The organism is Cutibacterium sp. (assembly GCF_030525615.1).
In the GTDB taxonomy this organism is placed as follows: domain Bacteria; phylum Actinomycetota; class Actinomycetes; order Propionibacteriales; family Propionibacteriaceae; genus Cutibacterium.
Map to the genome: position 1 here is coordinate 113,347 of NZ_JAUNEJ010000004.1, position 55,927 is coordinate 169,273.

56 protein-coding genes, 2 tRNA genes and 4 riboswitches (2 of these 62 running past the window's edge) are annotated in these 55,927 nt (G+C 60.5%); of the genes, 39 read left to right on the forward strand and 19 right to left on the reverse strand.

Annotation, left to right across the window (positions count from 1 at the left end; genetic code table 11):
• Positions 1-420 carry the 3' portion of a hypothetical protein gene (locus Q4B98_RS07505; protein ID WP_303196499.1) on the forward strand. 12 nt of this gene lie to the left of the window's left edge, so the window shows 420 of its 432 coding nt (coding positions 13-432); the start codon falls outside the window, past its left edge; the stop codon is at positions 418-420.
• An 898-nt stretch (positions 421-1,318) separates the two neighbouring features.
• On the opposite strand, the gene Q4B98_RS07510 is transcribed toward Q4B98_RS07505, so the two are convergent.
• Positions 1,319-1,885, reverse strand: coding sequence for a histidine phosphatase family protein (locus Q4B98_RS07510; RefSeq protein WP_303196500.1), 567 nt, complete (start codon positions 1,883-1,885; stop codon positions 1,319-1,321).
• A gap of 171 nt (positions 1,886-2,056) precedes the next feature.
• Here Q4B98_RS07510 and cbiB point away from each other — a divergent pair, with 171 nt between their 5' ends.
• From cbiB to Q4B98_RS07545, 7 genes are all read left to right on the forward strand, one after another.
• Entirely contained in the window at positions 2,057-2,986 is a 930-nt protein-coding gene (gene cbiB / locus Q4B98_RS07515) for an adenosylcobinamide-phosphate synthase CbiB (RefSeq protein WP_303196587.1), read from the forward strand.
• Positions 2,983-4,443 carry a cobyric acid synthase gene (locus tag Q4B98_RS07520; RefSeq protein ID WP_303196501.1) on the forward strand — a complete coding sequence of 487 codons (1,461 nt, stop codon included), beginning with the start codon at positions 2,983-2,985 and terminating at the stop codon, positions 4,441-4,443. The genes cbiB and Q4B98_RS07520 overlap by 4 nt, the downstream gene beginning before the upstream one ends.
• Before the next feature lie 60 nt (positions 4,444-4,503).
• Positions 4,504-4,575: riboswitch (cobalamin riboswitch) on the forward strand.
• 50 nt (positions 4,576-4,625) lie between these two features.
• Positions 4,626-5,402, forward strand: coding sequence for a precorrin-2 C(20)-methyltransferase (gene cobI, locus Q4B98_RS07525; protein ID WP_303196502.1), 777 nt, complete (start codon positions 4,626-4,628; stop codon positions 5,400-5,402).
• Positions 5,399-6,373 carry a precorrin-4 C(11)-methyltransferase gene (gene cobM, locus Q4B98_RS07530; RefSeq protein WP_303196503.1) on the forward strand — a complete coding sequence of 325 codons (975 nt, stop codon included), beginning with the start codon at positions 5,399-5,401 and terminating at the stop codon, positions 6,371-6,373. Before cobI ends, cobM begins: the two co-directional genes overlap by 4 nt.
• Positions 6,370-8,946, forward strand: a complete 2,577-nt coding sequence (gene cobJ, locus Q4B98_RS07535) for a precorrin-3B C(17)-methyltransferase (protein WP_303196504.1) — start codon at positions 6,370-6,372, stop codon at positions 8,944-8,946. Before cobM ends, cobJ begins: the two co-directional genes overlap by 4 nt.
• A complete protein-coding gene (locus Q4B98_RS07540; protein WP_303196505.1) occupies positions 8,943-10,208 on the forward strand; it encodes a CbiX/SirB N-terminal domain-containing protein in 1,266 nt (421 codons plus the stop codon). The genes cobJ and Q4B98_RS07540 overlap by 4 nt, the downstream gene beginning before the upstream one ends.
• Positions 10,209-10,256: 48 nt before the next feature.
• The gene (locus tag Q4B98_RS07545; RefSeq protein ID WP_303196506.1) at positions 10,257-11,093 is read left to right on the forward strand and encodes a hypothetical protein; all 837 of its coding nucleotides are present in this window, start codon (positions 10,257-10,259) and stop codon (positions 11,091-11,093) included.
• Positions 11,094-11,098: 5 nt separating this feature from the next.
• On the opposite strand, the gene Q4B98_RS07550 is transcribed toward Q4B98_RS07545, so the two are convergent.
• Positions 11,099-11,752, reverse strand: coding sequence for a precorrin-8X methylmutase (locus Q4B98_RS07550; RefSeq protein ID WP_303196588.1), 654 nt, complete (start codon positions 11,750-11,752; stop codon positions 11,099-11,101).
• Positions 11,753-11,889: 137 nt separating this feature from the next.
• A riboswitch (adenosylcobalamin (AdoCbl) riboswitch) is annotated at positions 11,890-12,038 on the forward strand.
• A gap of 7 nt (positions 12,039-12,045) precedes the next feature.
• Between Q4B98_RS07550 and Q4B98_RS07555 the strand changes: the two genes are divergently transcribed.
• Genes Q4B98_RS07555 through Q4B98_RS07570 form a run of 4 tightly spaced genes read left to right on the forward strand, consistent with a single transcriptional unit; the run spans position 12,046 to position 14,840 of the window.
• On the forward strand, positions 12,046-12,729 hold the full coding sequence (locus Q4B98_RS07555; RefSeq protein ID WP_303196507.1) for an energy-coupling factor ABC transporter permease: 684 nt from the start codon (positions 12,046-12,048) through the stop codon (positions 12,727-12,729).
• Positions 12,722-13,153 carry an energy-coupling factor ABC transporter substrate-binding protein gene (locus tag Q4B98_RS07560; RefSeq protein WP_303196508.1) on the forward strand — a complete coding sequence of 144 codons (432 nt, stop codon included), beginning with the start codon at positions 12,722-12,724 and terminating at the stop codon, positions 13,151-13,153. Before Q4B98_RS07555 ends, Q4B98_RS07560 begins: the two co-directional genes overlap by 8 nt.
• Complete coding sequence (gene cbiQ / locus Q4B98_RS07565) at positions 13,150-13,995, forward strand: cobalt ECF transporter T component CbiQ (RefSeq protein ID WP_303196510.1); 846 nt, start codon at positions 13,150-13,152, stop codon at positions 13,993-13,995. Before Q4B98_RS07560 ends, cbiQ begins: the two co-directional genes overlap by 4 nt.
• Complete coding sequence (locus tag Q4B98_RS07570) at positions 13,992-14,840, forward strand: energy-coupling factor ABC transporter ATP-binding protein (RefSeq protein ID WP_303196511.1); 849 nt, start codon at positions 13,992-13,994, stop codon at positions 14,838-14,840. The genes cbiQ and Q4B98_RS07570 overlap by 4 nt, the downstream gene beginning before the upstream one ends.
• Positions 14,841-14,910: 70 nt before the next feature.
• On the opposite strand, the gene cbiT is transcribed toward Q4B98_RS07570, so the two are convergent.
• Entirely contained in the window at positions 14,911-15,507 is a 597-nt protein-coding gene (cbiT, locus tag Q4B98_RS07575) for a precorrin-6Y C5,15-methyltransferase (decarboxylating) subunit CbiT (protein WP_303196512.1), read from the reverse strand.
• A 61-nt stretch (positions 15,508-15,568) separates the two neighbouring features.
• A riboswitch (adenosylcobalamin (AdoCbl) riboswitch) is annotated at positions 15,569-15,654 on the forward strand.
• Between the two features lie 53 nt (positions 15,655-15,707).
• On the opposite strand from cbiT, the gene cobO reads away from it, so the two are divergent.
• The 3 genes from cobO to cobA are packed head-to-tail and all read left to right on the forward strand — an operon-like array spanning position 15,708 to position 19,530.
• Entirely contained in the window at positions 15,708-16,322 is a 615-nt protein-coding gene (cobO, locus tag Q4B98_RS07580) for a cob(I)yrinic acid a,c-diamide adenosyltransferase (RefSeq protein WP_303196513.1), read from the forward strand.
• Complete coding sequence (locus tag Q4B98_RS07585) at positions 16,322-18,754, forward strand: cobyrinate a,c-diamide synthase (protein WP_303196589.1); 2,433 nt, start codon at positions 16,322-16,324, stop codon at positions 18,752-18,754. Before cobO ends, Q4B98_RS07585 begins: the two co-directional genes overlap by 1 nt.
• Entirely contained in the window at positions 18,754-19,530 is a 777-nt protein-coding gene (gene cobA, locus Q4B98_RS07590) for a uroporphyrinogen-III C-methyltransferase (RefSeq protein ID WP_303196514.1), read from the forward strand. Before Q4B98_RS07585 ends, cobA begins: the two co-directional genes overlap by 1 nt.
• Here the strand turns inward: cobA and Q4B98_RS07595 are convergent.
• On the reverse strand, positions 19,524-20,276 hold the full coding sequence (locus tag Q4B98_RS07595) for a cobalt-precorrin-6A reductase (protein ID WP_303196515.1): 753 nt from the start codon (positions 20,274-20,276) through the stop codon (positions 19,524-19,526). The two genes, cobA and Q4B98_RS07595, sit on opposite strands and share 7 nt — an antisense overlap.
• 24 nt (positions 20,277-20,300) lie before the next feature.
• A riboswitch (cobalamin riboswitch) is annotated at positions 20,301-20,408 on the forward strand.
• A gap of 93 nt (positions 20,409-20,501) precedes the next feature.
• Between Q4B98_RS07595 and cobT the strand changes: the two genes are divergently transcribed.
• The 8 genes from cobT to Q4B98_RS07635 all read left to right on the forward strand — a co-directional run bounded on the left by cobT (position 20,502) and on the right by Q4B98_RS07635 (position 27,989).
• Positions 20,502-22,172 (forward strand): nicotinate-nucleotide--dimethylbenzimidazole phosphoribosyltransferase, encoded by a 1,671-nt coding sequence (gene cobT / locus Q4B98_RS07600; protein WP_303196516.1) that lies wholly within the window; start codon positions 20,502-20,504, stop codon positions 22,170-22,172.
• Positions 22,169-23,008 carry an adenosylcobinamide-GDP ribazoletransferase gene (locus tag Q4B98_RS07605; RefSeq protein ID WP_303196517.1) on the forward strand — a complete coding sequence of 280 codons (840 nt, stop codon included), beginning with the start codon at positions 22,169-22,171 and terminating at the stop codon, positions 23,006-23,008. Before cobT ends, Q4B98_RS07605 begins: the two co-directional genes overlap by 4 nt.
• Positions 23,005-23,769 carry a helical backbone metal receptor gene (locus Q4B98_RS07610; RefSeq protein ID WP_303196518.1) on the forward strand — a complete coding sequence of 255 codons (765 nt, stop codon included), beginning with the start codon at positions 23,005-23,007 and terminating at the stop codon, positions 23,767-23,769. Before Q4B98_RS07605 ends, Q4B98_RS07610 begins: the two co-directional genes overlap by 4 nt.
• Positions 23,770-23,833: 64 nt before the next feature.
• Positions 23,834-23,906: transfer RNA gene (locus tag Q4B98_RS07615), tRNA-Thr, on the forward strand.
• 282 nt (positions 23,907-24,188) lie between these two features.
• Complete coding sequence (locus Q4B98_RS07620) at positions 24,189-24,923, forward strand: glycerophosphoryl diester phosphodiesterase (protein WP_303196519.1); 735 nt, start codon at positions 24,189-24,191, stop codon at positions 24,921-24,923.
• Positions 24,924-25,069: 146 nt separating this feature from the next.
• Positions 25,070-26,377, forward strand: a complete 1,308-nt coding sequence (locus tag Q4B98_RS07625; RefSeq protein ID WP_303196520.1) for an MFS transporter — start codon at positions 25,070-25,072, stop codon at positions 26,375-26,377.
• Between the two features lie 658 nt (positions 26,378-27,035).
• Positions 27,036-27,536, forward strand: a complete 501-nt coding sequence (locus Q4B98_RS07630; protein WP_303196521.1) for a hypothetical protein — start codon at positions 27,036-27,038, stop codon at positions 27,534-27,536.
• Between the two features lie 9 nt (positions 27,537-27,545).
• On the forward strand, positions 27,546-27,989 hold the full coding sequence (locus Q4B98_RS07635) for a hypothetical protein (RefSeq protein ID WP_303196522.1): 444 nt from the start codon (positions 27,546-27,548) through the stop codon (positions 27,987-27,989).
• A gap of 52 nt (positions 27,990-28,041) precedes the next feature.
• Here Q4B98_RS07635 and Q4B98_RS07640 read toward each other — a convergent pair whose 3' ends face one another.
• From Q4B98_RS07640 to Q4B98_RS07655, 4 genes are all read right to left on the reverse strand, one after another.
• Positions 28,042-28,524, reverse strand: a complete 483-nt coding sequence (locus Q4B98_RS07640; RefSeq protein ID WP_303196523.1) for an S-ribosylhomocysteine lyase — start codon at positions 28,522-28,524, stop codon at positions 28,042-28,044.
• A gap of 35 nt (positions 28,525-28,559) precedes the next feature.
• Entirely contained in the window at positions 28,560-29,741 is a 1,182-nt protein-coding gene (manA, locus tag Q4B98_RS07645; RefSeq protein WP_303196590.1) for a mannose-6-phosphate isomerase, class I, read from the reverse strand.
• Between the two features lie 48 nt (positions 29,742-29,789).
• Positions 29,790-30,074 (reverse strand): DUF3263 domain-containing protein, encoded by a 285-nt coding sequence (locus Q4B98_RS07650; protein WP_303196524.1) that lies wholly within the window; start codon positions 30,072-30,074, stop codon positions 29,790-29,792.
• 134 nt (positions 30,075-30,208) lie between these two features.
• A complete protein-coding gene (locus Q4B98_RS07655; RefSeq protein WP_303196525.1) occupies positions 30,209-30,406 on the reverse strand; it encodes a hypothetical protein in 198 nt (65 codons plus the stop codon).
• On the opposite strand from Q4B98_RS07655, the gene groL reads away from it, so the two are divergent.
• From groL to Q4B98_RS07670, 3 genes are all read left to right on the forward strand, one after another.
• The gene (gene groL, locus Q4B98_RS07660; RefSeq protein WP_303196526.1) at positions 30,393-32,027 is read left to right on the forward strand and encodes a chaperonin GroEL; all 1,635 of its coding nucleotides are present in this window, start codon (positions 30,393-30,395) and stop codon (positions 32,025-32,027) included. The genes Q4B98_RS07655 and groL overlap by 14 nt on opposite strands.
• Before the next feature lie 354 nt (positions 32,028-32,381).
• Positions 32,382-33,173, forward strand: coding sequence for a CPBP family intramembrane glutamic endopeptidase (locus tag Q4B98_RS07665; RefSeq protein ID WP_303196591.1), 792 nt, complete (start codon positions 32,382-32,384; stop codon positions 33,171-33,173).
• Positions 33,174-33,176: 3 nt separating this feature from the next.
• Positions 33,177-33,863 (forward strand): copper homeostasis protein CutC, encoded by a 687-nt coding sequence (locus Q4B98_RS07670; protein ID WP_303196527.1) that lies wholly within the window; start codon positions 33,177-33,179, stop codon positions 33,861-33,863.
• Positions 33,864-33,873: 10 nt separating this feature from the next.
• Here the strand turns inward: Q4B98_RS07670 and Q4B98_RS07675 are convergent, their stop codons facing one another.
• From Q4B98_RS07675 to Q4B98_RS07690, 4 genes are all read right to left on the reverse strand, one after another.
• Entirely contained in the window at positions 33,874-34,761 is an 888-nt protein-coding gene (locus tag Q4B98_RS07675; RefSeq protein WP_303196592.1) for a serine hydrolase, read from the reverse strand.
• A 175-nt stretch (positions 34,762-34,936) separates the two neighbouring features.
• Complete coding sequence (locus Q4B98_RS07680) at positions 34,937-36,595, reverse strand: DNA repair helicase XPB (protein WP_303196529.1); 1,659 nt, start codon at positions 36,593-36,595, stop codon at positions 34,937-34,939.
• A 59-nt stretch (positions 36,596-36,654) separates the two neighbouring features.
• Entirely contained in the window at positions 36,655-38,784 is a 2,130-nt protein-coding gene (locus Q4B98_RS07685; protein WP_303196530.1) for a helicase-associated domain-containing protein, read from the reverse strand.
• Entirely contained in the window at positions 38,781-39,131 is a 351-nt protein-coding gene (locus Q4B98_RS07690) for a hypothetical protein (protein WP_303196594.1), read from the reverse strand. Before Q4B98_RS07690 ends, Q4B98_RS07685 begins: the two co-directional genes overlap by 4 nt.
• Positions 39,132-39,718: 587 nt before the next feature.
• On the opposite strand from Q4B98_RS07690, the gene nagB reads away from it, so the two are divergent.
• The 3 genes from nagB to Q4B98_RS07705 all read left to right on the forward strand — a co-directional run bounded on the left by nagB (position 39,719) and on the right by Q4B98_RS07705 (position 41,809).
• Positions 39,719-40,504, forward strand: a complete 786-nt coding sequence (nagB, locus tag Q4B98_RS07695; protein ID WP_303196531.1) for a glucosamine-6-phosphate deaminase — start codon at positions 39,719-39,721, stop codon at positions 40,502-40,504.
• Between the two features lie 142 nt (positions 40,505-40,646).
• The gene (locus Q4B98_RS07700; protein WP_303196532.1) at positions 40,647-41,030 is read left to right on the forward strand and encodes a cold-shock protein; all 384 of its coding nucleotides are present in this window, start codon (positions 40,647-40,649) and stop codon (positions 41,028-41,030) included.
• Positions 41,030-41,809 carry a DUF3027 domain-containing protein gene (locus tag Q4B98_RS07705; RefSeq protein WP_303196533.1) on the forward strand — a complete coding sequence of 260 codons (780 nt, stop codon included), beginning with the start codon at positions 41,030-41,032 and terminating at the stop codon, positions 41,807-41,809. The genes Q4B98_RS07700 and Q4B98_RS07705 overlap by 1 nt, the downstream gene beginning before the upstream one ends.
• 17 nt (positions 41,810-41,826) lie before the next feature.
• Here the strand turns inward: Q4B98_RS07705 and Q4B98_RS07710 are convergent, their stop codons facing one another.
• Positions 41,827-42,114 (reverse strand): DUF2530 domain-containing protein, encoded by a 288-nt coding sequence (locus Q4B98_RS07710; protein WP_303196596.1) that lies wholly within the window; start codon positions 42,112-42,114, stop codon positions 41,827-41,829.
• Positions 42,115-42,229: 115 nt separating this feature from the next.
• On the opposite strand from Q4B98_RS07710, the gene Q4B98_RS07715 reads away from it, so the two are divergent.
• Complete coding sequence (locus Q4B98_RS07715; RefSeq protein ID WP_303196598.1) at positions 42,230-43,633, forward strand: NCS2 family permease; 1,404 nt, start codon at positions 42,230-42,232, stop codon at positions 43,631-43,633.
• Here Q4B98_RS07715 and Q4B98_RS07720 read toward each other — a convergent pair.
• Positions 43,608-44,309: a hypothetical protein gene (locus tag Q4B98_RS07720; protein ID WP_303196534.1), complete on the reverse strand. Its 702-nt coding sequence runs from the start codon at positions 44,307-44,309 to the stop codon at positions 43,608-43,610. The two genes, Q4B98_RS07715 and Q4B98_RS07720, sit on opposite strands and share 26 nt — an antisense overlap.
• A 305-nt stretch (positions 44,310-44,614) precedes the next feature.
• Between Q4B98_RS07720 and Q4B98_RS07725 the strand changes: the two genes are divergently transcribed.
• Entirely contained in the window at positions 44,615-45,454 is an 840-nt protein-coding gene (locus Q4B98_RS07725) for a hypothetical protein (RefSeq protein ID WP_303196601.1), read from the forward strand.
• Here Q4B98_RS07725 and serC read toward each other — a convergent pair.
• Positions 45,451-46,569 carry a phosphoserine transaminase gene (serC, locus tag Q4B98_RS07730; protein ID WP_303196535.1) on the reverse strand — a complete coding sequence of 373 codons (1,119 nt, stop codon included), beginning with the start codon at positions 46,567-46,569 and terminating at the stop codon, positions 45,451-45,453. The two genes, Q4B98_RS07725 and serC, sit on opposite strands and share 4 nt — an antisense overlap.
• A 96-nt stretch (positions 46,570-46,665) precedes the next feature.
• On the opposite strand from serC, the gene Q4B98_RS07735 reads away from it, so the two are divergent.
• The 6 genes from Q4B98_RS07735 (at position 46,666) to Q4B98_RS07760 (ending at position 52,372) form a co-directional block, all read left to right on the forward strand.
• Positions 46,666-47,796: an N-acetylglucosamine-6-phosphate deacetylase gene (locus Q4B98_RS07735; RefSeq protein ID WP_303196603.1), complete on the forward strand. Its 1,131-nt coding sequence runs from the start codon at positions 46,666-46,668 to the stop codon at positions 47,794-47,796.
• A gap of 116 nt (positions 47,797-47,912) precedes the next feature.
• A complete protein-coding gene (locus tag Q4B98_RS07740) occupies positions 47,913-48,635 on the forward strand; it encodes a metal-dependent transcriptional regulator (protein WP_303196536.1) in 723 nt (240 codons plus the stop codon).
• 20 nt (positions 48,636-48,655) lie between these two features.
• Positions 48,656-49,735, forward strand: coding sequence for a hypothetical protein (locus Q4B98_RS07745; protein ID WP_303196537.1), 1,080 nt, complete (start codon positions 48,656-48,658; stop codon positions 49,733-49,735).
• A gap of 135 nt (positions 49,736-49,870) precedes the next feature.
• Complete coding sequence (gene trxA / locus Q4B98_RS07750; RefSeq protein WP_303196538.1) at positions 49,871-50,236, forward strand: thioredoxin; 366 nt, start codon at positions 49,871-49,873, stop codon at positions 50,234-50,236.
• 156 nt (positions 50,237-50,392) lie between these two features.
• Positions 50,393-52,009, forward strand: coding sequence for an MFS transporter (locus Q4B98_RS07755; RefSeq protein ID WP_303196539.1), 1,617 nt, complete (start codon positions 50,393-50,395; stop codon positions 52,007-52,009).
• A gap of 36 nt (positions 52,010-52,045) precedes the next feature.
• On the forward strand, positions 52,046-52,372 hold the full coding sequence (locus tag Q4B98_RS07760; protein WP_303196540.1) for a Panacea domain-containing protein: 327 nt from the start codon (positions 52,046-52,048) through the stop codon (positions 52,370-52,372).
• Positions 52,373-52,533: 161 nt separating this feature from the next.
• Here the strand turns inward: Q4B98_RS07760 and Q4B98_RS07765 are convergent.
• Positions 52,534-52,609, reverse strand: a tRNA-Arg gene (locus Q4B98_RS07765).
• A 227-nt stretch (positions 52,610-52,836) separates the two neighbouring features.
• On the opposite strand from Q4B98_RS07765, the gene Q4B98_RS07770 reads away from it, so the two are divergent.
• The gene (locus Q4B98_RS07770) at positions 52,837-54,231 is read left to right on the forward strand and encodes a UTP--glucose-1-phosphate uridylyltransferase (protein ID WP_303196541.1); all 1,395 of its coding nucleotides are present in this window, start codon (positions 52,837-52,839) and stop codon (positions 54,229-54,231) included.
• Positions 54,228-54,599 (forward strand): hypothetical protein, encoded by a 372-nt coding sequence (locus tag Q4B98_RS07775; RefSeq protein ID WP_303196542.1) that lies wholly within the window; start codon positions 54,228-54,230, stop codon positions 54,597-54,599. Before Q4B98_RS07770 ends, Q4B98_RS07775 begins: the two co-directional genes overlap by 4 nt.
• A gap of 44 nt (positions 54,600-54,643) precedes the next feature.
• On the opposite strand, the gene mscL is transcribed toward Q4B98_RS07775, so the two are convergent.
• The 3 genes from mscL to Q4B98_RS07790 all read right to left on the reverse strand — a co-directional run.
• The gene (gene mscL, locus Q4B98_RS07780) at positions 54,644-55,009 is read right to left on the reverse strand and encodes a large conductance mechanosensitive channel protein MscL (protein WP_303196543.1); all 366 of its coding nucleotides are present in this window, start codon (positions 55,007-55,009) and stop codon (positions 54,644-54,646) included.
• 105 nt (positions 55,010-55,114) lie between these two features.
• Positions 55,115-55,711, reverse strand: a complete 597-nt coding sequence (locus Q4B98_RS07785; RefSeq protein WP_368492328.1) for an SAF domain-containing protein — start codon at positions 55,709-55,711, stop codon at positions 55,115-55,117.
• A gap of 157 nt (positions 55,712-55,868) precedes the next feature.
• Positions 55,869-55,927 carry the end of an FmdB family zinc ribbon protein gene (locus Q4B98_RS07790; protein WP_303196544.1) on the reverse strand. It continues 238 nt past the right edge of the window, so the window shows 59 of its 297 coding nt (coding positions 239-297); its start codon lies off the right edge, out of view; its stop codon occupies positions 55,869-55,871.

Consider the following 55,927-nt stretch of genomic DNA (forward strand, 5'->3'; position numbering starts at 1 on the left):
CGTCCGACCTCCACTCGCGCTGTCCATCTCGCCTCTCGCCCGCATGGTGCGCCCACCGAGGACGATTTCTATCTCAAAGAGATCGGTCTTCCCGAACTGGCCGATGGCCAAATCCTGGACCGTGTTCTTGACGCTTCCGACGCGAGGGTCATAGATACCGATATAGCTCCGGCTTCGGCGTATCTCAGTGTTTTGGATGGTATTGACGTCTACTACGACAATGTTGGAGCAGACCATCTGGAGGCTGCCATCACCCACCTCAACATTGATGGTCGGAAGATGGCTCAATGGTTGGCGAACGACGAGATCCACTGGGACGAGACGTATCGGGATGGTCTGGACGCGGCACCCAAAGCGTTCATCGACATGCTCGATGGGGCCAACACCGGTCGGAGCTGGAGGCGACGTCCCCTATGCTAAACAGATACTTTGTTGCGTCGAAAAAGGTGGACCATGCTTTACCGTTAGCTAAACGGTAAGGTTCTTGTAATATATTTGATACAGCGTCGAAAAAACCTGCGCGTGGGTAATAAATACCGATTAATTCATGGAATTCCTTGCTCAAACAGTCGCCACGTCTCCACTGGCCATTAAATGTTCGTCTCAGGTCTTCCCCTAGGAACATGACACAATCTTGGTCTGTGCATGAAGAGTGCTGGTTATGTGAGCGTAAAAAAAGATTCACAGTCGTTTAAAGACTCGCTAGACCATGGCGAAGAATCGTGGACGCCAGGTATTACCTGTCTATACTTCCGTGAATCGATAAATAGTCGAGCCTTATCGGCAAATAGTTCTACGTCTATCTTCTCGTTAGAAGCCATACTTTGCTTTCCACGCTTCAGTTTCGGCTTATCGGGATATTTACTGTTGTATAAATTGCGTAGAGCCTCACAAGCAGGCTTAGAAAGAAGTATTCTAACTGCTGCACCCCATGCGAAACGGGGTTGAATACTGACGGCTTCTGGGGCGAGCAGAGCGTCATGAGTGTTGCGAGCTTGAACATGGTTAGGGTAGTTACCTCGAGGGGAACTTGGGCCGCTCGATTTTTGAAGACAATTACAGGCTACCAGGGTTATTTAAGTTGGCCGACCTGGCAGACGACGTCACCTGGTTACTGCTGGAAGCCGAACCTCGTCTACGCCCTCGATTATGACAAGCCGCCCTCCCGGATTCAGTTGCGCCAGGATTGCGCGGCGCAGGTGTACAAACATGGCGCAACTTCATGACAGGAAAAGCCCCGATCGCCACAGCGTCACCCCGTACACCCTCTTTCGTGATGAGTCGCTTTGCTTCCCAGGGCGAATTCTCTCGTAGCTGCTTATGGCTGCATTGGAGCTACATCACGCACGACGACGCAGCCATTGGGCAATGTCATATCCCAGTCAAGGTCGCGGTAACTGCGACCGTCGAGAATCCCCAGCAGAACCCGCATGGTGTCACCGTGGGTGACGAGCACGATTCCCAGTGGGTTATCAGCGCTTACGTCCGCTATCAGATCGCGGCACCGGTTAGCCACATCCGCGAGCGACTCCCCACCAGCCCATCGGACGTCTGCCGGGTGGACGCCTTCCGGCTGGGGAAGAGGTTCGAGGTCATTGGGGGTGTGCCCCTCCATCGACCCCAGTCCCTGCTCGCGTAGTCGTGGGTCTGTTGTCATCCGTACTCCCAGTTTCTTCGCGATGGGGCGAGCCGTCTGACGCGCCCGCTTCTGGTCTGAGGCGATGACCGGGGTGCCCGGGGCTACGAGATCAGCTACTTCGCGGGCAGCTTGGCAGGCTTGACGACGGCCCAACATCGTCAACGGAACCCTCATGGTTTGGCCTTGGATACGTCCCTGGACATTCCACGTCGATTGCCCGTGCCTGACGATGACGATACGGATCACCTGCCAGACATTACCGACGACGGCTCACCAAGATGTCGGCTCGGTAGGGTGTCAGATATGTCGATCACGCCACGTCGCCGAGTCGCCGTCGGCCTGCTAGCCCGGGCTGTCGGCCTGGGACTGGGTATCGTCGCCGACCACATCGTGCCAGACCCACAAACTCATCACCCGGTGGCCGTCTTTGGTACCGCAGCAGGCCGCCTGGAAAAGGCCATATACGCCGACTCGGTGGGTCGAGGAGCCGCATTCGCTGCGTCATGTCTGGCGCCGCTTGCCGTCGTCGGCACCCTCATAGATCGTCGTACTGCTGGCCGACCTGTGGCCCGCATTGCCACAACTGCCCTGGCGACCTGGGCTGTCGTGGGGGCGACCTCCCTATCTCGTGAAGGCCAGGCGATGGCTGACCGGCTGGAGCGTGGAGATCTCGCTGGAGCTAGAGAGCAGTTGTGCCACCTATGTTCCCGGGATGCCGATCAACTCGACCAGCCGGAGCTGGCCCGAGCCACCGTGGAATCCATGGCCGAAAACACCGCAGACGCCGCCGTTTCGTCACTGTGGTGGGCAGCTGTGGCAGGAGTACCAGGAATGCTCGTTCATCGCGGGGCGAACACTCTCGACGCCATGATTGGCCACCACAACGCCCGGTACGAGAACTTCGGGAAGGCAGCCGCCCGCTTCGACGACATTGTTAACTGGATTCCGGCGCGTCTGACGGCAGTTTTGGCTGCTGTGTGTGCCTCGACGGTTGGGGGAGACCGCGCAGCCACATGGCGAGTGGTCGGCGCTCAACATGACCACCATCCCAGTCCCAACGGCGGATGGTGTGAGTCAGCTTGGGCTGGTGCTCTCGGAGTCCAGCTAGGCGGGCGCAACCTCTATTACGGCAACCGGGTCGAATTTCGTCCCCTGCTGGGGTCGGGGCCGCGACCCGACGCCGCCAAGGTCGCTGACGCGGCACATCTCGTTGGCACCGTGACTGCAGCCGCCACCGGTTGTGCAATGGCCGGACTGGCCAGCGTGGCTCACGTACTGTTTTATGGCGGCATCGTTCCACGCCGGGTAGGTCGCCAGAGCCGACGATCACTAAGGACTCCACGATGACGGGAATCCTTATCGCCGGAACCTCTTCTGACGCCGGAAAGTCCCTGGTCGTCACGGCACTATGCCGGGCCGCGTGGCGTCGCGGGATCGACGCCGTGCCTTACAAGGCCCAGAACATGAGCAACAATTCGATGGTGTGTGCCGACGGTTCGGAAATCGGACGGGCCCAGTATCTGCAGGCCAGCGCCGCGAAGGTGACTCCGGAGTCGGCCATGAATCCGGTGCTCCTCAAACCCGGCACCGACCGTCGCTCCTTCATCGTCCTGCGGGGCAAGCCGTCAGGAGTGTTGGAAGCAGGCCAGTACGCTACCGGGCGACATCACCTGGCAGAGGCCGCCTGGGCCGCCTATGACGAACTCGCGGGTGCCCACGAGATGGTTCTCTGCGAAGGGGCCGGGTCACCGGCCGAGATTAACCTGCGTGCTGGCGATTACACGAATATGGGCTTGGCGAGGGAGAAGAACCTGCCAGTGGTGCTGGTCGGAGACATCGACCGAGGCGGGGTACTTGCCAGTCTCTTCGGTACCTGGGCACTTCTCGACGATGAAGATCGTGCCCTGCTGGCTGGCTACGTCATCAACAAGTTCCGAGGGGACGAGTCGGTGCTGGCTCCCGGTCTCGATGAGATCACCCGGCGCACGGGAATGCCGAGTTTGGGAGTGCTGCCCTGGGTTGCGGGGGTGTGGCTCGACGGCGAGGATGCCCTGGAGGTGGGGCGCTGGCGTCACGACGGTGACTCCGATTCCCCGGACAACCTGCGGGTTGCCGTCGTCCGATTACCGAGGATCTCCAACGCCACCGACGTTGACGCGATAGCTGCTGAAGCCGGGGTTGATGTCCAGGTGACGACGAATCCGACCACCTGCGAGCGTGCCGACGTTGTCATCCTGCCCGGATCGCGGTCCACCGTGCGCGACCTGGGGTGGTTGAGGTCCACCGGAATTGCCGACGTCGTTGTCCGTCGCGCTCGTGAGGGGCGCACCGTGCTGGGTATCTGCGGCGGGTATCAGATGTTGACCCGCGTCATCTGTGATCCCGAGGGTCAGGAGTCGCAGTCCCCGCGAACCGAGGGGCTGGGACTGCTGCCAGTCGAGGTGACCTTCGGGGCTGACAAAACCCTGGCAACTCCGAGCGGGCGCTGGCGAGGGATCGAGGTCAGCGGATACGAGATTCACCACGGCAGGATGGACGTCGATGTGTCATCGGGGGAGCCGTTCCTTGGCGGAGTTCGTGTCGGGAGTGTCTGGGGGACGATGTGGCATGGTGCCTTCGAATGTGACGAGTTCCGTCGGGCCTGGCTGGCTGAGGTCGCCGATCATGCCGGTTCGGCGTGGCGCCCGACGGAAAGCTCCATCGGGTATGGGCAGCGACGGGAACAGATGATCGACGTGCTCGCCGACGCTGTTGAGGAACATCTGAATCTTGACCGGCTGTTCGCTCTAGCAGAGAGGCGCTAATCCTGGCTTTGTCGTGGTGTGGTGCCACGATGTGCAAGTATCAATACAACGACCGACACCGAGGAAGCCGGTGAGAATCCGGCGCGGTCCCGCCACTGTGACCATCACTGCGGTGATGGTAGCCAGATACTCGAACGGTTCGTTGCGCACGTCATCGGGCGAGGACACCTGAGGAGGCCGTCATGACCCATGCCCCTGTACACCCTGACCAGAAATCGGGACGAACCCTCATCGGGGTGGGTGTGGGGCCGGGTGACCCAGAACTGGTCACCCTGAAAACCGTGCGAATCCTCCGTGAGGCCGACGTCATCCTTGTGCCCTACACCGAGGCGACTACCGACGGGCCAGGACGAGCTGAGACCATCATTACCGCCGTTGCCCCGCAGATCGCTGAGCGAATTGAGCGGGTCCCCTTCTCCATGCGGGAGAGGTCCGGTGTCGGCGAAAAGCGTAAGGCGTCCTGGCAGGTTTCCGCCGATGCGGCGGTCACTGCCTTCGACGCAGGAGCGCGCACGGTTGCTTTGGCCACCGTCGGTGACCCGACGGTCTTCTCAACTTTTACCTACCTGCGGGCCAACGTCGAGCAGAGGCTTCCTGATGTCACCGTCGAGTTGAGTCCTGGTATCACCGCTATGCAAGCCCTGTCGGCGGCATCCGGACACCCACTGGTGGAGGGCAAGGAAATTCTGGCTCTCGTCCCCGCCACTGTCGGGATGGAGAAGCTCGGTCAGGTCCTCGATCTGGTCGACTCAGTGGCGATCTATAAGGGAGGGCGCAAACTGCCCGAGGTCGCTGACCAACTGCGGCAGCGGAGTCGTCAAGCCGTGATCGGTACCGACGTGACCTTGGAGTCCGAGCACATCATCACCCTCGATCAGGTCACCGACGCTCAAACTCTGCCGTACTTCTCCACCGTCCTCACTACTCCAGAGCGCACCACCACGGGAGGAAAACTGTGAACCAACCACAGGCTGCACGACCCACACAACACGTTTCGGAAAAAGATTTAGAGGACATAGACCACAACGCCATCGAGCCGCCGCCAGTGCCGCACCATGAGATTCCGGAGGGTGCTGGAAAGGTCGTTTTTGTCGGAGCTGGACCGGGGGCTCCCGATTTGGTGAGCGTGCGTGGGGCCCGCGTCATCGAGACTGCGGATATCATTATCTGGGCCTCCAGTCTGGTTCATCCTGACATGGTTGCTCGGCACAAAGAGGGGGCCGAACTCATCGACTCCGCTTCCATCCCACTGGAGGACCTTGAGCCCCTCTACACCCGTGCCCGCGACGAGGGCCTAGTAGTGGCGAGAGTCCACACGGGTGACCCGTCCCTTTACGGTGCCACTGCCGAACAGCGTGACCTGTGTCGTCGGATTGGTATCGACTTCGAGACCATCCCGGGTATCTCCGCCTTTTCGGCTGCCGCTGCCCGGATGGATGTCGAGATCACCGTCCCGGAGGTTTCGCAGTCTCTTATCCTCACCCGACTTGAGGGCGGTCGCACACCCATGCCTGATGGGGAAACCATTGCTTCCTTCGCCCGTCACGGCGCGACCATGGCGATCTACCTCTCGGCTGCTCGCAACAAAGTCTTGCAGGAGGCGTTGCTGGAGGGCGGATACCTGCCTGAGACCCCCTGCATCATCGGGTACGCGGTCAGCTGGCCCGAGGAGATGATGTTCCGCTGCGATCTGGCCCACCTCTCCGAGACCATGCGCAACCACAAGTTGTGGAAGCACGCCGTCGTCCTCGTCGGGCCGGCCATGGCAGACGGGCCGATCAAAACCCGTAGCCACCTGTACCACCCTGGTTTTCGGCACGAGTACCGCGCGGCGGACGCCAAGGCCCATGCTGAGCTCAAGGCCCACGGCACCCACGGTGTCTACCAGAATCCCGAAACCACAAACTTCGACACGAAGGACAAGTCATGATTCGCGTCCACGGATATCTCGGCACCGTCTCCGACGCCTTGCGTCAGGAAGTTGCCGACGCTGATCTTGTCGTCGGAGGGCAGCGTCACCTTGACGCCCTCGATGTCCCTGGTGAGAAACGTCAGAAGCTTGGCCTCATCGGTCCTGCCATCGATCGGATTCAGTCTCTGCCGGATGACGCCAAGGTCGTCGTTATTGCTTCCGGCGATCCGCTTTTCTTTGGCGTGGTGCGCCGCATTCGCCAGGCCGGTCTCAAGGTTCAGGTCGTGACGGCCCCGACTTCTCTGCAGGCCGCCTTCGCTGCTGTTGCTCTGCCCTGGGACGACGCCCAGTTCGTCTCCTCCCATTCCAAGGACATCGAGACCGCTATTCGGCTGGCGAAGGTCCATCCCAAGGTGGGTGTGTTGACGGCCCCGAACCGAGGTTTGGCTGAATTGGTCGACGGGTTGGCCGGTCTCGGCAAGACCTTCGTCCTCGCCGAGAAGATCGGTGAGGAGGGGCAGCGGGTGCGTGTCCTTGACGAGCAGGCTGCCCGGTCCGTTATTGCCCAGGAGGACGTCGTCAGCCCCAATGTGGTGCTGGTACTCCAGCACCATCCGGACTCTCCGGAGGCTTTGGGAACGAACCCGGAGCTGGCTGGTGATGTCAATATCAATCTCCCCGAGGACCCGCAGCCTGGCTCTGCCACGAACCCGGACGGCTCAGACCGGGACCCAATCATCGGACAGATCATCAATTCCGACGCTGCGGCGGCCCATGCTGAGGCCATCGATCACGCTCTCAAGCGCGAAACTAAGAAATATGTCGGCCCGTCACGGACCGGGTTAGCGGCGGCATGGGGGGAGTGCGACCTCATCGTCTCCCACCTGGCACTCGGTGCCACGACGCGGATTATTGCTCCGCTGCTGGCCTCGAAGAAAACTGACCCCGGTGTGGTTGTCGTTGACGAGGCTGGCCGTTTCGCTATCCCGCTAGTCGGGGGCCACGTGGGCGGGGCTAACGAACTCTCTCGTACCATCGCCGAGGCGCTCGGCGGCACCGCAGTCGTCTCCACCGCTACCGACTCACTGGGAGTCCCGGCCCTCGACCAGCTCGGGTGGGCATACGAAGGCGACGTCGCTGGCGTGACCGGCTCGATCATTGCCGGGCGTCCGGTGCGGGTTATCCGCGAGCAGCCGTGGCCGCTGCCTCCCTTACCCAAGAATGTCACCGAGGATGCCGAGTCCCCGGCTGCCCGAATCATCGTTTCCGAGCGAGTAGCCCAGCGGGTTGTGGACGATCACGGTGACGACGTGCCCACCGTGATCCTGCACCCGAACTGCCTGGTTGTCGGAATGGGGTGTAACAAGGGAACCGAGGTCGAGCCGTTGCGAGAACTCCTCGAGAAGACCCTTGCCAACAACGGCCTGGCCCTCGGATCGGTCACTCGGCTGGTTTCCCATGAGGTGAAGGCAGGTGAGCTTGGTTTGGTGAAGCTGGCCAACCAGCTCGGTGTCGAGTACCGCACGGAACCCGCCGAGGCGCTGGCCGTTCAGGATGTGCCGACTCCCTCCGACGTCGTGGCTCAGGAAGTCGGCACCCCGAGCGTCAGCGAAGCTGCTGTGTTGTGCCAGGGGGCCGAGTTGTTGGTGCCCAAGACCAAGACTCCAGTGGCCACTTGCGCTGTCGGACGTATTCCGGCCCGAGGACACCTCTCGGTCGTTGGACTCGGGCCCGGATCGCGGGACCTGCTTACTCCGCGTGCCGTCGAGGCTATTCGCAACGCTACGTTCATCGCTGGTTACGCTCCCTACGTCCGTCAGATTCGTGACTTGGTGCGCCCGGGGGCCACCATCCTCGCCACCAAGATGGGCACTGAGGAGGAGCGGACTCAGGCGGCGATCGACGCGACTCGTGATGGTCGCAACGTGGCTTTCGTGTGTGGCGGCGACCCGGCCATCTACGCTATGGCCTCGCCGACCCTGGAGATGGGCACCGACGGTATCGACGTCGAAATTGTTCCCGGTGTGACTGCTGAGCTGGCCGTATCGGCGATCCTGGGCGCACCGCTGGGTCATGACCACGCCACGATCAGCCTGTCAGACCTGCACACCGACTGGGATCTCATCGTTAAGAGGGTGCGGGCAGCTGCTGAGGGAGACCTCGTCACAACCTTCTACAACCCGCGTTCCCGTACTCGCACCCACCAGCTTCCTGACGCTCTGGCGATCATGGCGCAGTATCGCCCGCCGTCCACTCCGGTGGCGATCGTCTCCCACGCTGAGCGCCGTCAGCAGGAAGTCATCATGTCCACTCTCGCGGAATTCAAACCCGAGTGGGTCGGTATGACCACCCTCGTCGTCGTGGGTTCGACGACGACCAAGTACGTGAGCTCCGGGGACGGGCGACGCCTCATGGTGACCCCGCGTGACTATCACTGGATGGATGGCCATATTTCTGGGGAAGCCCGCAAGAACTACACGCATAAGGACTTGCCGAAGGCAGACAAGGAGACCTACCTTGAAAAACCGCCGGTCCATTCCACCCGCATATCAGAGTCCAAGAACAACACCGAGACGAAGGAGTCGAAATGACCGCCCCACTTGCCAGCGGCACCCCGTTGGTCATTGCAGCCCATGGCACCCGTGACGAATCCGGAGTAGCAGAGTGTCGTGCCTTGGCCCAGCGCATTGCCGACAAACTGCCCGGTGTTCCGGTCGAGCTGGGGTTCGTCGAGCTTGTCGAGCCTGGCATCCCGGAGGCCGTTCGCGCCGCTGTCGCTCAGGCCCCGGAAGTGCCCGAGCAGGCTGGGAGAGAGTCGGCAGCTGCCGTCGTCGTTCCACTGATGCTCAACACTGGCGGTCACGTTCGTGAAGACATCCCCAAGGCCATCGATGAGGGGCGAGGAAATGCCCGAGTGGTGTATTCGGCTCCGTTGCTTCCCGATGTTCGAATGCGCAAGGCTCTCAACCGTCGTCTGGCCGAGACCCTTGCTGCCGATGAGGGGCGAGAAGAATGGCGTTCTCGTGACACCGCCGTGGTGCTGGTGGGGCGCGGTGCCCTCGTGCCTGACGCCAACGCATCCCACTACACGATGACGAGGATGTTCTGGGAAGAAAACGACCTCGACCGGGTCGAGCCGGCGTTCATTCAGGTGACACGTCCGTCGGTCCCGGAGGCCCTCTCTGCTCTAGCCGCCCAGGGAGCTGAACAGATCGTCGTGCAGGGAAACTTCCTCTTCCCGGGCCTGCTGCACGTGTGGATGACCGATCAGGTCGAGGCATGGCAGGCCAGCCATCCCGATGTCGCGATCCGTATCGCCCCGGTCATCGGCGACTGCGACGAGGTTGCTGACGTCGTCGTGGACCGCTACCGCGAACCGCTCGATGAGGTCGGACTGGGGGAGGGTGCCCCGGTATACATGGCGGGTCTGCGTCTACAGGACCGCAAGGTGTTGGTCGTCGGTGCCGGTCATGTTGCCGAGCGTCGCGTCGTGCGGCTGTTGGAAGCAGGAGCCGAGGTTCACGTCGTCGCTCCAAACTGCGGTATCCAGCTCACTCGAATGGCCCGCAAAGGATTAGTAACCCTGGAGCGTCGAGCTTTCCAGGTAGATGATCTTGACGGGGTGTGGTTTGTTCAGGCTTTGACCAATGACGCCGAGGTCAACGCGATGGTGGCTCACGAGGCCAGTAAGCGCGGGATCTTCTGTGTGCGCGGCGACAAGGGACGGAAGGGTTCTGCCTTCACCCCGGCAACTGAGAGAGCTGGTGACATGACGGTTGCCGTCGTCGGCGACCGTACCCCGCGCCGCTCTGCCAGACTGCGTGACGAAGTGCTGCGGGCGCTTCAAGGCTGATCGGGCAGCCCTGACGAGGCTGATCTGAACGTGAAATACCATCGTCGGGTGATTTCCCACGACCTTCATGCCCTGGGTTTCGACGCCCCCGATCTTGATGTCCTTGTCAATTCTGCAGCTGAAGCCGGCGCTGTAGGGGTGGAGGATGTTGGCGGGTTCGACCTGTTAGCCGCATACACTGATCCGTCTGGAGCTCGGCTAGCACTTATGAAGCAGAAGGGCCATGACGAGATGGAGACGATGGCCTCTCTTGTCGCTCCGACGACTCACCCTGCCGACGTGGTGCGGTTCAGTCCGACGGTGGCACTGGTTGACGTCTACTCCCAGGCCAGCACGGCCTCGATGTTGACCGGGGAGTCAGTGCTGAAGCTGCCGGCTGCCAACCGCAATCACGTGGCGCGGTTCCTGGCTAATGTCGACGATCCTGTTGAGGTGCCGCTGTGTGCTGAACCTGGTGACGACACCCCGCGTTTCGTCGAGCACCTGCGGGTGGGCGCGGTTGCCAACCAGATGCTGCGGGTCTTCGAGTCCGAGGAGGAATACGGACGCTCGCACGAGGGGTCCCTGGGCGGTAATGGGAATCTGCAATTCGCCGCCGGAACCCTGCTCAGCCCATGGCTCATGGAAATCAATGCCGGTCGTGCCACGCGGGCGGAGGCCAGCGCCGTCGCCGAGATGATGATGATCTGCAGGCGGGTTGAGAAGCGCACTAATGCACTCACCGGCGTCGACTGGTACCGGATTGTCGGCGATACCTCGATCCCGATGACTGTGGCCATCCCGGTGAATCTTCCGCGAGTCCCCCATGAGGGTTCGGTGATCTCGGGGCAGGTCGTCCCAGTGGTGTCGCTGGGCACCTGGGAGGGCGACGTCTTGTGGGGGTGAGATCTTCAGCGGTGAGTGTTCGTCAATTCATCGGTCGAGGCAATGGCGTTGACGGCCGCTACCGCGATCGCTGAACCACCGCGTCGTCCCAGCAAAGTGAGGTAGTCCAGACCCAGGGTGGAATCGACGAGGGCCTGCTTAGATTCTGTCGCGCCAACAAACCCGACGGGGATTCCGACGACAGCTGACGGACGAGCCCCGGTCTCCTCGCACACCTCGAGAACGCGGTACAACGCGGTGGGGGCGTTGCCGATGGCGACGATGGCCCCGTCCAGCTTGCCCTCTTCGGCCCATAGATCCACGGCGGCGCAGGTCTTGGTCGTATTCCTGGCCTTTGCAATGTCGGCCAGCCGTGGGTCCTTGATGTAGCAGATGGTCTCGTTGTCACGGGGCAGGCGGGAACGGATGATTCCGGTGGCCGTCATGGAGGAGTCACACAGAATCGGGGCACCCTCACCCAGCGCCCTGCGAGCCGCCGCTACCACACCCGGGGTGAAGGCGATGTCGCCAGCGATGGCGGGATCTGCGGCAGCGTGAATCATCCGGACGACGACCCCTTCGACATCGGCTGGGAATCGGTCCAAGTCCGCCTCGGAGCGAATAATGCGGAAGGACTCGCGGTAGATGTCAGATCCGTTGTTGAGGTACTCGTGGACCACGATCGTGCTCCTGGCGTGAGAGTTCGGTTCTCCGGAAGCGTAACACCAGCCGATGACGACGCGACCAGGCGAATAGTTACTGAGGGCCACCTTAGATGAAACCTCTGAATCCGCTGTGTTTGACTGGGTTTTGGACAACTCAAGAATGCCCTGATGGCGTGGTTGAAGCCGGTGCGAATCCGGCGCGGTCCCGCCACTGTGAACGATCCCACGCGGATCGGAAGTCAGATCTGTCGCGCACATCAGGCCTTTCCAAGACGGGACGCGGATCCCGAGAAAGGAGATGACACCTCATGCATATCGCTGAGGGGGTTCTCTCACCGGCTGAATGCGCAGTTTGGTACGCAGCTGCTGCGCCGTTCGTTATCCATGGTGGCTACCGAGTCGTCAAGGAGGTCAAGGAGCACCCCGAGAACAAGCTGCTGCTTGCCACTGCTGGCGCTTTCACTTTCGTTCTTTCGGCCATCAAATTGCCCAGTGTTACTGGCTCGTCGTCCCACCCGACCGGAACCGGTGTCGGTGCAGCTCTGTTTAAACCCCCTGTGATGGCGTTCCTCGGAATGATCGTGCTGATCTTCCAAGCCCTGCTGCTGGCTCACGGTGGTATCTCCACCTTGGGGGCCAACACCTTCTCCATGGGTATTGCCGGGCCGTGGGCGGGCTACGCCTTCTACAAACTCACGAAGAAATTCCACGGACCCGACGCGTTGGCGATCTTCCTGTGCATGGTGTTCGCCGACTTCGTCACCTACGTCGTGACCAGCTTCCAGCTCGCCTTCGCCTTCCCGGACCCCACCGGCGGTTTCTGGGGAGCCGTAGGCAAATTCCTTGGCATTTTTGCCATCACCCAGATCCCGCTGGCTATCGCGGAGGGTCTGGTCGGAATCCTGCTGTTCCGTTTCCTCGCCAAGGTTGCCGCTCCGCAGCTCCAGCAGCTCGGCGTCCTCGCCCGCACCCCGGAGGTGACTCATGCCTGACAACGCTGCTGTCCAAAATCGTGTCGATCGTTCCCTGACCAGCAACAGCAAGTGGGTGACCCCGGTCATCATCATCCTGCTGGTCGCCCTGTTCGTGGTCAGCATGGTGCTTGGTGCCAAGAAGGTCTCCGGGGATGAGGAAGGCTTCGGCGGAACTGATGACGCCGCTGCCACCGCAGCCGAGGAGGCTGGAGCCAAGGAGTGGATCAAGCCGATCTTCGAGCCGAACTCCGGCGAGGTGGAGTCCGGCCTCTTTGCCATGCAGGCTGCCCTGGGCGCCGGCATTGCTGGTTACGCTCTGGGGCGTATGTCTGGCAAGAAGAAGGGACGCGAAGAGGCTGAGCATGCCTCTGACCTGCACAGCGTCGATGACGTGCCCGAGGCCGTCACCTCGTCGGAAGTCACTGCGACCACCGAGTCATGACGATTACCTCCCTCGATGACGCCGCCTGGGATTCCCCGTGGCGGCGTCGTCCTGTCGGGGAGAAGGTCGCGCTGTCAACAGCCCTGCTCCTGACTGCCCTGTGTACCCCGTCTATGGCGGGGGCCAGATGGGTTAACCCGGTAGTGGGGTCCGGTATATGGCCTGGCGCGTTGCTGGCTGGGATCGTCAGCGTCATCGTCATCCTCGGCCCGGCACACATCCGCCCACGAGTGTTGTGGCAAGCCATGGCCGCGCCGATTGTCTTCCTCATCCTTGGGGGTGTGTCCGTTCTCATCAGCTTGGGTTCCACCCCCGTCGGGACGGTCTGGTGGCATGCCGGGGTGTTCAGCCTTGGACCGGTGTCTACGGCCCAGGCGATGTCGCTGGTCGAGCACGGCCTCTGCGGCACCCTCACTCTCATGGTGCTGGCCGTCACCACGCCCATGGTCGATCTGCTCACCTGGATGCGAAAGCTCCACATCCCTGACCCGCTGCTAGAGATCGCGTCTTTGACCTACCGACTCATTTTCGTGCTGCTTGACACCGCTGTGACGGCCAGCGAGGCCCAGCACGCGCGCCTCGGTGACTGCCCGGTTGGCCGTTTCGGGGGTTTCAACCGACGTATGAACAACACCGCTGCCCTGCTGGGATCAGTGGGCATTCGTGCTTGGACAAGGGCTAACCGTCTCAACGACGGTCTGACCAACCGTGGATTCGAGTCCGCTCTGGTAACCCTGCCCGTCAAACGCGATGGATCAGCGCGGTTCAAGCTCATTGTTGTCATCGTCATCGTTGCGGTATGGGCGATCAGTTGGACGATGACCGGAAGGATTATCAGATGAGTAAGGACGTCCTGCTGTCCACCGACCACCTCTACGCCACTCATCCCGGCCGGCCCATGGTGCTCGCTGACGTCAATGTGTCTTTCCGCGCCGGGGTTCGGGTGGCGATCCTGGGAGCAAACGGGTCGGGCAAAACCACGCTCCTGCGCTGCCTGTCCGGCTCCCTCAAACCGGTCAAAGGTGGCGTCAAAAGGGGAAACACCGTGCTTGGCTATGGGCGCGCTCAACTTCGTGAGCACCGCCGTGCCGTGCAGCTCGTCTTGCAGGACCCCGATGACCAGCTCTTTAGCGCTGACGTCAGCCAGGACGTCTCCTTTGGCCCAATGAACATGGGCCTGGACGTGGAAGAGGTGCGTGATCGAGTTGCTGAGGCATTACAGCTGCTCGGAGCCAGCCATCTTGCCGAACGTGCCACGCACCAACTGTCCTATGGCGAGCGCAAGAGAATCGCAGTTGCTGGCGCCGTCGCCATGCGCCCGGATCTGCTTCTCCTCGACGAGCCCAGCGCCGGACTCGACCCGGTTGGCGTCACCACAATGCTTGAGGCGCTGGACCGGCTGCGAGACCATGGCACGACTGTGGCAATGGCCACCCATGACGTCGACCTTGCGCTTGCTTGGGCAGATGAAGCCCTCATTGTCGTTGACGGGGGAGTGCAGCAGGGACCGATTGACGAGTTGCTTGCCAATGCGGCGGTGGTGGAACGAGCTCATTTACACCTGCCCTGGCCTCTCGAACTCACCCGACGGCTTGGAATGGACGAGCGTCCCCGGACGATGAGTGAGGTCGTTGCGATTCTGTCGCACAGACTGCCCAGATCCGAACCCTATGGCAGCGCCGGTTGAAGACGCCCTCAGGGGGACGGGTGATATACGCCAAGGTGTGCATCTCTGGTCACCGACGGCGCATTGCACGTCACTCAGTGCGCTGCCAGGTCCACGCCACGACGGTGCGGGCCGGCTTCCAGCCCCGCAGCCGACCGATACGGTCAGCTGTTTCCACGCTCAGCCTCATAAGGTCACCGCCCAGCTCGCGGTGCAGGGTTTCCACGAGCGTTTCGGCCTCCATCGTCACCCCATGAACGACCAGTCGCCCCCCGATAGGCAGGTGCGGGCGACACTGATTGACGAGGATTTCCGTTGCTCCGCCGCCAATGAAAATGGCGTCCGGATCAGGCAGCCCTTCGGGTAGACCCTCGGCTAGGTCGGCGTCGATGATCTCGAATTGGCCGGGCAAGGTGAGTTCGGCGGCATTTGTGCGGGCATTGGCAGCCCGCTCTGCCTTGCGTTCCACCCCGATTGCTCGGCAGGTCGGATCGGTGCGGCACCACTCCACCGCGATTGACCCGGCGCCGGTACCCAGGTCCCACAGCAGTTGGCCCGGCATAGGACGTAGGGCGGCTAGGGCGACTGCTCTGACGGGGTGCTTGGTGATGAGCCCGTCGTGAGCGAAATGCGCTTCATCAAGGCCCGGAGTACGTCCGAGAAAGGTGGCGTCAGGATCATGGGTCATACCGGAAGCCTAAGGCAGTGCCAGATGAAGGCAACCTGACCTATGTGACACAATCGGCGAAGACCCGCAGGGAGGAATCCGGTGTAAATCCGGAGCGGTCCCGCCACTGTGAGCGTTTCAGCGCGAGCCAGGTCGATCCTGCGGGTCAAGTCATGGAAATCCCGTGACATGACGGGCGCGGACCCGCAAGGAGGTCGTTTATGCCGAATGCGCGCACTAACGCCACACCCGCCGACGGACTATCTACCCGACAACGGCGGTTACGCCCGATCCTGGCGGTCAATACCGGAGAGGGAAAGGGCAAGACGACGGCGGCCATGGGAACTGCCCTGCGTGCGTGGAACCAAGGGTGGCGAGTTGGCGTCTTCCAGTTCGTGAAGTCCGGGCGATGGCATGTCGGTGAGCAGGACGCGCTGCAGGCCCTCGGAGCATTGCATGAAGAAACCGGTGTCGGCGGTCCGGTGACATGGGAGGTTATGGGGACTGGATGGTCCTGGGCGCGGTCCTTCAACGCGGCTGAAGATCCCGAAGCCGCTGCCCGCGAGGGATGGCGTCACGTCTGTGAACTGCTGGCCAGCGAAGCGCTGGATTTCTACCTTCTTGACGAGTTCACCTACCCCTTGGATTGGGGATGGCTCGACGTCGACGAGGTTGTCGATACCCTCGTTCATCGCCCCGGGACCCAGAATGTCGTCGTCACGGGGCGTAGCGCGCCAGCCGCTCTTGTCGAGGCCGCCGACCTCGTGACCGAGATGACCAAGATCAAGCACCCCTTCGACGCCGGCCAGCGTGGCCAGGCAGGAATCGAGTGGTGATGCGTCTTCCACGAATCCTCATCGCAGCTGCGGCGTCCGGAGGTGGCAAGACGACGGTGGCAACCGGCCTTATGGCAGCTCTGCGCGCCAGCGGCCAGACAGTGGCACCGTTTAAGGTCGGCCCAGACTACATCGACCCTGGTTACCACTCGATGGCCAGCGGTCGTCCTGGCCGTAACCTCGATTCCGTCATGTGCGGTAACGAACTCATTGCCCCGCTGCTGGCCCATGGTTTTCTCACCCCCCATCCGGCTGACGTCGCGGTCATCGAGGGGGTGATGGGGCTCTTCGATGGCCAGCTGGGTACCGGACGTGGATCGAGCGCCGAAATCGCCACGACGACCCAGACTCCGGTGGTCGTGGTCATTGATACTGCCCACGCATCCCTGACCCATGCCGCAGTCGTGGCAGGCCTGGCCACCTTTGACCCGAATGTCACCATCGCCGGTGTAATCCTCAATCGGGTCGCCTCACCTCGTCACGGCGCTGAGATCGTCCGAGGACTCGATCGCCTCGGTATCACGGTCCTGGGACAAATCCCCCGCACCGAGTCAATCTTCGTGCCGTCGCGCCACCTCGGCCTAGTTCCGGCGGGGGAGTGGGAGGATTCGGCTGCCAAAGTGTCGAAATTGGGAGATCTCATCGCCGAACACGTCGACCTGGACGCTGTTATGAAGGTAGCCGAGTCTGCTCCTGACCTCGATGTCGAGCCGTGGAATCCGCGAGTGGCCTTGGAATCTGCCGGTTGGAGCAGTCATTGTTTCGATGAGCCGCCGGTGGTCGGAATCTTTGCCGGGCGAGCTTTCACCTTCCGCTACCCCGAGACCACCGAGATGTTGCAGGCCGCAGGATTCCGCGTCGTCGATATCGATCCCCTCACCGATCGACGTCTTCCAGACCACATCCAGGGGCTATACCTAGGTGGTGGATTTCCGCAGATACATGCCACAGATCTGGAGGACAACACCGAGCTCGCGGCCGATGTTCGTGCCCATGCCGAGGCTGGTATGCCGATTGTGGCCGAGTGTGCCGGACTGCTGTATCTCTGTCGACACCTCGACGGACACACCATGGCTGGGGTCCTGCCGATGGATGCGGAGATGGCGAAAAGGCTGACGATGGGCTACCGCGTCGCCACCCGTGACTCCATCGAGGTTGTGGGCCATGAATTCCACCGCACCACCACAACCCCGATTGCCGATGTTGATCCTGCCTGGCATATCACCATGCCCGATGGCACAGATCGGGCCGAGGGAGCGTTGGGAGATCCGGCTCGGCAGGGACGGCCTACCGTTCAGGCCTCCTATCTGCACCTGCACTGGGCTGGACAGCCCTCGCAGGCCGCGTGGTTTGCTAGTGAGGTGACGAGATTCCATGAAGGAACCGATGGCACGCACGCCGAGCCTGACCTCAATCACCACGGGGACAGCGACATCGCCGAGGGTCTGGTCGATTTCGCCGTCAACGTCCGGGTCTCCGAACCTCCGCAGTGGCTTCGCGACGCCATCACCTCCACCGCCCATGACTGGGCGCGTTACCCCGACGCCACCCCAGCTCGCGGTGCTCTGGCCGCCATGCACCAAGTGGGAGCCGACAAGGTTTTGCCGACCGCTGGAGCCGCCGAGGCGTTTTTGCTCATCGCCGCCACCGGGCCGCGACACGCGGTAGTCGTCCATCCTCAATTCACCGAGCCGGAAGCAGCTCTGAGAGCCACGGGTATCGACGTTGAGCGCGTCATCCTCGACGTCTCTGACGAGTTTGCGTTGAATCCGGCCCACGTGCCCGAGGCCGCCGACCTCGTCGTTATTGGAAACCCCACGAATCCCACCGGCCGATTGCACCCGGCCTCCGACGTACTGGCTCTGCGTCGCCCTGGAAGGGTTCTCGTCGTCGACGAAGCCTTCATGGACGCCACCGACGAGTCCCAGTCCCTCATCGGTGAGGACATGGACGATCTGCTTGTGGTGCGGTCATTGACAAAAACGTACGGTCTGGCCGGAATTCGCGCCGGATACGTCGTCGGGGACCCCAGGCTTATTGCGAGGCTGGCAGCCCACCAGGGGCCGTGGTCAGTATCGACGCCCGCTGTTGCCGCCATGACCGCCTGCACCAGTGAGGAAGCCTGGCGTTTCCGCAACCAACTGCGCGACGAGATCCCCGCCGCTCGCGCTGATCTCGTCGGTCGTCTTCGAGGACTCGGCTTACACGTCATCGACAGCGACGCTCCATTCGTCCTGGTTGACACCTCCTCGATCAGTGATGATTCATTACGTCAACCCTTGGCCGACTGCGGATTCGCCGTGAGACGTGGGGAGACATTTCCCGGCTTAGGTCCTACCTGGATCAGGCTCGCTGTCCGCGACCCAAAAACCCACGCCGAACTCGCACAAGCCCTCTCTGACCTCACAGCACACCAACCAACGGAGAACTGATGTCCTACTCCCCAGACCTCGTGCCCGGTACCGTCACCCTTGTTGGCGGTGGTCCCGGTGATCCCGGGCTGCTGACTGTTGCCGGACTGGAGGCGGTGCGTCAGGCCGACGTCATCCTCTATGACCGACTCGCTCCGGCTGACGTCATGGACGAAAACCCCGACGCCGAAAAGATTCCAGTCGGCAAAGTGCCACGCGGACCCTATGTTCCTCAGGAGCGCACCAATGAGCTGCTCGTCGACAATGCCAAAGCCGGACGCAAGGTGGTGCGTCTCAAGGGCGGTGATTCTTTCGTCTTCGGGCGAGGCGGCGAGGAATGGCAGGCCTGTGCAGCTGCTGGCGTACCGGTGCGCGTCATTCCCGGAGTCACCTCATGTGTGGCTGGCCCCGAGCTTATGGGAGTCCCACTAACTCACCGTCACATGGTTCAAGGTTTCACCGTCGTCTCGGGCCACGTCGCCCCTGGTGACACTCGCTGTGAGCTTGACTGGGCCCAGATCGCCAAGACCGGCACCACTCTCGTCATCCTCATGGGGGTGGCCCATATCGGCGACATCGCCGCGCGACTCATGGCCGGTGGCCTGTCCGGGGATACCCCGGTGGCCATCATTGCCAACGCGTCATTGCCGACCCAGCGGTCCCTGACCACGACCTTGGAAAAGGCCGCAGACGACATGATCGAAGCGGGTGTCAAGCCGCCAGCCATCACCGTCATCGGTGACGTCGCTGGACTCGACCTTGACCAGACTCGCGTCCACGAACCGTCAGATCATTGAGGTCTTACGGTTGCGAGACGGTCCCTGACCCACTGCACCGCCTCGTCGACCTCGCTTAGCTCGTCCCCCCAGCCGGGTGCCGGGCCGCGTGACACCATGACAACCTGGACGCCCGTCTCGGCTGCCAGACGAAGCTTGGGGTCAAGATCGGTGCCCCCGGAGTCCTTCGAAACGAGGGTAGCCACCCCCGCTGAGAAGATCTCTCGCTCCCGGTTCATGGTGAATGGGCCGCGCTCTTGCAATACCGTCCAGCCTGCCGGAAGCGGCACATCGGGGGAGTCAACGCAGCGCACAATAACTCGACGCGAACCAAGCCTCAGGTAGTGGCCGACGGGTTGGCGCCCTACAGTCAATAAGACGGTGTCCGGCATACTATCCAGGGCGCAAGCCGCGTCGTCATGATTGTCCACCCAGTGCCATGTCGCTGCCTCAGGCTGGGTACGCCAACTGGGCGGGGCCAACCGCGCCAGCGGCAGGTTGAGATCGCGGCACGCCTGAGTAGCGTGGCTGTGCATGGTCGCGGCGAAGGGGTGGGAGGCATCCACCATGACCTTGACCTCGTTGGTGCCCAGGAAGTGCTTGAGGCCGTCGATACCGCCGAAGCCGCCCAGTCTTGTTGGCCCGGGGACGGGTCGAGGGGATTTCGTGCGTCCCGCCAGGGATGTACACAGATCAACTTCGTCGTTGAGTAGTCGAGTGGCCAGCTGTCTGGCCTTCGTCGTGCCGCCAAGAATGAGGACGTCCATAGGTCCATCAAATCAGCCTGTGGGACAATGAGTCCGGATCGCGGTGGAACACCGGTGCAAATCCGGGACGGTCCCGCCACTGTGACGCCGCCCAGGCGAAGTCAGACCAGAACCGCGCACACCTGCCCCGACCGGGGTGGGACCATTGCGACGCACCTGCGTAGCGTCCGAGACTGCGAGGACACAGGCTCGGAGGGGATGCGGCGGCGTCCCTGACGATGGAGCATGATGGTTCGGCTGCCCAAATCCTTGTCCGCTGAGAGCCTGCTCGCCCGAACTGTACGCGGCATTCGTGGTGCCGACGTCAAAGCCTTGGAGGCTGCCCGAGCTCGTCAGCAGGTGCTCACCAAACCTGAGGGTTCGCTGGGATTGTTGGAGGATTTGTCGATCCGACTGGCGGGGATGTGCGGACAGGTCCCAGTCCCGGTACCGAGCCATCCGGTCGTCGGGTTATTCGCTGGGGACCATGGGGTGTGGGCTCAGGGGGTCTCACCGGATCCTCAGGAAATCACCACCCAGCAGATGGCCAATATGGCGGCTGGCGGGGCTGCGATCAGCGTGTTGTCGCGCCAGATGGGCGCGCAGTTGTGGATTACTGACGTCGGGGCACGGCACGAAGTTGACGCTCCCATTCGTCAGCGGTGCGTGCGGCGTGGCACCGACGACATTTCTCAGGGTCCGGCGATGAGTCTTGACGAGGCTGTCCAAGCTCTTGAGGTTGGTATCGAGACTGGTCTGGAAGCTGTGGAGCAGGGGGCAGACATCCTTGTCACCGGCGAGATGGGTATTGCCAACACGACGCCCGCCTCAGCCCTCATCAGTGTTTTCACCGGGTGCTCTCCGGCAGAGGTGACGGGGAGAGGTGCTGGGTCCGACGATCGTCGTCACCAACACAAGATCGACGTGGTAACCCGTGCTCTCCAGGTCAATCGTCCCGAGGCTGACCATCCGGTTGAGACGTTGGCAAAGGTGGGAGGTTTCGAACACGCTGCCATGGCCGGATACATCCTGGCGGCAGCCTCACGGAGAATCCCCGTGCTCATTGATGGGGTCATCGCCTGTTCGGCGGCCCTGACAGCTACCACGATCTGCCCGGAAACCCGTGATTTCATCATTACTAGCCATGCTGGGGCCGAGCCGGGTATCACCGCTTCTACCAACGCCCTTGGCCTGCCAGCCTTACTCGACCTTGGGTTGCGCCTGGGAGAGGGATCGGGGGCCATCCTCACACTGCCCATCGTTCAGGCGAGCGCCCACATCCTCAACGAGATGGCCACCTTTGAGGACGCCGAGGTCACCGACATCAAGGTAACGGGGGAAACTGACCTTCCGGAGGCTGTTGAGAAGAGTGTTCCCCCTTGCCGGGCCTTGGTTCTGGGCGGCGCACGGTCGGGCAAGTCGACCTTCGCCGAGTCGAGGCTGCCGCGCAACTCTAAGGTCACTTATGTCGCCACTTCGCAGCGCAATCCACAGGACGCCGAGTGGGAGGAGCGGATTCGCTTACATCAGGCCCGGCGTCCAGCCGCGTGGCAGACCGTCGAGACCACCGACATTGCGTCGGTGCTGCTGGCTGACGACGACTCCCCGATACTCGTGGACTGCCTCGGGGTGTGGATAACACGGATCCTCGACGAGGTAGGAGCCTGGATTGCTGATCCGAGCGATGACACATGGCAGAAATCCCTGAGAGCTCGAGTTGGCGAGTTGACCGACGCCATCCGCCGTACTCGTAGGGACGTCATCTTTGTCTCCAACGAGGTCGGGATGGGAGTCGTGCCAGACACCCCAGCCGGACGCCTCTTCCGTGACGAGCTCGGACGGCTCAATGCCGCCGTTGGGCACGTCTGCGATGAGGTGTGGATGTGTGTGGCCGGGATCCCGAAGAGGTGGGCATGAACCACGAGCAGCATGACGGTCCGGGAAGACTAGGCCCTTTGCGTGGGGTGGCTGAGGCCTTGTCCCTCTTCACAATCCTTCCCGGGCCATATCTGACTGATATTGACCGACCGTTGGCTCGTCGGGCCATTACGGCGTTCCCTTGGCTTGGGCTGTGCCTGGGAGTGGTGGCTGGTGGGGTTGTCGCTCTCGTGCTCGGGCTGGGTGCTGGGTCGTGGCTGGCCGGAGTGCTCGCGCTGTGCTGGTTGGCTGGTGCGACCGGAGGCTTCCATCTTGACGGGGTAGCTGATACTGCCGACGGCCTGGGGTCACGGGCAGCGCCGGACAAGGCCCTTCAGATCATGAAGAAGTCCGACATTGGTCCGATGGGTGTCATCAGTATTGTTCTGGTGTTGCTCGTTGATACGGCCGCTGTCGTGAGTCTGGCCGGGACAACCGGTCTGGGAGCGTGGTGGCGGGTTGCGACACTGGTCGCTCTCGGACCGGCCATCGGCCGAGCAGCGATTCTCTTCGCGACGATGACTGGGGTGCCATGTGCTCGCCCGGGCGGCTTTGGTTCCCTGGTCGCGGGGGTGACGACGCCGAGATCTGCGGCGATTAACCTCACGGCGCTGGGATGTGTGTGCGCCTTGGCCGGATGGGTGATGGGAGGCTGGGCGTGGTTGTTGGTGGTCGTCGGGTGCGCCGCAGTGACCCTGCTCATCGCCCGGGGATGGATCCATCACCTGGTGCGGCGTTTGTCCGGAATGACGGGTGATACTTTTGGAAGTGTTAATGAGGTGACGCAGATGACGTTTTGGGTTCTGACGGCGCTGAGTGTGGCGGTGGTGTCATGATTGACGATCTCGGTGTCACGGTTCGGACAGCGGGTCCCGTCAAGCGGGTAGTGAGCCTGGTGCCGTCCATCACTGAAGCTATCGCGATGACGTGTCCTCAAGTGTTGGTGGGGTGTACCGATTACTGCATTCGCCCTGTAAACCTCAATGAGGTCACCGGGCACGAAGTAGTGAGAGTCAGAGGTACCAAGAACCCGGACCGGAAGGCAATTACTGATCTTCGCCCAGACCTCGTGGTAGCTAACCAAGAGGAGAACCGTGAGTATGACGTCACCTTGCTGCGCGAAGCTGGGGTGCCGGTGTGGGTGACGCGCATCGACACAGTGCCAGCGGCCATTTCCAGCTTGTCCAAGCTGTTTGAGGAAGGATTTGGCATTGCCAGGCCGCAGTGGTTACGTGACGCTGGTCAGGAATGGAGCGGTCCATGGCCCGGCGAGACGCGCAGAGCTGTCGTTGCGGTATGGCGGGATCCCTGGATCTGTGTTGGGAAAGACACCTATATTGCCGATGTGTTGAGGCGGGTCGGTGTGGAGCTGGTCGATGTGTCGGGAGATTCGCGGTATCCCCATGTTGAACTGGCGGACATAATCGCTTCCCGGCCGGACCGTGTCATCCTGCCCGACGAGCCGTATCACTTCGGTCCCGACGACGTACCGGCCTTTCCCGGTCTCGATGTGCGTCTTGTCGATGGCCAGAAGTTGGCATGGTACGGGCCGTCGATGGTGGGCGCGCGCCAGTATCTTTCTCAGCACATAGCCTGACGACGTAGCAGGCGGTCGCGCAGATGACGCCTCGTCGGCAAATGTGCCACAATGTGCGAGACATGCCTCTGTAGCTCAGTTGGTAGAGCGCCGCTCTTGTAAAGCGATGGTCGCGGGTTCGAATCCTGTCAGAGGCTCTGTAAAACATCTAGTGCCTATACCGACTCTGGGCAGTGGCGTGTTTGGGTGCCATCTGCGAATAGTTTGCTTGAGGACCGCGAGACGTCCAAGGGTTGACCCGCACTGTGGAACCTGGAGGCTGTGAGTTCGCGGCTTGCACGGAGTTGCAGCGCTATACGCGGAAGAGTGCACGTTTTTCATAGACGGTTTGTACTACCGATAAATTCATGCTTAACTTTAGGGGCCTTAATCAGCAAAACGTTTCCATCTCAATGGTGAGTAGGGGAAGGTAGGGACATATGGGAAAGCGAATTTTTGCTCATCGCGGTTTAAATCGGCGCGCTCCAGAAAACACGATGGCAGCCTTTCGTAAAGCGGTTGATGCTGGCGTAACGTGGATTGAAACTGATGTCGATGTATTACAAGACGGAACTGTGATTATATGCCACGACACGACACTTGACCGTACCACGAACTGCACGGGCAGTTACTATAAACTGAACCGCGCTGATCTTGCCTTTATCGACGCTGGTTCGTGGTTTAGTCCTGCTTATGCAGGGGAGCCATTACCAACCCTCTTTCAGCTCGTTGATTATATGAATGAAACTGGACTCAACGCCAATATAGAGATAAAGTCAAATGAGGCGGGAGCTGCCATGACAAGGCAGCTTATTTCCGCAGTCGCCCATGAGCTTCGTCGCCTTCACGGCCCACAGGTCATTGTTTCCTCATTTAATCATGTTCTGCTTCATGAGTTTCACGCCTTAGCTCCGGATATTCCGCTGGGATGCCTGTATGAAACCGCTGCGCTATATGAAGACTGGAGAAGTATCCTAGAGCTCGTCGGGGCAACATATATTCACCCAGAAGATCGCGACCTGACTCGTGAGCGAGTAGCGGCTTTCAGAGATGCAGGGTTTGGCGTCAATGTATGGACGGTAAATAGCGTGGCACGGGCTCATGAGCTTTTCAATTGGGGTGTGGAAGGGGTATTTACTGATTGTGCAGACGAAATGCTCCACCTTGCTGAGTAGCATTACCTGAAGTTGGCTAGCTGTAGTTGTGCATACTGTCGACATTATTGTCCAGTAGTTTTTCTCGTTATCTTCCTTGATATTTGTAATTCACGGAGCGTCCCGTGACAAGATTTTACTTGTCTTTTTGAAAGGAATTGTTTTCTATGAGATATATAAATACACGCATCCCACATTTCTTAAAACACGGAAAAGTAGGATCATATCTGACTGTAGTTCTATCCGGACAGATACCATATTCAGCCTTTGAAGCGTTTAAAGGGGCTCTGCTTCTTCCGCTTTGTGCTGCTCTAGGGATCAGCGAGGGGCAGTTTGGAATTCTTATGGGGTGGATAGGAATCGCCACATTTTTGTATGTTCCTGGAGGCTGGATAAACAATCGGTTTCCAATTAAACACATCCTTGTAACATGGTGTGGGTGGCGGCTGGTTACATATTTGATACTATTCCTGGTACCTGATTTGCCTTTTAACGCAATGATAGCGATTGCAATTTCCTGGGCTGTTTGGGATGCGATTGGTTGGCCAGCGGTCGTCAATGGTGTTTCCTTTATTACCATGGATGAAGGCACCAATGGGCGCGGACTTGCAATGGGGCTTCTCGAAACAATTCGCCGGGGAACAGAGATGCTCATGAATCTGGTCATTGTGGTGCTTATTTCCTGGCGTCCGGAATCTACGCGTGGTATAATGCTGGGATTTTCCTTGTTCTATGCTTTGCTGCTAATACCGATGATCCTTGCGCTCCTTAAATTTGCTCCCGTTAACCAGGTGGCTCAAGAAAAGAACACATCACATGGTATGGCTGCCTTGCATGGTCTGGTGAAAGTATTGTCGCGGCCACGTGTGTGGTTAGCTGGGCTTGCGGCGATGTGTGTTTATTGGGCATATGTGAATCTCATCTATGCTTCGGCTCCTTACCTTTCGATCGTATACAATGCTTCATCAGGGGTATCAGGTGCATTCGGAATCTTTAATACGGGGCTCATTGGGGTATTTGCGGGACTCATTTCTGGATTGGTCGCCGATTATGTCTTTAAGTCGTCGACAGTGATGATGGGAGTTTCGCTTGCAGTTACCGCAGTCGGGGCCAGTTTAGTATATATTCTTCCAGTTAATACTAGCGGAATGTGGGTTGCAATGGTACTCCTCATGATTATGGCTTTAGGTGTGTTTATGGGTAAAGCAGTAATTCTAGCGCCAATTGCTGAATTAAAGCTTTCCCCGGGAATTAACGGATCTGCCATGGCTGTCGGTTCGTTTCTCGCCTATGCTCCAGTATTTTGGGCAAATCCGTGGGCTGGCAAACTTGTGGAAACTGCGAAGCAAGCAGGTGATCCGGGTGTCGCATACGGTCAGATATTCCTGATTACGATAGCTGTGGCGCTTGTAGGTGCTGTATGCGCCGGTGTATTGGCCATAATTAACGCGCGTTTGAGTAAGTCACACACCTGATAACTGGTGGCTCATCGTAAACGAGGGTGTGGATGGGTGGTGGTGTTGAAGTGGTGAAGCCCTGAACCGGCGCCGGGTTTAATAATGGCTGCATGGTCATCGTGGACGTGCGGGTGATTTGCTTTGCAACCCTTCATACTGGTGCTGACCTGCTGACTCTCCGACAACATAACCGTTTGCAACATATGCGCGGCATAGCGGTGGGGTTGGACAATCAGGCCCACGGCATCACCCGATGACTGCTGGAAGCCGAACCTCGTCTGCGCCCTCTATTATGATAAGTCGCCTTCCCAGACTCAGTTGCGCCAGTGTTGTGCAGTTGCGCCAGGATTGCACGGCGCAGGTGTACAAACATGGCGCAACTGGCGTGTTCGGCCCGGCGGAGAGCTGATTCTTCTGTAAATCTCGGGCGCAAGTGTGCAATGGTGGCGCAGGTTGTCGACGGTATCCGGGGCCTGTGTGCAGACGAGGCACAACCGCGCAGACATGGCGCGACTTTGAAGCCGTGGAGGGGAAGCCGCGACCGCCACGCCACCACTCGTCTGCACCCCTCGTTTGCGAAGGTGCCGGAAAGTGAGTGTCGTCGCGGAGTTGACAACTAGTTAAAGGTAAGCCTAACCTAATAGCGCGTTCGATGTCCGGCAAAGGAGACGACATTATGAGGACGAGGGCTTTTGTTTCACGTTTGACGGTAGTAGGGATTGTTTCGGCCCTTTTTAGTGGCGTTACTGTTTCGGTAAGTCCGGTCGCATATGCACAGACGGTATCCAATGAGGGTCAAAAGACCGAGCTGACCGTACCGACTCTGCCGTATCGTAGCAAAGCAGGTAGTGACTGTGGCCGCCGTATCTCTTTTGGTTCGAATAGTGAAGAATTGCGATCCTGTGATGCCGTGCCTGCAGCGGGGATGATTGATTCTGATCGCGCAACCACTTATGGTTGGTTGTCATGGGGGCGCAAGGGTGTCCTGTTTGTGCTTCGCCATTCCACGCATAAACTGCCAGCCAAAATTCGCCCATGGGCCTCCAAGATTGCAAATGTTCTTGAGGATACCGAAGAGTGGGAAAAAGCACCTATTATATACGCTTTGGGCAAGGCAGGTATGCCGTATGATGTCGCCAAGGCGGCAGCGGATTGGATCGTGTTCTTTTTAGGGTGAGGTTTGAACATGGCGAGACCTAAGAAATCTGATGATCTGCTGGGGATGGTGGGTGCTGGCGTATTCTTCCTTGGTGTCGTCATTGTTGTTATAGCGCCTTTCGTTATAGTTCCAGTATTATTCCCCTTGATATTTGAGGGCTGCTATTTGGAATCGCCATTGACGTGGAAGACTCTTGTTTTGGGAGTTTTGGTCCTATTTGCTCTGGGGATAGGTATTTCTCTCATCATGGGGGTGTTGGCAAGAGTCATTGTCTCATTGTCTCGCCCTGCTGCTAACAAAGCCGTAAGAGAAATTCTTGAGTTTCTGGTGCTCTGGTGGTTTTACTCGACTCTTATTCAACCAGATAGGTATGCTTTTAGTGCCAGCATTGTGGTGACGGCCATCACCGCTGTGACCGAACCAATCCTTGATAAGGCCATCGACCGGCAAAAACACACCACACCGGCTTGACTCGGTAGCTCATTAGGCGCTGCTGCCGGTGCGACGAGCCGAGTCTGGGTTCTCAGGCCATTACTTGTTCCCATTCGTCGCGGTGCTCGAGCATTCTGCGTGCTGCCTCCTGAGCCGCCTGGATCGAATGGTTGGCCCCCCACCCACACTGCACCTCGTTGGCGGCGGGGGTGGCGTCGAGTTCCAGAATGTCGCGCAGGGTGGTCTCGACGAGCTGACAGGTAGCCGGGACGTCGGGCTTGCCCACCATGATGAGGTAGAACCCGGTCTGGCATCCCATTGGCCCGAAGTCGATAACGGACTGCGAGTGATTGCGTACGCATTCGGCGAAAGAGTGCTCGATTGAGTGCACTGCAGGCATGTCCAGATGGTCCTTGTTGGGCTGGCAGAACCTCACATCGTACTTGGTGAGGGTATCGCCGGCGGGCAGGTGCTTGACGTCCGCCACGCGCACGAACGGGGCCGCCACCTTGGTGTGGTCCAGGTTGAAACTCTCGACGTTCATCTTGTGTGCCATGACCCTATTTTCTCGCAAGCGCACAAATTCCACGCGGTTAGCTGAGCAGCCAGTCACAAACCAGCAGCCGCGATGAAGCCATCACAGTTGCCGTCCACTTGCACTTGCTCGCCAGCAGGTATCCACATGGCCTGCCCATGTGTAATTTCTTCAGTGCCCTGGGAACTTGAGCACACCGCGTAACCGCCGGTAATGAGCAAGATTCGGGCCAAGTCGCTGGCTGGCAAGATAACGGGGTCAGTGGTGTCGAGGTCGAGTTCCCACAGCCGAAACTGTTCACTGGTGCTTGGGAAAACCCGCAAACCTGGGCCAACCTCTTGGGAGGTCATGACCCGTGGTTCCTGAGTCTGGAACGAGACAATGTGGACGAGTGAGTCAACATCAATGTGCTTGCTGGTGAGTCCGCCACGCACAACGTTGTTGGAATCGGCCATGATCTCAATGCCGGTGCCTGATAAGTACGAATGCATGAGCCCCGGTGGTACGGACAGGGCCTGTCCCGGCTCCAGGTGAACTCGATTGAGCATGAGCGCCGCCAGGATGGAGGGGTCCCCAGGGAAGTACTCGTCGAGTTCGACAGCGGTGCGGCAGAACTCTCCCAGCGGTGTGTCCTCCTTGACATGGTTGACGGCTCCTGAGACCACTTCGGTGACGAGCTGGCACCGCATGTCGTCCCCAGCCAGGCAGTCGAGGAATGTTTCGGCGAGGGCGGCCGACCCGGAACGTTCGGTTAACGGACCTAAGACCGGATCGGTAGGGGTGAGGACGTCAAGCCCATCGAAGAGCTGGCGGGTTTCGTGCGGATCGCGAAACCCGCACAACACGTCGAAATCGGCCAAAGCAACGAGGATCTCGGGTTTGGGCCAGTCATCGACAAAGGTGCGATGCGGGTCATCGACGTCCACGCCGACTTCGTTCTCTCGGAGAAATCCAGCCCGTGCCATTGCAGCGTCGGGATGAGCTTGCAGACTCAGTGGATGGCGGGCCGAGAGGATTTTGAGGAGGAACGGCAACCGATTACCGAAGACGTTTTGGCTGCGATCGCCGAGTTCCTCGGGGTGAGCGTAGATGTAGTCATTGAGTGGAATTCCCTCGAGGGTCGACGGCGAGGTCTCATGGGCCCCAAGCCAGTACTCAGCCCAGGGATTGCCGTCAGCCTCTTTTCCAAGGATGTCTGGGATCGCATCGTAGGATCCCCAGGAGTACGTCCGGACCGTACCGGTCAGGCGTTTCATAATGTGCCTCTCGTTCATGGTGTTGCATCGTTGCCGACACCGCTGGCGTCATCCGAGCAGGTGCGCGCTGCGGGAGCGGCGTCGCTGGCTGCGAACTCGCTCCAGTCGTCCGATGAGAGCGGGGGCGTAGTGGGCAGCTCTCCTGTCGTCGATGAGCTCGTTGAGCCGCAGATGGTATCGGGGGGATGACAGGTCGAGCCTGTCGCGAATGATGGCCTCCTTGTCATCGCCCAAATTCCCGGCCTGCCAGGATGCTTCAAAATCTAAAATCGCACGGTCTAAGGCGCATAGATCATGAGACTCTGCGGACTCAGAGGTGATGGAATCTGACACAGTGCCAGTCTAAAACTGTCTCGCAGTCACGCTGCGGGGCCTCGGACATCATCAGCGCCAGCGCGAGCGGTGTTTTTGGCAACGAGCTCTTTGCACTCGCGGTGTGCGAGTGCTAAAAATGTCATTGGCACTCGTCAAGCGAGAGTGCTACCGCTCGGATCGGTGTTGCGAGTACCGACACGAGTGGTTGTCCCGGTGATGAGATCACCAGATCGTCCGTCGCGGGCATCACAGGGAATGACAATGCGGGGTCGCTCCCGCCACATCATCTGACGTCCACGGGCTGCCAGCCCACCGGAGCGGAGGAATCCCCCAAATATGGCAAAGCTCATCGAATTTAACATTGAGGCCCGCCGCGGGCTTGAGGCGGGCATGAACACCCTCGCTGACGCGGTTAAGGTCACCCTCGGCCCCAAGGGCCGCAACGTCGTTCTCGAGAAGTCGTGGGGTGCTCCTACTATCACCAACGATGGTGTCTCCATCGCCAAGGAAATCGAACTCGACGATCCCTACCAGAAGATCGGCGCTGAACTCGTCAAGGAGGTCGCCAAGAAGACTGACGACGTCGCTGGCGACGGCACCACGACTGCCACCGTCCTGGCTCAGGCCATGGTTCGGGAGGGCCTGCGCAATGTCACTGCTGGCGCCAACCCAATGGGTCTGAAGAAGGGTATTGAGGCCGCCGTCGAGGCGATCAGCGCCCGTCTTTCCGAGATGGCCATCGACATTGAGACCAAGGATCAGATCGCTTCGACTGCCTCGATCTCGGCCGCCGATCCCACCGTCGGTGAGATCATCGCTGAGGCCATGGATAAGGTCGGCAAGGAAGGTGTCATCACCGTCGAGGAGTCCAACACCTTCGGTCTGGAACTCGAGCTCACCGAGGGTATGCGCTTCGACAAGGGCTACATCTCGCCCTACTTCGTCACTGACACTGAGCGCATGGAGGCCGTCCTTGAGGACCCCTACATCCTCATCGTCAACTCCAAGATCTCCTCGCTGAAGGACCTCCTTCCGGTCCTCGAGAAGGTCATGCAGTCCGGCAAGCCGCTGTTTGTCATTGCTGAGGATGTTGAAGGAGAGGCTCTGGCGGGTCTTATCGTCAACAAGATTCGCGGCACCTTCAAGTCGGTTGCCGTCAAGGCCCCGGGCTTCGGAGACCGTCGCAAGGCCATGCTCAACGACATCGCTATCCTCACCGGCGGCCAGGTCATTTCCGAGGAGGTCGGTCTGTCTCTCGACGCCGTCACCCTCGACCTGCTGGGCCACGCTCGCCAGGTTGTCGTCACCAAGGACGAAGCCACCATCGTTGACGGTGCTGGCGACTCTGAGCAGATTGCCGGACGTGTTTCCCAGATTCGTAAGGAGATCGAGAACTCCGACTCCGACTACGACCGTGAGAAGCTGCAGGAGCGCCTCGCCAAGCTCGCTGGCGGCGTTGCCGTCATTAAGGTTGGTGCTGCCACTGAGGTCGAGCTCAAGGAGCGCAAGCACCGTATTGAGGACGCCGTGCGCAACGCCAAGGCTGCTGTCGAGGAGGGAATCATCCCCGGTGGTGGTGTCGCCCTGCTGCAGGCCTCGAATGCTGCCAAGGTCGACGACCTAGAAGGCGACGAGCTCACCGGTGCCCAGATCGTGCTGACTGCGTGTGCTGCTCCTCTCAAGCAGATTGCAGTCAACGCCGGTCTCGAGGGCGGAGTTGTGGCTGAGAAAGTCGCTGGCTTGCCCGCAGGCCAGGGTCTCAACGCGGCCACTGGCGAGTACGTCGACATGGTCAAGGCTGGCATTATCGATCCGGCCAAGGTGACCCGTTCGGCCCTTCAGAATGCCGCCTCCATTGCGGCCCTGTTCCTCACCACTGAGGCTGTTATCGCTGACAAGCCCGAGCCTGTGAAGGCTCCTGCCGGTGGCGGCGACATGGATGGCATGGGCGGCATGGGTGGAATGATGTGACCCATCCCATCTGAAGTAATAGGGGCGGCTCCAATTGGAGCCGCCCCTATTATTGTCTCCTCGAAAGTGAGGGGTGTAGATGGTTGATAGCGTGGTGTAGCGGATTGGTTTACATGCAGCCCGTATCTACTCGGGATGAACCATCGATGACGGTCGCACTGATTTCACGGTTTCTGCTTTAACGAAGATGTGAGAGCGGCAAAGATGTATTCGCAGGACGGATTCTGGTGGCCGTCTGCCGTCAAGTAGCCTCGGATAGTGCACCTAAATACCCGATGTCCGCAGGGAAGCCGTTTCGCCACTCTGCTTACTGGAGCTGGAACCGTCCATCCGCTGTTGTCATTGTTAGCGGCAATGATGATCCTCGGGGTGGGGCAAGGCGGTGTGGCTTTCGTACTCACGGCGTTGGCAGGTGGTCATCCCGACGCTCAAACGTCGACGATCCTGCTGTTGGTGTCCTTCCTCGGTGTGTGGGTAGCGCTGTGGCTGTGGATGAGATTCGTCGAACAGCGCCCGATGGTCTGCTTGGGTTTTCGTGGACCGGCCCGCGATGTCGTGATCGGCGTGGCGATAGCGATCGTGATTCTTGCCGCTGACGTCATCGTCATGACTGCTGGTGGGCAGGTGCGGATAGCGTGGACCTATCCCAGCGCGACGGCGGTAATGCTCATCCTCGCCTCTCTGCTGTTGTTCCTCATTCAGGGATGTGCCGAGGAAGTCGTGCTGCGCGGCTATCTCATGCAGTCAGTAGCAGCGAAGTGGGGAATTCCTGCCGGTCTAGCCCTCCAAGCCGTGGTTTTTGCCGTCCTGCACGCAGCGAACCCAGGTACTACCTGGATTGCCGTGGTCAACGTCGCAGGATTTGGTTTCATGTTGGGCCTCTTGGTGGTGTGGCGAGGAAATCTGCTCGCTGCAATGGGATTCCATACTGTCTGGAACTGGCTGCAGGGCATGGTGATGGGATTTGACGTTTCCGGGTTGAAGTTCGCGAATACTCTTATGACGGCTGGTGGAACTGCCGGTTCCTACTCCTGGCTCACTGGCGGCACTTTTGGTGCTGAGGGGTCCATCGTCAGCACGATCGTGCTGGCCGTTCTCATCGCAGGCCTTATCGAGGCGATTCGACGAGACTGGCGCAAGAATTAAGCCATGGCATTGCTCGAGGTCATCTGTCTGCACGAAAACGACGCCAAGCGGGCAGCACGGGGAGGTGCCGATCGCATCGAACTGGTCGGCACCATGGATGAGGACGGTCTTTCCCCCAGCCCTCAAGTGTTGGCACGCACCCTCAGCGCCGTTGACATACCGGTGCGTCCTATGCTCCGCGTTGACGGAGGCTTTCGTGCTGACCCGCGCAGGCACGACGAAATACTCCACTTAGCCAGTACCTATCGTGATCTCGGTGCGGATGGCCTGGTACTGGGATTCCTTGATGACGCGGGTGGGATTGACGTCGAGACTGTCACTGAGTTGACCGAAGGCTGGCCGGGCTGGACGTTTCATCGAGCCATCGACAACAGCCGGGAGCCCGACAGAGCATGGGTGCAGTTGCTGGGTCTGTCCGGACTCGATCAGGTTCTCACAGCCGGGTCGTCGCAGGGAATCGAGTACGGTCTTGACGACCTCATTGCCCGCGCCAAAACAAACCTGCGAGTGGCTGAACTCATGATGGCAGGCGGCGGTTTGCGACCCGAGCACGTCCCGTGGCTGTACCGGGCCGGTATTCGTGCTTTCCATATCGGCAGCCCAGCTCGGCCCCAAGGCTCTTGGAAGGCGTGGGTGGACAGCGACCTTGTCAGGTCATGGCGTGATCTCCTGGACCGCCTCGCCGGGTGACCCGGACCTGCTAGAACGCCTGCAACCACATATTCCATGTGCCCGGAGCATGGAAAGAGACGTGACCATGGTCGTCGTCAACTGGTTGAGGCGCAGAGTCAACAGGTTGAGGTGCGGGCGTGGCGGTCTTCGAAGGCTGACCTGATGGCGCTGTGGAACTCGGCCGAGACTCATGACGGGCGATGATCCGCGCCGCCCCCTCGATGGTTTCTACCAGGTCCTCCATAGGGGCCGTCGTCGAATGGGTCAGCCCGACGGCGGTGTACCCCTTGGTCCCGGTGGAAGCTACGGAATTGACGTGCCAGCCATCCTCGCGAGAAAGCCAGCCGTTCTTGACGTAGGGCGTGTTCATACCAGCCGTCATGCCCCAGTCTTGATCTTGCGAGACGCTGGACATGAGCTTGCGGGCGTAGGCCTGCATGGAAGCGGGAATGACGTCGTTGGGGCAGAAAATGTAGTCAGCGAGGACGACCTGGTCAGCAGCTGTCGTCGAGGTCAACCCCCAATGGCCTTCAGGGTCAAAGGTGGTGTGGGTAGCACCTAGGCGACGTATCACGGTGCGAACCCCGTCGGCTTGGCCCACTCTTTCCCAGAGAGCAGTTGCGGCCTCGTTGCTGGAATTCTCGATCATGGGGACCAGAAGGTCCTTCTCGGATTTCGAAAGCTGACGCTTCTCGGCAGCAGCCTGAACCATGACTGTCTCCATGATGGCCAGCTTGACGATCGAGGCAGTGATGTAGTGCGTGGCCCCGTGATTGAGAACGTAGATGTTTCGTTGTCCATGCACTCGCATGGCGATCGAGTGCTCGCCAGCGCGGCCGTCGAGGTATTTCTTGAGTTCGTTCTGGTACGGGAATGGGACATAAGGTCCAGGAGCAGCCGGATTTGCGTTCTTCATCGGAGCACGAGGGTGCGGTTCAGGGCGATTCGGTCGGTTGGCGTGGGCTGCCGGCATACCAATGGCAGTTCCAGCAGCGACGACCAGGCCGCTTAGCGCGGCGCGCCGGGAGATGAGGGCTTTTCCAGAGGAATGTGCCTTCTCATTTCGAAACAAGTTTTCTTTCCTCTCCAATTCACGCCGTCTGGTCCAATGCATCCAAATCATCGGCATCGACGATGCGATAGGAATATCCCTGTTCGGCAAGGAAACGCTGCCGGTGACTGGCGAAATCTGCGTCGACGGTGTCTCGGGAAACGACCGCGTAGAACCGGGCGACGAGTCCGTTCTTGGGTCGTAAGAGACGGCCTAGACGCTGAGCCTCTTCTTGACGGGACCCGAATGCCCCCGATACCTGAATGGCGACCTCGGCGCTCGGCAGATCGATCGAGAAGTTGGCTACTTTCGAGACGACAAGCAGGTCCGTGCGTCCCTCGCGGAAATCCTGGTAGATCTCCTGGCGCTTGGTCGGGGTGGTGGAACCGGTGATAATCGGACACTTTAATTCCGTGGCCAGCTCTTCCAGCTGGTCGACGTACTGGCCGATAACCAAGGTCGGCTGCCCACGATGGCGGGCCACCAAATCGGCAACCACCCGATTCTTGATCGGTAAGGTCGCGGCCATTCGATAGCGGACATCCGGTTCGGCCATGGCACAAGCCATTCGGTCGGACTCGGACAGGCTCACCCTTACCTCGACGCAATCGGCGGGAGCGATCCAGCCTTGGGCCTCGATCTCCTTCCACGGGGCGTCATAGCGCTTGGGGCCAATGAGAGTGAAAACGTCGTCCTCGTGGCCGTCCTCTCGCACCAAGGTGGCCGTCAGTCCCAGCCGACGTCGCGCCTGCAGGTCGGCTGTCATACGGAAGACCGGGGCCGGAAGTAGGTGAACCTCGTCATAGATGACCAACCCCCAGTCACGGGCTTCGAAAAGCTCCAAATGGGGATGAACCCCCTTCCGCTTCGTCGTGATGACCTGGTAGGTGGCAATGGTGACTGGTCTCACCTGCTTGCGTGACCCGGAGTACTCGCCGATCTCGTCAGGGGTTAATGAGGTGCGACGAACGAGTTCCTCCTTCCACTGCCGGGCTGAAACAGTGTTGGTGACCAGAATAAGCGTGGTGCAGCGGGCCAGACTCATGGCAGTCGCTCCGACGATGGTTTTGCCAGCGCCACAAGGCAGCACGACCACTCCGGACCCGCCATCCCAGAAGGACTGGGCAGCCATCCTTTGATATGGCCGAAGACTCCAGCCATCCTCAGCCAGAGCGATGTCATGGCGCTCGCCGTCCACGTAGCCAGCCAAGTCCTCGGCAGGCCATCCCAGCTTGAGTAGGGCTTGCTTCAGAGTGCCTCGCTGAGACGGATGGACCACAGCAGTCTCCTCGTCGATCTGGTCACCGACGAGGCCACGCACTGACTTTGATCTCAGCACCTCGGTGAGGACAGCCCTGTCCGTCGACACCAAGACAAGTCCATGGGCAGGATGCTTCTCAATGCGTAACCGACCGTAGCGAGACATCGTTTCGGTGACGTCGATGAGGAGTCCGGAAGCCACCGGGTATCGGGAGTACCTCATGAGAGTGTCGACGACCTGTTCGGCGTCGTGACCAGCGGCCATCGCATTCCACAACCCCAGTGGGGTCAGGCGATAGGTGTGGATGTGCTCGGGAGCCCTCTCCAATTCCGCAAAGGGGGAGATGGCATGACGACACTCGTCTGCCAAAGGGTGATCCACTTCCAGCAGGAGGGTGCGATCGGACTGAACAATAAGGGGGCCGGGTACAGAAGTCATCACATCCAGTATCGCCCCTCACCTCAGATTTGTTCCCTTTCAAACGACCTCAGCGGTCGTCAGGCCGGTTGGCAGGCGGTAATTCGGGACACCGGGACGATCAATACTCCTCCGCCACCACGGATAACACAGCGTACGGCTCCTGCCGCGACTGCCATGATTCGCACCGTCTGACGTACCGCAGTGCCGTCGTCGATGACTCGCTCGATTTGCATCCACATACCTTCTTGCTGGGCTTGGTGCAGGTGGGCAAGGAGCTGACGGCGGTCTGAGAAGCCACGGCCTTTGTTCTTAAGAAGCGAAGCCGCAAGGCCCTCGGGGTCGGTCTGGGGAGCCGAGGCGGGGGAGACGTCAATCTTGGCACGTGGGGGCGGGGGAGCCGAGAAAACATCGCCGTGTGAATCTCGGGCAACCGGGGCCATTCCTAGTTGACGCAGACCGGCGAGTACCTGGTCAGGTTCTGCTTGGGCCACCAGCACCTGGGCACCAACGCGACGCAGAGCGAGGTCCTTAGCAAGGGAACTGCGCATAATGGCCTCAACGGCAGCCGGGTCGTCGACTTCCAGAAGGGCTCCAGCGGCGGCCACCGAAACCCGGCCATGGTCACGCACCACGTCGTCGAGGAGGACCAGCAGCCCCTGAGGAACTTCGCTCAGGGAGTGCTCCGACCACCACTGGCGTACCCGTTCCCCGGTCCACCCGGCATCCAGGGCTCGGCGCAGACTGGCGCGGCTGAATCGACGCACCCCGGCGATCCCGGTGGACTCGCGATCGGCCAACAGAGCCAGATCGGCGGCAGTGGAAGGAGTCAACGGGCCGGGGGCGACTGCGGTGAGATCGGACTGCAGGATCACCTCGTCGGTGCGTTCGGGCATGTCGGCGCAGGTGAGCGAATCGACGAGATCGGTGCGAGCTCCCAGCGCGATCATCCCGAGTACTCGGCACTCGTCCAGGACGGCCTCAACCAGGGAATCCTCCACAGCAGTACCGGGTTGACGCCAGCGAATGCGGTCGGCGACAAGGCTGGCCTCGACAGGAGTTCCGGGTTCAGCTGAACTCAATTCCTGGTGGACTAGACGCCGCCACGCCCGGGCGGTTGCTGGTGCTGACGCGACTAACGTGTTGTCGAGGTTGCCTGGAGGTTGCGGAATACGTCGCCACGCGTCGCGCAAGCTCACCCACTGACCCCACAAGGAATCAGTGCGCCAACGGTCGGCAAGCGGGGTGGGAAGCCAGCCGCGCCCGTCAGCCCCGATGAGCCCACCAGCGGCGGCCAGAGCCAAGTACACCCAGCCGTCGTCTTCAGCCGCCACTCGTGACAACACTGCGCGGGCGTCTCGTTTGGCAATGCCGCCATTGGCAAGTAGAGCGCAGTCGTGACGCTCCACTCCTTCCAGCAGGGCCGACATTGCGCTGACAGCCTCTAACGCCGTTCCCAAACCAGCCCGATTCACGAGGGTGGTCTGGCTCGGTTCAGGCCAAGCCGGTGGGGTGGGTTGTGGCTGTTCAGCGAACAGACGATTGCCGCGCAGGACAAGGGCTACCTCGCGGGGCAGGACAACGGTGTCGTCGTCCAGGGGACGCAGCAGGTGATGAGCGAGTGCGGTCTCGACGGGGGTTGTCGCGGTCTCGGGAGTCACCGTACGTCGCGCATGGGGGACGTGACCGGTAGGAGACCACATCAGACGCTCCACCACAGCGCGCGCCTGAGGGCCCGCAGCAGCCAGCGCTTCTGCTACCTCCGTGGAACTCATAGGCATGACGGATGCTGGTGCCAGCCCGGCTGGATATCCGGACAAATGGGTGGTGACAACCTGAATGACGTGCAGGTGGTCGGAGTCCTCAAGCACAAGAGCCATGTCGAGCAGATCGGAGACGCCGGCGGCGACATCTGCGCGAATTGTGTCTGGTTTGGTTGGCCATCCCTGGCAGATGGCGTCAGCCAGGTCAGCCAGCGTGAGGTCTCCCAGCGCGGCCAACGCCGTCAGAAGACTCAGCCGCCACCGATCAAGGCTGGAGATCGCAGCAGTGATGGACGCATGGGTGCCGGCTCGCGAAGACACCTCAGTGAGGTCGCGAGGAGTGGGGTTGGCCAGGTCGGGGCGCAGGGTCAGAAGCCGGGATAGCCCTTGGGTATCGAGGCCTCGAATGGTGGACGCAAGGGTTGTTGGCTCATCGACCTCGCTCATTGCTGCGACCTCGGATCTCGAGGTGTCAGATAGCGGTCAATGATGATGAACCCGAGCGCGAGCATAGCGACGCAGCCCAAGCGAGACATCCATGCAAATTGGGCCAAGATGGTTCGAACCGGCGACTCCATCGCGCCACCGAGGATAACAACGACTGTGACAGCAGTGAGAGCTTTGCTGAGGCGTCCAGCTGCGAAGGGGTGACGCCATGCCAACCACCAGGCGAGGATCAGCGCAGGTATCGACAGCGGGGACCACATCGATCCCAGTGCGAGAACGGCAATCCACAGCCAGCCCAACGCTCGGCACAGATCCAGGAAGGACCGACTGCCAGCGGCGGCAGGCATAGTCGGGTCAAGCTGCCGAGGTAAGCGGATGGTTTTCGTGGTTTTTGCTCGCAGTGGGGGGACCGTTGAGACGGGAGTCTCCGATGGAGCTGCCCAGGTCGTCGTGGTTCCGGTCGAGCGGCTGGTGCGGATGGGTTCATGAGGATCCCGGTGCTCGACACGTGGACCGGCCAGACCAGCCTGGGTGGAAAACGGGTCGTGGGGTTCGCGGCTACTTCGACGGCGCGGGACCAACTCGGCCAAGGGACGGTCGTCCCCACCTTGATAACCCCCGGGAGCTTCGGCTGGCTTTCCGGCAGCCGGGCTGGCAGGAAGAGTCGGGTTTTCGAGAGGCGCGATCCGAGGAGCCCGGAAAGCACTGGGTGCCCGACGAGAACCGACGACGTCGATGGGTGCTCTCCTGACGGTACTCAGTGCCATAGCGTCCATAGTAAGGGTTGGTGCCGACTAAGCCGCGCGCTCAGTGTGTGCGGGGCAACGCTCATGGGGGGTGATTGTGATCGCTCAGAAACGCTCAATGGACCCTAGCCTGAATGAAGATATTACGTAACGCGCGGAGCGGCCGCGCATGAAAGGGAGGGGTCGACATGGAGGTCATCATCTGCTCCGACGAGCAGGCTGTTGGGCGGATTGCAGCCGAGCGTATTGCCAAGGTTCTGGCCAAGGCGAAGGCGCCGGTCTTGGGAGTGGCCACTGGTTCGACCCCGCTGACGACGTACTCTTCGTTGGCTGCTCTTGCGAAAGAGGGCAAGGCTGATTTCACCGGATTGCGTGCCTTTGCTCTGGACGAATACGTCGGCCTTCCCGCTGACGACGAGCGCTCTTACGCCGCCACCATTCGTCACACCGTCACCGAGCAGCTTGGTCTGGATCCGGCAGACGTCCACACCCCAAACGGCATGGCGGACGACCTTGACGCGGCCTGTGCGGAGTACGACAAGGCCATCAAGGATGCCGGCGGAGTCGACGTCCAGATCCTCGGTATCGGGGCCAACGGCCATATCGGTTTCAACGAGCCGACCAGCTCGCTGTCCTCGCGGACCCGCGTCAAGACCCTCGCTGAGCGGACCAAGGCCGATAACGCCCGTTTCTTTGAGGAGGGCGAGAAGGTGCCCAGTCACTGCGTGACCCAGGGTCTTGGGACGATCATGGATGCCCGCAACGTTGTGCTGTTGGCGATCGGGGAAAACAAGGCCGATGCTGTCGCTGGAGCGGTTGAGGGTCCGGTGACGGCAATGTGTCCGGCCTCGGTGCTGCAGTTCCATCCTCATGCCCTCGTGATCGCTGACGAGGCCGCCGCCTCCAAGCTGACGACGGCTGACTACTTCCGGTGGACTGATAGCCAGCGGGGCGATTACTCCGGCACCATGTGAGACGCGTTGATGTGACGCTCCTGGCCCGTCGGGAGTCTTGCCGCCGGGCCATGGAAAGATTGTGAACAGTGGACCGTCGACAAGGCTGTAGCCTTGTAGGACGGTCCATTGATCGTCCATGACCAGAAGGAGTGAGCCAGAGATGCCAACCGGAAAGGTGCGTTTCTACGACGCCACCAAGGGGTTCGGTTTCCTGACGAAGGATGGCGGCGGCGACGTGTATGTCAACGCCTCCGCCTTGCCTGCAGGGGTGAATACCCTGAAACCCGGTCAGAAGGTTGACTTTGGGGTTGTTGAAGGACGCCGAGGCGAGCAGGCCCTGTCTCTGCAGATCGTCGAGACCCCGATCTCGCTGGCGAAGGCGAGTCGCAAGAAGCCCCGGGAGATGGCGGTGATTTGCGAAGACCTCATCAAAATGCTTGACAAGATGGGTAACGGCTACCGGCACGGACGCCATCCTGATCCACGGACTGCGGGAGCGGTGGCCAAAATGCTGCGTGCTGTTGCCGACGAGTTGGAGCTGTGATGAGGACGTCAAAACGGTCTATCAAGGCTGACGCGACTATCGCGAAAGCTGTTGACCAGGCCCGGGAAGCAGCCGAACACCGCGCGGGTGACTTCGGTGTTGGGGAGCACGTCGGGACGATTGTCGAGGGTGAGCGCGTTCTGACCCACCTCTTCGAGTGTCCGCACCCGGGATACCGGGGCTGGCGGTGGGCTGTGACGATGTCGCGTGCCCTGCGCGGGCGTAACGTCACCGTCAATGAGGTCGTTCTTATCCCTGGTGATGATTCTCTCCTGGCTCCCGAGTGGGTGCCGTGGCGCGACCGTGTTCGAGCCGGGGATATTAGCGCCGGAACTCTCATGCCCACCGCTGACAACGATCCGCGTCTGGAGCCCGGTTACACCGGCGGTGAACTCGCCGCTGACGAGGATCCGGCTGAGTGGGCTGCTACCCGGGCGGTGGCGTCTGAGCTGGGGCTGGGGCGCGAGCGTCTGTTATCGCGGGAGGGTCGTGACTCAACCGCTGAGCGGTGGCTCGCCGGTGAGGGGGGTCCTGACAACGCGATGAGTCGCCATGCCCCCGCCAGTTGCGTTACGTGTGGTTATTTCGTACGCCTGCAGCACTCCTTAGGGCGAGTTTTTGGAGTGTGCTCCAACGAGTTTTCGCCCTCTGATGGCTCAGTGGTCCACGTTGACCATGGCTGCGGTGGTCACTCCGATGTTGTCGAGAAGCGACGCGGGATCGAATTACCCGAGCCGGTGTTCGACACTATTTCGGTGGATAACTCGTTGTTCGACTGAATGGGTGCTGAATGGACTCAGTGGCGGGAACGTCGCCAGCAATACGCTGTGCCGACGATTCCCAGCCCGGTGCCGGTCAGACAAATCCAGAGCCAGTCGCGATAGCCGGTTTCAGTGAGATGGTCGAACATGGCCCAGCACACGATTGACGCCACCGCGAAAGCGATGGTTCCCACAATGCCGACAGTCACCCCGTTCGCGTCGACTGGGGCGACGTTGGCCTGGGTTAGCAGGTGTTCACGCTCGTTGGCCACAGTCCCATCGTAATGCCCCGCTGCAGTGCCGTGGCATCTTGTCCTTAGAATGCCCTTCGTGTCTAGCAACACCGTATCAGCAAGATTCGACAACTGGTTTCACCTCACGGAACGAGGATCGACGAGGTCGCGTGAGGTTCGTGGCGGCATCGTCACCTTCTTCACAATGGCCTATATTTTGGCCCTCAACCCGCTCATCATCGGTACTGCGGCGGACAAGAACGGCAAGCTGCTCAATGGGGATCCGAAGTTCCTCGATGCTGCCGGCACCACCCTCAACACGGCTGGCATTGATGACAACAAGATGATGGTTATGGCAGTCACCGCTTTTGTGGCGGCGATTATGACGATTGCCATGGGTATCTGGGGACGATTCCCGATGGGTATCGCCGCTGGTCTTGGTATCAACTCCTTGCTGGCCTACGTCGTTGCCCCGACGATGACATGGTCCCAAGCAATGGGCCTGGTGGTGTGGGAGGGTGTCCTCATCCTCATCTTCGTCCTCACTGGAGTTCGGGAGATCATCTTCCGGGCGGTTCCGAACTCTCTGCGCTCGGCGATCAGCGTCGGAATTGGCCTGTTCATCGCATTCGTTGGGTTTGTGGATTCCGGTGTCATTCGTTCTGGTTCCGGAACTCCCGTCACCTTGGGTGTTGGCGGCAGTTTGGAGGGCTGGCCGATTTTGCTGTGCCTGTTCGGATTCCTGCTGCTCGTCGTGTTGCACCAGCGGCACGTCAAGGGGTCCATGCTCATTGCGATTATTGGTACGTCCTTGCTCGGCGTCATCATCGAGGCCATTGCTGACGTGGGACCGCAGAGCGACAAGAACCCCACTGGCTGGGCCCTCAATGTTCCGCGGCTGCCAGGAGCTGCTGATTTCCGCTGGCCCGATCTGGGGTTGTTGGGTCAGGTTGATCTTTTCGGTGGTTTTCTCGCCGATGGCCACTTCCGTATTGGGGTATTCCTGGGAACGCTGCTGGTCGTCTTCTCTCTCATGCTCGCCGATTTCTTCGACACCATGGGAACGGTTGTCGCCATTGGTGACCAGGCCGGCATTCTTGACGAGACTGGCAATCCTGAGCACCTGAGGGGGATTCTCGTCGTCGACGCCGTTGCAGCCGTTGCTGGCGGTCTCGGCTCAGCCTCCTCGGCCACCGGTTACGTCGAGTCGGCTGCCGGGGTAGGGGAGGGGGCTCGAACGGGTATCGCCTCCATCGTCACCGGCATGGCATTCCTGCTGGCGATGTTCTTGTCCCCAATCGTTTCGATCATTCCGTCGGAGGCTGCCGCACCGGTGCTGGTCTTCGTCGGATTCCTCATGATGGCCCAGGTCACTCACATCGACTGGAAGCATGTCGAGGAAGGTCTGCCGGCCTTCCTGGGCATGGTGCTCATGCCATTCGCGTACTCGATCACAACAGGTATCGGTGCTGGCCTCATCATGTTCTGCATCACGAAGACCATCGCTGGCAAAGCGCGCACAATTCATCCGCTGTTGTGGGTTGTCGCGGCCCTCTTCGTGATCTACTTCGCTCAGTCTTTGCTCATGAGGCTGTTTGGTCAGATGTGAGGCGAGTGGAGGGGACCGTACCGATGGTGTCTGGTTGCCAGACCGCGAAGAGGTCTGGCACCGGGCGCCCCAGGTCGTCGGCTAGATTCATCCATCCGGGATATGAGTTGAGGAAGTCGAGGACGCTATCAGCCTCAGCTCGTCGCTCATCCGGCACGATGTCAGTTAATGCTCGTCGAGTAGCCAAGACCTGCCCGATGCGCGCATAACCGATTTTCATTCCTGGTGCCGGGCGTAGCGGAATCTGCGGGTCGCCAACCATGAGCCGCTTGATGGAACAGGTGCTGGGCAATCCGACAGCCGCAAGGTCGAAATCAAGTTCATCGAGTCGTGCCACCGACATCGAGATCTCAATCCATCCATACGACAGGTGGGTCAGCCACTCGTTGACCAGACGCCAGCACCGCCCCAGACGATCAGGCTCGATGTACCGGCCACGAACAAGGTCCTCGACGTCATTGGGAGTCGGCCATCCCAACGGCAGCACCGGGGCTTCGACATTGGGCTTGTAGAGCGGGTGGAATGGGCTTCGCCAACTGGATCGTCGGTGGTGATGAACAGGCACGCTGAAAGCAGCTTCGGCCCAGGTACGTAGCTTCGTCGCGAGGCGCTCGTCAGCCCCAAAAATGTCGCGAACTTCGTCGATCGCGATGGCGTTGAGTCTCAACCCACCCATGGCGACAGATTATTCGATGTCGGAGGTCGGCATAAGGTGTAATCCATGAATCCACGCTCCAGACAACACATCGTCAGCGGGGTTCTCCTTGTCCTCGTACTACTCGTTGTGGTGGGAGCTGTGCTGTGACAGATGGACCCGGCATGGCAGGATGTCTATTTGTGACACGACGACCCTGGCCCCGACGTTTGCGCTGCGCGAGTGCGCTGGTGGCCATGGGATGTGCCTGGGGATTGGCCGTAGGCCCGGCCGCCGCCGTCGATCTGACTATCACGGCGGACAAGAAGCTTGGTAACGCTGTCGGAATGGCCGCCGATCTTGACAATGACTGGTACTGGGTCACCGATGGTTCGTCGGCGACGGTCGAATCTCTGCTTGCCCTCGACAAGACAGGTAAAGAAGTCCATCGCGTGAAGTGGGAGCCGGATCTCCACGACGTCGAGGCGATGTCGTGGGCCAATGGTGTGCTTTACGTCGCAGACATCGGAGACGAGAAAACCACGCGTTCCAGCATTCGAGTAGTGTCTCCCACCTCGACGGCTGCCGACCAATCCACCTATTACGAGTGGATGTTCACCTACCCCGACGGCGCCCACGACGCCAAGGCCTTGGCAGTCAGTCCGAAGGGGTCTTTCTACGTCGTTACCGACGGGCCGCACCCGGCGATCTACCGTGGTGGCCCGCAGGCCAGTCGCGAGGAATCCAACCCGCTGGTCAAGGTTTCCGACGCGCCCACAGGGGTCAAGGACGCTACCTTTTTGCCAGATGGGTCGCGGCTGGCTGTGCTGACCGACCGCGAGGTTCGAGTCATGGATGCCTACTCGTGGAAGACAATCGCCAACACAGCGTTCTCAGGCGGGCAGGCCATCACCACCGACACCACCCAGAAGACCTTGGAGATCGCAACTGCGGACAACAAGGTTCAAGGAATCGACTTTCCGACCACGCTGACCTCGATTACGCCGACCCCCACGCTTTCCCAAAGCCCGAAAGCAGCAGTCACTCACGGTAGTGCCAAGCCCACCTCCAAGGCCCGCTCGGGTACTTTCATCGCGGTGCTCGGAGCAGTCGCGGTGGCGCTGTGCGCAGGCGTGGTGACCTTCGTACACGGTCGCTCCCAGGACACCACCTGGCGACCGCGTTAGTCGCGGTGTTCCAGTAACCAATCGAGGCACGCCGTCAATGCTTCGATGTCTTGCGGCTCGATCGAGCTGAAGGTGGCAACCCGAATCTGATTGCGGCCCAGCTTGCGATAGGGCTCGATGTCGAGGATTCCGTTGGCGCGGGCACGGGCGCATAGCTGGGCAGCGTCAACCGACTCGTCGATGTCAATCGTCACGACTACCGGACTGCGCAGTGCCGGATCGGTGACGAATGGGGTTGTTAGCGGGTTGTCTTCAGCCCAGCGGTAGAGGATGCCTGATGTCGACGCGGTGCGCGACGCGGCCCAGGCCATGCCCCCCTTGTCCAGCAGCCAGCGGCACTGCGCCTCTAACATCACCAAGGTGGCCAGTGCGGGAGTGTTGAGAGTCTGATCGGCTCTGGAATTCTTGACCGCAACGCTGAGATCGAGCATTTGTGGCACCCACCGAGGCGAAGCAGTCAATCGTTGTGCGCGTTCAATCGCCGCCGGTGACAAAATCGCAAGCCATAATCCGCCGTCTGAGGAGAAGTTTTTCTGAGGTGAGAAGTAGTAGGCGTCGGTCTGTGCCACGTCTGCGGTGGCTCCTCCGGCAGCCGATGTGGCGTCGACAAGGACCAGAGAATCCTCGGCAATGCCAGCCGGCCGGCGAACCGGGGCAACGACTCCAGTGGAGGTTTCGTTGTGAGCCCACGCATATGCGTCGACCTCTCCGACCGCTTGCGGCAAGGCAAGTTCGCCGGGTGGTGCCTGGAAAACTGCGGGGTCAGCGAGGAAGGGGGCTTTCTGCAGGGCCGAGGAGAATTTCTTCGTGAACTCGCCATAAACCCCTGTCGCGGCGCGTTTTTCTACCAGACAGACCGTCGCCATATCCCAGAAGAGGGTGGCTCCGCCGTTGCCAAGTGCAACCTCATATCCGCCTGGAAGGTCGTAGAGAGCAGCGAGTTCCTCGCGGATTGCGGCGACGACATGACGAACAGGCGGTTGCCGATGGGAGGTGCCCATCACTGAACTTGGTTCAGACAGACTGGCTACCACCTCCCGCCGGATTCTCGACGGACCACAACCGAAACGGGGGTCGGAGGGCAAGAGGTCACTGGGAATCCTTGGCTCAGCCATGGTCTGATCCTCGCAGATCTTGGTTCATGTGAAACTCGAGTTCACGCTGTGACCATGTGGCAGTATGTGGGAAAGCCCGCTGCCAAGGAGGCACCGATGATTAGCCATATTGCTTCGCACCACGTCGTCGCCCGTGACGGAAGTGATTCATCGGCAACGATCACTGTCGAGGCCGGACGTATCACCAAGGTCAGCGAGGGCATTGATCCGCACGCCGAACTTGTCGATGAGTGGATTTTGCCTGGGTACGTCGACACCCACTGCCATGGTGGAGCCGGTGCCGATTTCACCGATCCAGACCACGATGCCGCATTGCGAGCTGTCGCCTACCACCGCAGCCAGGGCACGACGACTCTCTTCGCCTCCACAGTGACTGCTGCCGTTGATGACGTCGTGGAACAGATCGGACGGCTCCGTCAACTCTTCGACGAGGACGAGATTGCCGGTATTCACTTGGAAGGGCCTTTCCTCGCCGAGTCGCGCAAGGGAGCCCACGCCGTCGAGTTGCTGTGTGATCCGGACCCGGTGTCGGTGGACAGGCTCATCAAGGCAGGCGGCTCAGCTCTCAAGATGGTGACGATTGCTCCGGAGCGCAAGCACGGGTTGGAAGCTGTGGCCACTTTCAGCAAGGCGGGGGTCCATGCGGCGGTAGGCCACACCGAGTGCGACAACGCCACTGCCAGCGCTGCGGTCGACGCTGGATCTGACGTCATAACGCACCTGTTCAATGCCATGCCGTCCATCCATCACCGTAAGCCGGGGCCGGTTCCACCTATGCTGACTGACCCTCGTGTGGTTTGCGAACTCATTTGTGACGGTGTGCACCTAGCACCAGATGTCATCCGGATGGCCATCGCGGCTGCCGGCCCGCAGCGTATCTCCCTGGTTACTGACGCCATGAGCGCCACCGGTCAGCCCGACGGTGACTACATTTTGGGCAGCCTGCCGGTGAAGGTCGTCGACGGTCGTGCCCGACTGCTAGCCGAAGACGGTTCGCTGGGGGCGATTGCAGGGTCCACCCTGACGATGGGCCGTGCGGTCGAGTTCGTCACGTCTGTTGTGGGGGTGCCGCTGGGGCAGGCGGCCGTTATGGCAGCCACAACACCGGCCAAGGTCCACGGGTTGAGCGAGGTCGGCGTCTTGGAAGAGGGGCATTGGGCCGATATGTGCCTCACCGACGAGAAGGGCCATCTGGTTCGTGTTATCCGCCACGGCGAGTCCGTCTGAGGCGTATTTGAGCATAAACTTCCTGACAGGGGTCGCTCGGGCGTGAGTAACGACGCCCCTACGGTTTTGTCAGACAGCCTGTCCGATGGGCAGGTGGCCAGTGTCGTCCCTTGGCTATGAGGGCGAGGAAGAGGTGCATCGTGAGCAGCGAGCTCGTCGATACGACGGAGATGTATCTGAGGACTCTCTACGAGCTACTCGAGGAGGGTGTTGAACTACGCCGGGCGCGTATCGTCGAGCGGTTGCACCAGTCGGGTCCTACCGTCTCTCAGACGGTGGCTCGTATGGAGCGTGACGGTCTCGTGGTCGTCGAGTCTGACCGCTCGATTTCGTTGACCCAGGAAGGCCACGATATAGCCGAGACGGTGATGCGCAAGCACCGCCTGGCTGAGTGTTTGCTGACTGAGGTCATCGGCCTTCGTCCTGACTTGGTTCACGATGAGGCCTGTCGCTGGGAGCACGTCATCTCCGGTGAGGTCGAGAAGCGTCTCACTGAGATTCTCGACAGCCCCGATACCTCCCCGTACGGCTGCCCTCTTCCCCCTGAGCAGATCGGTCGTCGTCCAGATGATTCTGCTCGTTTCCGGGACGATTCCAAGCCCCTTGACGAGATCATCGCTGAGACTGGTTGCCCAGTCAGCGTGACCGTCACCCGGTTGTCGGAGTTCTTTCAGGCCACCGACGGCAACCTCGCTGACGTCTACGCCGCTGGTTTGCTGCCGGGTAAGAACATCGAGGTCGAGGACGACGCTGACGGCATTCGGTTGACGGGTAAGGACGGTTCGGTCGTCGTCGATCCGGAGATTCTTTCCGGCCTGTTCGTCGTTCAGAACGCGTGAGTCGTGGTGACAATGCCGCGATGACTGTGTCCCAAACCTTGAGGCCCAGTCAACTCCCAGATATGAACCAGATCGCCACGCTTTGCGAGGCAGGCTGGTATGACACCGCTGATTCCATGTTGCGGATGGTGCGCGCGTCGGAGTCCGACAATCCCCACGTGGTGCAGGCTGCTGCCGTGACCGCTGTTGCTCGCAGGGTGCTCGCCCTGGACGCCGAGGATTTCGAAGAGATCGGCAAGGTTTTGCCAGCTGACCTGCGCATACGACTCACCGACGCAGGGTTTCCGCACCATCCGCGAGCAGCGAAGAGAGGAGCACTGGGAGACCTAGTTCCCCTTTACGAGCTTTTGCTCGAAGTTCTCGACATTCGAATGCACCGTGAAGAGCCTCAGCAGGTCGTCGTGACTTGTCACATCTTGGCGGAGTATCTGGGGCAACTGGCTTGGCAAACGGTACTGGGAGACGGCGGAGATCCTCTCACTCTGCCCAGCAAGGTCGGCGAAAAGTGGGGAGGTGACGGCCAGGATTGTGCTCACACCTCCGCGATGAATGCGACGGCGCGCCGCAGTCTCCACGCTGCCCAGGGTGACGAGGAGGGCTACACCTCCTACTTGGACAAATTCCATTCCAGACTGGGCGAGGCCCTTGGGGTGTGCGCCATGAACCACGCCACCATCGATGTCGGGGAACGTCCCGACGTCGGTATTACCTGCCCACATCCGTGCCAGTGGGCGCTATTCGGCACACGGGAGGAACGCCGGTCCTTGGACGCTCGGGTGCGTCTGGCCCGCATATTCCAAGAATCTGGGCTGGTGGCCCTACGGCACCACGCCCCGGTAGGTCATTTCTTCGGGGTGCCATCAGGCAGTGAGATCGGCAATAGCTGGGTGGCCACTTGGAACAAGCTCAATGAGCAGTGGGCAGACGGCTCCAATCCAATGCTGGACCCCTCGGCCCCGGGATACGACGTCGATGTGTCCAATGAGGCGCTGCCCGGCCTGTCTCGTCTGGTGTCGGTCATTGCTGCCAGGCCCATCCATGCCGGCCATCTGCTGCGTGATGTGGGCGCTGCGGCGATTGCCGAAATGAGGGCCGCGTGACGCTGCGCTCGGTGTGACGATCAGGTCAACGCGGAGGGGATGGAATACGCTAGGTACCGGTGCTGTTGCACCTGTGAGCCGGGGCGCCACGGCGTTACGGTCAACCGAACCCAAGCAATTACCGGGAGGTACAGCGTGGCTACCGTCGCATTGACCAAGGACAACTTCTCCTCGACCATCGATTCCCATGATGTCGTCCTCATCGACTTCTGGGCGTCGTGGTGCGGACCGTGCCAGCGTTTCTCGCCCATCTACGAGGACGCCAGCGAACGGCACACTGATGTGACCTTCGCCAAGGTTGACACCGAGGACCAGCAGGAGCTGTCCGCTGGACTGGAGATCACCTCCATTCCGACGATCATGGCTTTCCGGGCCGGTTACCTCGTCTTCCGTCAGTCTGGCCTACTCCAGGGCCGCCAGCTCGATGAACTCATTGAGAAGGTCAAGGGCATAGACGTCGAGGATCTCAAGAAGCAGGCTGAGGCTCAGAAGCAGAGCTGAAACTTTCCCATTCCCGCCAAGATGTGCGGGTCCGGGGCCGACAGCAGGGTGATAACGTCCTGCCGTCGGCCCCTTTTACGTCATATGTGATTGAGGGGGTCCTAGCGCCGAGCGCAGTGGCGCGTCGGTGTGACATCCCATTCATAGGAGTTGTCCGTGACATCGAGAATTGAGGTTGCCGAACTCGTCGAAAAGACCCGACCGGCCGGCCCGAAACGCCGCATTGGTGTGGTGGCGGCGGTCGCCACTCTGGGTTCCCTGCTTTTCGGCTACGACACCGGAGTCATTTCTGGCGCACTTCCGTTTATGTACTTGCCACATGGTGCTGGCGGTCTGGCCCTGACGGTCGGCCATGAAGGTGCTATCGGAGGGACGCTGACTCTGGGCGCGGCCTTCGGCGGACTCATAGGGGGCATGATGAGCGACCGGTGGGGGCGTCGTCATAACCTCCTGACCCTCGCTGTGCTGTTTATCGTGGGTGCCCTTGGTACAGCTGCCGCCCCCAGCGTATGGGTGATGTACCCCTTCCGGGTGGTGCTCGGATTTGCGGTGGGTGCGGCCTCAGCAACGGTGCCGGTCTATCTGTCAGAGACCTCCCCGAAACGGGTGCGCGGTCGTATCGTCGCTCTGGACCAGTTCATGATCGTGTTTGGTCAGCTGCTGGCCTTCTCCGTCAACGCTGCCATTTCTGCCGCACACGGTGGCCCAAGCCTCACGGTGACGGCAGACCCGTCAGGGCGACTGACTCCCGGAACCTATCCCTGGGACAAGCTGCAGGCGATGACGACTTCCCACGGCGGAACGATGACCGACGAGGCATTCCACACCTTCCTCACCCAGCTGTCGGTGTCTTCGGGATCTGGCGGAGCTTGGCGTTGGATGCTTGTGGTGTGTACTTTGCCGGCCATCGCCTTGTGGATCGGCATGAGGAAGATGCCGGAGTCCGCTCGCTGGCACCTCAGTCACGGCCAGCTCCGGGAGGCGATTGCCTGCCTCAAGCAGGTTCGTCAGGAGGGAGTTGACGAATCCCTGGTTGACGAAGTTACCGAGATGGTTGAACTCAACGGCGAGGGCGGCAGACTGACCCATCGTCAACAGTGGGCCGTCGTGATGGAATCTCGCTGGACTCGACGCTTGCTGCTGGTGGGTGTCTTTCTGGCTGTGGTTAACCAAACTACTGGCGTCAACACCGTCATGTACTACGCGCCGAAGGTGTTGGAGTTCGCTGGTATGAGTACCCAAGCGTCGATCATCGCCCAGGTGGCCAACGGCGTCATGTCTGTCATCGGTGCCGGTGCTGGTCTGTGGCTGATCGAGCGGTTCAATCGTCGTCACCTGCTGATCTTCGACGTCACCGCTGTCGGTGTGTGTCTGCTCGGCATTGCCGCCACTTTCGGATTCGCCATTGCTCCCCATGCGGGTGAGGGGGTGCCGAAGTGGGCACCTATCCTCGTACTGGTCCTGATGAGCGTCTTCATGCTCATCGTGCAGTCCACCAACGGCACAGTGGTGTGGACCATGCTCGGCGAGATGTTCCCAACCCGGATGCGCGGAGCCATGAATGGTGCTGCGGTCTTCTGCGGATGGCTGGCCAATGCGACGATCACCTGGACCTTCCCAGCCATGATGGCGGGACTCGGCGGAGCCGGGGCCTACCTCACCTATGGCATTGCCAACCTCGTCATCGCGCTCATCCTGGTCAAGGTGATGCCGGAGACGAAGGGACGCTCACTGGAAGAGATCGAGGTCGAGATGAAGCAGCGTTACGCCTGAGGGCGGCTTCCTCGCCCATGACTCGCTGTCGTCGGTGTGCTGTCCGATACTCAGGAGGCCACCATTGATGCCGTCCTTGATTATTACGGGGGTATGGGTGGGCGTAGGCTCAGCGAGCTTACCCACAGCGAGGCTCCATGGCGCGAAGCCCGAGAAGGGCTTGCAGACGATGACCCCGGAGAGGCTGTCATTAGCCGGGACACCATGCGCAACACCTACACGGTGCAGAGCATTCACGGTGTTGGGCCGCGGCGTTTCGGCGGGGTGGGAGAGTACGAATCCCTCGACCGAGGGGATTTGCTGGACACCGCAGATACCTTGGCTAAACGTTGGGGCCATACCTTGGAGCTGCTCGCGCAGTGACCATAAGCCTCACCCTGAGCGACGTTCAGGGGATCTATCGGCGCAGCATTGCCGCAGGTGAGTTGCGCGACCCATCAGGGTTGGCCCGCGCTGTTGAGTCTCCGTATGTCACAGTTTTCGGTGGCGACGCTATCTTGTAGCTTTGCCAGAGACTGCTTTTATGGCGGCCCCGATAGGATTCGAACCTACGACACATGGTTTAGGAAACCACTGCTCTATCCCCTGAGCTACGGGGCCCTGCCAGCGAAAGGCCACACCAGCCTAGTCCGGTGTGGTGGTCATGGCCAAGCCTGACCTTAGCTGGACCCACTTCGGAGCGGGAAGGCCGCGTAGCTAAGTCTGGTGGGGATGAGGGTTCCGTCGGGGTCGCAATGACTGGGTTGGAGTAACCGTCCACTCCGTCGTGCCGCTCCAATCCTCCTCGATAGACTTGCAACGTCCGTCAACCAGCAAGGGGAGTAAGGATGAGTGAAGAAGGACTTGAAGCCGCACGCCAGAAGATGACCGAGGCAGGTGTCGATCCCGTCGCCATCGAGGTATTCACCTCCTACTACCACCAGCTCGAGACCGGTGACACCGGACTCATTCGCGAGGACACCATTTCCCCGCTGACAGATCCGCCGATGCTTGCTGACGTCGAGGTCAGCGAGGCACAGGCCGCCGAAGCCCTTGACAAGACCGTCATTATCAAGCTCAACGGCGGCTTGGGAACCTCGATGGGCCTAGACCGCGCGAAATCCCTGCTTGAGGTGCGTGACGGGAAATCCTTCCTCGACATCATCGCCACTCAGGTGCTCTCGGCGCGCAAAGAGTTCGGTGCCCGGCTGCCGTTGATGTTTATGAACTCCTTCAACACCCGGGAGGACACCCTTAAGGCCCTCGAGAAGTACCCTGACCTGGCCGTCGAGGGATTGGACCTGGACTTTCTGCAGAATCAGGAACCCAAGCTCGACGCCAGGACCCTAGCCCCGGTGAAGTGGGAAAAGGACCCCTCACTGGAATGGTGCCCGCCGGGCCACGGTGACCTCTACACCGCCCTGCTGGGTTCCGGTGTGCTCGACAGGCTGCTCGCGGCCGGGTTCAAGTACGCCTCGGTGTCCAATGGCGACAACTTGGGAGCTGTTCCCGATGGCCGTCTGGCTGGCTGGTTCGCTGCTTCGGGTGCTCCTTACGCTGCCGAGTTGTGCCGTCGCACCATCAATGACAAGAAGGGGGGTCACCTGGCCATCCGCAGGTCTGATGGTCAGCTGATTCTGCGCGACACAGCCCAGACTGCCGCTGAGGAGATGGATTACTTCACCGACGAGAACCGCCATCCTTACTTCCACACCAACAACCTGTGGTTCGACCTCGAGGCCCTCAAGAAGGTCCTCGACCAGCGTCACGGTGTGATGGGTCTGCAGATCATCCGTAACGAAAAGACCGTCGACCCGAAGGATTCGTCCTCGACCCCGGTCATTCAGATCGAATCGGCCATGGGCGGCGCAATTGAGGTCTTCGAGGGAGCCACGTGCATTTGTGTGGATCGCTCCCGGTTCCTGCCGGTCAAGACGACCAACGAACTGTTGTTGCTTCGCTCCGACGTCTATGACCTCGACGATTCAGCCCACCTGGTCAAGACGACTGAGAACACCTGTGCGGTGGACCTTGACAAGGAGTTTTACAAGAAAGTCGGAGACTTCACCGATCGCATTCCTCAGCCCCCGTCCCTGCGCAAGGCCACCTCTTTGACAGTGAAGGGAGACTGGACCTTTGGCTCGAAGGTTGTTGTCGAAGGAGACGCTAGCCTTAGCACCGAGAAGCCCCAGACGATTGCTGACGGCACCGTGCTCACCGGCGAGATTTCCGGTGAGAAGTGACGCCTGACAAGCAATGTTGGGAGGCGGTGGCCGCAGTCCTCACGGGACAGCGGCTCACCGCCCCTGACGAACCTGGTTGGCAGGCTGCCGACCTGGTGGAATGGCTGGATGAGCAGGGCTGGTCTGCCTCACGGCTGGTGCAGCGACGTACTGAATGTCAACAAGCCAGGCGTCCGTGGCCCGATCCGATTCCTGACGATCTGTCCAGCGGACTTGAATTCGCCCGCTATGCAGCGGTGCTGGCCGAGGTTCGGCGGGTCGCTGGGCTGGACGGGCTGAGTGCGACAGTTCATCGCGGTGCGGTGGTCATCGGGCCGGAGGAGGCTCGTCTGTTGGCCGAACGACCGCCACACAGCGTATTGCACTGAGTCAATTCACTGAACATGGCGGTGGCACGTCACTGACGGTCACGTCACTGAATTGGGCGAGAACGCAGCTCGTCACGGATCTCGATGAGCAGTTCTGCAGTGGTGGGTGCAGCCGGCTCCTCCTTGGTGCGCTTGAGTTTCTTGGTGGCGATCTCCACAGGTTTGATGAGTCCGAAGTAGATAACGAAGGACATTACGAAGAAGGAGATGACGTCGGTGATGAACGCCCCGACGTGAACCCCGCCAGGGACCCAACCAGAGAAGTTGGGTGTGCCGCCAATCTTGCCGAGAAGGTCCATGATGACTGCGGTGAACGATTTGACGACGGTGGAGAATGCGCCGCCGAGGATGAATGCCACGGCGAGTTCAATGAGGTTGCCGCGCATCAGGAAGTCCTTGAACCCTTTCACGGGGCTCCTTTCAGGTTGAGTGTGCTGCCCGATGACCTCGGGCCTGTCGAGAATCGTAACGGGACATCACAGGCGCGGCTAAGCCTGTTCTCGTCAGGTGGGAACTCACTCCACAACCAGTCCCAAGGGCTGTCCCTGGCCAGCAACGGCGATCGTCGCAGCGTCCGCTGACCCGGTGGACACCACCACCAATTCCGTGGACGGGGAACCTTCCACGAGTCCGCCCCTGCTGGTCGGCAGGCTGCGGATAATGGCACCACGGGTCAAGACACGTGGAGTTCCGTCCTCGCCGGCGGATACCACAGACACGCGCTGGCCCACCTGCAACATGGCGACCATGGATGTGTCGGCCAGATGAACCCCCACGAGAGCCTTCCCGGTTCCGACGCTGGACCCGGACAGCACCGCCGAGGTGGTCAGGATTGTCCCCTCAGTGATGCGAGCCGATGCTTGGCGTCCTTCCACCTGAGCAAGAGTCGCCGTCTCATGGGGGAGTACGGCTGGGTCTATGCGGACGGTACGCAGGTCAGAGCGCTGAATGGTCTGTCCACCCTCAATGGGATGGGCGGCGACGATGACGTCTCGCCCAGAGGACGTGGTGGCCATTCCGGGAGACGCCGCAATCACCACCGCGAGTGCTGCGAGGAGAGCAGCCAGCCCCCGTCGATGGCGCGCGACGAGGATGTGCAGACGGCGGCGCATAGTGGGCTTGTGGTCACGGGTCGATGTCGGTCGTCGAGGGTCCTGGGAGTTCTTCGATGTCAGTCTCACACCAACAGTTATCGTCGGGGGAGACGAAATCATTCAGTTTTCCACAGGGCAATTTTTATCCACAGACGGTCTCCGGTCTGCCCGGGCCTCACGCCGCACTGTCAGAGGTCTTCGTCGTTGATGAAGACGAAGACGCCGATTCAGTCT

Excerpts from the sequence above, each read along its gene's own strand:
- Q4B98_RS07670 (WP_303196527.1), top strand. The coding sequence starts at position 33,177 with ATGGCATTGCTCGAGGTCATCTGTCTGCACGAAAACGACGCCAAGCGG.
- cobJ (WP_303196504.1), top strand. The coding sequence starts at position 6,370 with ATGATTCGCGTCCACGGATATCTCGGCACCGTCTCCGACGCCTTGCGT.
- Q4B98_RS07700 (WP_303196532.1), top strand. The coding sequence starts at position 40,647 with ATGCCAACCGGAAAGGTGCGTTTCTACGACGCCACCAAGGGGTTCGGT.
- Q4B98_RS07705 (WP_303196533.1), top strand. The coding sequence starts at position 41,030 with ATGAGGACGTCAAAACGGTCTATCAAGGCTGACGCGACTATCGCGAAA.
- cobO (WP_303196513.1), top strand. The coding sequence starts at position 15,708 with ATGCCGAATGCGCGCACTAACGCCACACCCGCCGACGGACTATCTACC.
- manA (WP_303196590.1), bottom strand. The coding sequence starts at position 29,741 with ATGAAACGCCTGACCGGTACGGTCCGGACGTACTCCTGGGGATCCTAC.
- cobA (WP_303196514.1), top strand. The coding sequence starts at position 18,754 with ATGTCCTACTCCCCAGACCTCGTGCCCGGTACCGTCACCCTTGTTGGC.
- Q4B98_RS07690 (WP_303196594.1), bottom strand. The coding sequence starts at position 39,131 with ATGCCTGCCGCCGCTGGCAGTCGGTCCTTCCTGGATCTGTGCCGAGCG.
- Q4B98_RS07655 (WP_303196525.1), bottom strand. The coding sequence starts at position 30,406 with ATGAGCTTTGCCATATTTGGGGGATTCCTCCGCTCCGGTGGGCTGGCA.
- Q4B98_RS07585 (WP_303196589.1), top strand. The coding sequence starts at position 16,322 with ATGCGTCTTCCACGAATCCTCATCGCAGCTGCGGCGTCCGGAGGTGGC.
- cbiT (WP_303196512.1), bottom strand. The coding sequence starts at position 15,507 with ATGACCCATGATCCTGACGCCACCTTTCTCGGACGTACTCCGGGCCTT.
- Q4B98_RS07555 (WP_303196507.1), top strand. The coding sequence starts at position 12,046 with ATGCATATCGCTGAGGGGGTTCTCTCACCGGCTGAATGCGCAGTTTGG.
- cbiQ (WP_303196510.1), top strand. The coding sequence starts at position 13,150 with ATGACGATTACCTCCCTCGATGACGCCGCCTGGGATTCCCCGTGGCGG.
- Q4B98_RS07725 (WP_303196601.1), top strand. The coding sequence starts at position 44,615 with ATGGCCGCCGATCTTGACAATGACTGGTACTGGGTCACCGATGGTTCG.
- Q4B98_RS07520 (WP_303196501.1), top strand. The coding sequence starts at position 2,983 with ATGACGGGAATCCTTATCGCCGGAACCTCTTCTGACGCCGGAAAGTCC.
- nagB (WP_303196531.1), top strand. The coding sequence starts at position 39,719 with ATGGAGGTCATCATCTGCTCCGACGAGCAGGCTGTTGGGCGGATTGCA.
- Q4B98_RS07620 (WP_303196519.1), top strand. The coding sequence starts at position 24,189 with ATGGGAAAGCGAATTTTTGCTCATCGCGGTTTAAATCGGCGCGCTCCA.
- Q4B98_RS07630 (WP_303196521.1), top strand. The coding sequence starts at position 27,036 with ATGAGGACGAGGGCTTTTGTTTCACGTTTGACGGTAGTAGGGATTGTT.
- Q4B98_RS07665 (WP_303196591.1), top strand. The coding sequence starts at position 32,382 with ATGATGATCCTCGGGGTGGGGCAAGGCGGTGTGGCTTTCGTACTCACG.
- Q4B98_RS07625 (WP_303196520.1), top strand. The coding sequence starts at position 25,070 with ATGAGATATATAAATACACGCATCCCACATTTCTTAAAACACGGAAAA.
- Q4B98_RS07675 (WP_303196592.1), bottom strand. The coding sequence starts at position 34,761 with ATGAAGAACGCAAATCCGGCTGCTCCTGGACCTTATGTCCCATTCCCG.
- Q4B98_RS07540 (WP_303196505.1), top strand. The coding sequence starts at position 8,943 with ATGACCGCCCCACTTGCCAGCGGCACCCCGTTGGTCATTGCAGCCCAT.
- groL (WP_303196526.1), top strand. The coding sequence starts at position 30,393 with ATGGCAAAGCTCATCGAATTTAACATTGAGGCCCGCCGCGGGCTTGAG.
- Q4B98_RS07735 (WP_303196603.1), top strand. The coding sequence starts at position 46,666 with ATGATTAGCCATATTGCTTCGCACCACGTCGTCGCCCGTGACGGAAGT.
- Q4B98_RS07740 (WP_303196536.1), top strand. The coding sequence starts at position 47,913 with ATGAGGGCGAGGAAGAGGTGCATCGTGAGCAGCGAGCTCGTCGATACG.
- Q4B98_RS07605 (WP_303196517.1), top strand. The coding sequence starts at position 22,169 with ATGAACCACGAGCAGCATGACGGTCCGGGAAGACTAGGCCCTTTGCGT.
- Q4B98_RS07715 (WP_303196598.1), top strand. The coding sequence starts at position 42,230 with ATGGCCTATATTTTGGCCCTCAACCCGCTCATCATCGGTACTGCGGCG.
- Q4B98_RS07560 (WP_303196508.1), top strand. The coding sequence starts at position 12,722 with ATGCCTGACAACGCTGCTGTCCAAAATCGTGTCGATCGTTCCCTGACC.
- Q4B98_RS07785 (WP_368492328.1), bottom strand. The coding sequence starts at position 55,711 with ATGCGCCGCCGTCTGCACATCCTCGTCGCGCGCCATCGACGGGGGCTG.
- cobT (WP_303196516.1), top strand. The coding sequence starts at position 20,502 with ATGATGGTTCGGCTGCCCAAATCCTTGTCCGCTGAGAGCCTGCTCGCC.
- Q4B98_RS07595 (WP_303196515.1), bottom strand. The coding sequence starts at position 20,276 with ATGGACGTCCTCATTCTTGGCGGCACGACGAAGGCCAGACAGCTGGCC.
- Q4B98_RS07770 (WP_303196541.1), top strand. The coding sequence starts at position 52,837 with ATGAGTGAAGAAGGACTTGAAGCCGCACGCCAGAAGATGACCGAGGCA.
- Q4B98_RS07685 (WP_303196530.1), bottom strand. The coding sequence starts at position 38,784 with ATGAGCGAGGTCGATGAGCCAACAACCCTTGCGTCCACCATTCGAGGC.
- Q4B98_RS07570 (WP_303196511.1), top strand. The coding sequence starts at position 13,992 with ATGAGTAAGGACGTCCTGCTGTCCACCGACCACCTCTACGCCACTCAT.
- Q4B98_RS07720 (WP_303196534.1), bottom strand. The coding sequence starts at position 44,309 with ATGGGTGGGTTGAGACTCAACGCCATCGCGATCGACGAAGTTCGCGAC.
- Q4B98_RS07680 (WP_303196529.1), bottom strand. The coding sequence starts at position 36,595 with ATGACTTCTGTACCCGGCCCCCTTATTGTTCAGTCCGATCGCACCCTC.
- Q4B98_RS07745 (WP_303196537.1), top strand. The coding sequence starts at position 48,656 with ATGACTGTGTCCCAAACCTTGAGGCCCAGTCAACTCCCAGATATGAAC.
- cobI (WP_303196502.1), top strand. The coding sequence starts at position 4,626 with ATGACCCATGCCCCTGTACACCCTGACCAGAAATCGGGACGAACCCTC.
- Q4B98_RS07610 (WP_303196518.1), top strand. The coding sequence starts at position 23,005 with ATGATTGACGATCTCGGTGTCACGGTTCGGACAGCGGGTCCCGTCAAG.
- Q4B98_RS07635 (WP_303196522.1), top strand. The coding sequence starts at position 27,546 with ATGGCGAGACCTAAGAAATCTGATGATCTGCTGGGGATGGTGGGTGCT.
- serC (WP_303196535.1), bottom strand. The coding sequence starts at position 46,569 with ATGGCTGAGCCAAGGATTCCCAGTGACCTCTTGCCCTCCGACCCCCGT.